Here is a 56,354-nt window from a genome sequence, read left to right as displayed (position 1 = left end):
CTAAAAAAACCGGCTCGATCTTGCGTAAAATTTCGGCATTTTTGCCGACCCTAGCGCGAAATTCGTCCTCGTTAAAATCCTCTCTTTTTAGCGCGCTAATCGCGGCTTTGGCGAATTTTTCCAGGCCGCGCAGGTATTTTACGCGCTTAAATTTGTCGTTTTGTTCAGCCATTTTTTCCTTTCAAAAGCCCAATTATACCAATTTAAACTTTTAGCGGTTATAATGCGCGCAAATTTTACAAGGAGAAAAAATGCAAAAAGAGACGATCGCCACGCACTACGGCTACGATACCAAGGTTGGCCCGGGCGCCATGGCGGTGCCGATTTACCAGACTACGGCTTATGATTTCGGTAGCGCCGAGATGGCCGCGGCGAGATTTCAGCTAGAAGCTGCGGGCCACATCTACACGAGGCTCGGCAACCCGACGACGGACGTACTAGAGAGCCGTATAGCCGCACTCGAGGAGGGCTCGGCCTCTATCGTGACAGCCAGCGGTCAGGCGGCGATTTTTTACTCGATCGCAAATTTAGCCGCAGTCGGCGACAACATCGTCGTAGCAAAGAAAATTTACGGCGGGACGATGGTTCTTTTCATGCACACGCTTAAGCGTTTCGGCATCGAGGCGCGAGTGTTTGATAGCGACAGCGCGGACGATCTTGAAAATTTTATAGACGACAAAACGCGCGCGATATTTTTTGAGACGCTATCAAATCCGCAAATCGCAATCCCGAATTTTAAAAAGATCGTCGAGATCGCGGACAAGCACGGCGTCGTAACGATCACAGATAACACCGTGCCTACGCCGATCATTTTCCAGCCGCTAAATCACGGCGTAGACGTCGTCGTGCATAGCGCGAGCAAATATATCTGCGGCCAGGGCCTAAGCCTAGCGGGCGCAGTCGTAGCTAGCAAAAATTTAAACGCCAAACTAGTCGGTAACGCCAGATACGCGCACTTTAACGAGCCTGATGAGAGCTATCACGGGCTAGTTTACGCTCAGATGGCGGATAAATTCGACATCTACACGCTGCGCATGAGGGTGGCTTTGGTGCGCGATATAGGCGCTACGATCTCGCCTTTTAACTCCTGGCAGCTCATCCAGGGGCTTGAGACTTTGAGCGTTCGTATCGAGAGACACTCGCAAAATGCGCGCAAAATCGCCGAGTTTTTAAACTCGCACAAATACGTAAAACGCGTAACTTATCCGACGCTAAAAAGCGACTCGGAGCACGAAAAGGCGCAAAAATACTTTAAAGACGGTATGGCTAGCGGGCTAATGTGCTTTGAAACCGATAGCTATGAGCGCGCCGTAAAGATGCTGGGCAAAGTAAAGCTCTTTAAAATCGTCGTAAATATCGGCGACTCAAAGTCGCTCATCACGCACCCGGCCTCCACTACGCATCAGCAGCTCTCAAGCGAGGAGCTAATAAAAGCAGGCATAACAAAAGAGCTAATCAGAATAAGCGTCGGCCTAGAAAACGCAGACGACCTCATCGCCGATCTGTCGCAGGCTTTGGAGTAGAATAAGGCTAAATTTGAAAGATAAATTCGGCTAAATTTAAGCTAAATTCAAATATACCCCTTCGGCGGTTTCACCGCCCTAGGGCTAAGCGCTAGATTGTTAAATTTGATCAAGAGGGCTTCCCTCTTGATCCTTGGCTCGTTCAAGCTCAAATTTGAGCAGGCTACTTGTCTTTTTTCTTATCTGCTTTTTCTTTTATCTCTTCCGCCGCTTCAATATCGACGCGGCGAGAATTCTTAACGCTGGCGTCATCGGTATAAACTTTTTGGGCTTCCTCTAACTCGGTTTTAGCTTTGCCAAAATTCATCTGGGCGGTTTCTAAATTCATTGTAGGATTATCAGCGTCCGCCAGCTCGGCTTTTGACGTTACCTTGCCCGTAACGAGGTTTCTGCCGATAGTCGTATCAAGGTCGCGTTTGGCGCGCTCCGCAGTGCCACGATTAATAGAACACTCCATTTTACCGCCAATCATTACCCCCCCCCCCCCAATATATTTAGGTCTATTTTTCGGGTCATTGCAATCCACTTTGGCAAAAACATTTAAAGAAAATATGCTTAAAACTAGTGCTATAAATAATGTTTTATTTTTCATCTTTAACGCCTTTTTCTTTATCTTTTTTAAGTCCGTTTTTATTTCTTAATCTACGAAACGCGCTTGAAAATGTAGATAAAATCAAATCCTTAAATTTCATTTCTGTTTCCTTTCTTTAAAATTTACGCAAACGACCGATCGCCGCACCAAAGTAGAAAATAAACCCCGCCATCCTTTTTGCTTTTTATTCGTAAATTTGCGCCAAATTTATCTGCTCGCCGCAAGATCAAATTTAACGCTAACGGCAGTAAATTTAAACCGACGCTACGGCAAAATTTACGCCGTAAACGTTTTTAAGGTTTCGTTGTACTTATTTTCGTCCTCACACTGAATCAGTAGCAAGTCGCCCTCTTCAAACACCGATGAGCCGGTAGGTTTGATGTACTCGCCCTTGCGCTTGATAAGTAGCACCAAAAAGTCGCTAGGAAGCTCGAGCTCGGCTAGGTTTTTACCGACGACTTCGGCGTCAAAGCGTATGGTGTGCTGGCGCAAAGTATGGTAAAAGATCGGCAGGTTCGACATCTCGACCTCTTCGGCTACGACATCTTCTTTGACGCCGCATTTTTGCGCGACCTTTTCTAGCGTCATACCCTGGATGATGATCGAGACGAATACTATGAAAAATATCGTGTTAAAAATCAGCTCCGAATTTGGCAAATTTGCGCCGAACGGATAAGTCGCAAGTACGATAGGAACGACGCCTCGAAGCCCGACCCACGAGATAAATATCTTTTCTTTGATATTGTATCTAGAAAGCAAAAGCGAGAGAAAAACACCCATAGGACGTGCGACGAACATGATCCAAAACGCGACCACGGCGCCCGCAAGCGCGACGGCCGGTAGCTGAGATGGATTTACCAAAAGTCCCAGCGTCAAAAAGATAACGATCTGCATCGTCCACGCGATACCGTCGTGAAAACCGATCAAATTTTTCTTATGCGCAAACTCTTTTTTATTTATAAACATACCCGCGATATACACGGCAAGAAAGCCGTTGCCGCCGACCTTGCCGGCTAGCACGTATAAAAGCATCACCCAAGCCATCGAAAATACGGGGTAAAGTCCCCAGTACTCAAGCCTTAGGCGGTTAAAAAGCCCGGGCAGCGCGACGCCGAACATATATCCCATCAGCCCGCCCAGCAAAAACTGCTTCACCAGCGTTAGCGCTACATCCGGAACGCTAGGAATCGTGGCTATGGAGATGATTTGTATCATCGTGACGGTTAAAAAGATAGCCATCGGGTCATTTGATCCAGACTCTAGCTCCAGAAGCGGACGGATGTTGTTTCGCAGCGAAATTTCCTTTGCCCCAAGTATCGCAAATACTGCAGCAGCGTCGGTCGAGGAGATGATAGAGCCAAATAGCAAGGCTTCAAGCCAGTTAAAATCTAATAGATATTTTACAAGCACGGCTATCATGCCGGCAGTTAGCACGACGCCAAGAGTCGCTAGGATGATGCCGTTTACCATGACGGGGCGGATGGATTTTAAATTTGTATCGAGGCCGCCTGCGTAAAGTATAAAAATAAGCGCGATAGTGCCCACGTCTTGGGCGATTTGGCGATTGTTAAAATCAAGCCCCAGCAGTCCGTCCGAGCCCGCGAGCATGCCCACGGCCAAAAATACGACTAACGACGGGATACCGAATCTATCAGAAACCTTGCTAGAGACGATACAAGCGATAAGTAGAATAGAAAAAAATAATAAAAAAGTTTCTAACATTGTGCCTCATTTGAGTTCAAAGCGGGGCAAATTTAAGGCTAAATTTAGTACCCTTAAAGCCTCAAATTTGGCGCGTTTTGTAAATAAATTTTACCCGATTTTACCTTTTTAACGGATAAAAAGGATTAATTTTTATCATCATAAAAGATGAGATCAAAGCTATTTTTGCGCTTTACCAGAGCCTTTTTAGACGGCACGCCGCCCTGCTCCATTTTGGCTAGCTCCTCTTTCATCTGCTTTATCATGACTTCAGACTGCTCGATCTGCTCTTTTAGCTGCAAGATGATATCGACGCCTGCTAAATTTACGCCAAGATCGCGCGTTAGACGTAGTATCATCTTGATGCGGTCCATGTCTTTTTCGGAGTAAAGGCGCATCTTGCCATCGGTTCTTGATGGCTCTAGTAGCCCCTCGCGCTCGTATTGGCGAAGCGTCTGCGGATGTATGGAGAGCACCTTTGCTACGACGCTTATTAGATATACCGGTTCTTCGTATTGTTTCATCTTATGCCTCCGGGAGTTTTTGCTTCATGAGTTCGGCTAGCTCGCCGTCTAGGGCATTTATATCCGGCAGAGACACGCGCACCCGCAAGTATAGATCGCCGAATATCCCGCTTTTTCTATTTTGCACGCCGTATCCTTTGAGCCTGATTTTTTGCCCGGATTTTGAGTTTTCGGCGATTTTTATCGTGACGTCTTTTTTAGGCGTTTTTACGTCTATCTTGCCGCCAAACATCATCGTTTTTAGCGGGATTAGCACGTCTTTATATAGATCGTCGCCGTCTCTTTCGTACTCGTCGCTAGGCGCGATATTTACGGTCAGTATCAGATCTCCGCGGCCGCCGCTACCTTTGCCTTTTATGCGTAGCTTTTCGCCGTCGTTGATTCCGTTTGGGATTTTTATTTTGATGTTTTCGCCGTTAAAATTTATCGAATGTTCGCCGCCCTTTACCGCTACGTCAAACGGGATAGTTACCTTTGCGCGGGAGTCTAGATCCTCATCATCCTCAAAGCCGCTAAAACCGCCTGTCTGTCTAAAACCGCTAAAGCCGCTTCTACTTGAAAATCCGCTAAAGCCGCCTCCGCCGAAGATATTTTTTAAAATTTCGTCCAAATTTCCCATACCCGAGCTGCTCGCAAAGTCGTGGAAATTTTGCCCGCCAAACATCGCGTCACCGTGCCTATCGTACTGCGCGCGCTTTTTTTCGTCGCTTAAAATTTCATACGCGGCGTTTATCTCTTTAAATTTATCCTCCGCGCCCGGGTCTTTGTTGATATCGGGATGATACTTTCGAGCCAGCCTGCGATAGGCCTTTTTGATCTCGTCGCCGGTGGCCTTTTCGGACACCCCTAACGTTTCGTAAAGACTATTGCTCATGTTATGTCCTTATAGTCAATTAATTTTATAGCGATTATAGCATAAAGGTTTAGCGTATGTCAATCAAGTATAGTAAATAAAACGATTTTAAACGACTTAAATAATAATTAACTTTACGTTGAGCTTAACGCCATATAATCGCGCTTTGAAAAAATTTTATCAAAAGGAAAAGTAATGAAAAAGATAATGATATTATCTTTGGCTACTTCTTGCGCGATCTTTGCCGCAAGCATAAACTTTAACGAACCCGCAGAGGATTTTACGAGAATAAATCCGGAATTTAACAAAAACGTCGTCCTGTCCTACAACAGCTCTATCGCCGACGCTAAAAAATCGGTCGTAAATATCTCCACCACAAAAACCGTCAGCAGCAACGTAGCAGATATGAATGATATGTTTAGCGATCCGTTTTTCAAGGACTTTTTCGGATTTCAGTTTAACATCCCTCAAGAAAAACAAAAAAGCAGCTCGCTGGGATCTGGCGTCGTCATATCTAACGACGGCTACATCGTGACGAACAACCACGTCGTAGAAGATAGCGACGAGATCGTCGTCACGCTGCTAGATAGCGATAAAGAATATAAAGCCAAAATCATCGGCACCGACCCAAAAACCGACCTAGCCATCATAAAAATAGACGCCAAAGAGCTAAAAGCTATACCGTTTGCCGACTCGGCTAAACTGATGGAAGGCGATATCGTATTTGCCATCGGAAATCCTTTCGGCGTAGGCGGCAGCATCACTCAAGGCATAGTTTCAGGCCTAAATAAAGACAACATAGGTCTTAATCAATACGAAAATTTCATCCAAACCGACGCCTCGATAAACCCAGGCAACTCAGGCGGTGCGCTAGTCGATAGTCGCGGCTATCTAGTCGGTATAAACTCAGCCATACTTAGCCGCAGCGGCGGAAACAACGGCATCGGCTTTGCCATCCCGTCAAACATGACTAAAGATATCGCCAAAAAGCTCATCGAAGACGGCAAGATCGAGCGCGGATATATAGGAGTTATGATAGCAAATCTCAACGAACAACAAAAAGAAATCTATAAAAACAAAGAAGGAGCGCTCATTAGTAGCGTAGAAAGCGGCCTCCCTGCCGATGTCGCAGGACTAAAACGAGGCGATCTCGTAATCAAAATCGACGATAAAGAGATCAAAAATGCAAACGACCTAAAAAATCTCATCGGCTCTCTAGCTCCAAACAAAGAGATCACGCTAACCTACGAACGCTCCGGCAAAATCGAAACCGCCAAGATAAAACTAGCTAATGCCAATACAAAAACAAACACCCCGGCGGCAAAAAACGGTACGGCTATCGAGGGTCTTAGCGTCACGGCGATCGACGATAACGCAAGGTATAAATACCGCCTAGCCCCTGATGCTACAGGCATCCTAGTAACAGACGTAAAAGCTGGCTCAAATGCCGAAAAAATCGGCTTTGAAAAAGGCGACATCATCATCCAAATCGCCGAGGAAAATATCAAAAATATGGATGACTTTAACAAAGCCCTAGCAAGCGCTAAAGGCAAAAAGACGCTCGTTTGGGTTAATCGCGGCGGACTTTTCCAAGGTCTTGTTATAAAATAATTTCTACATTTAAGGCGCGGGCAACTGCGCCTTTTCTTTTAAATTTTCCAAATTTTATTTCAAATTTTACCAGTCAAATTTAATGTTCCTCCATTTCTAAATTTAAACTGATTAAATTTATAGATTCAAATTTGCGCGTCTTAGTTTGGCTCAAATTTTACCAAGCTTAACAAAAACGTCCGTCTACAAGCTGTAAGCGTAGAGTAGCAAAAAGACAAGCCGCTACCGCCATTAAAAATTTACTCAAAACTCGCTATAATCCCCCAAAGGACATAAAATGATAAAAATTTTGATGATTGAAGACGATTTGGAGCTGGCGGAAATTTTGACCGAGTTTTTAGCTAAAAGCGATATGGATGTAAAGACTGCGGAGGAGCCATATATCGGGCTTTCGACGCTAAACGTAGAAAAATTTGACCTTGTTATACTGGACCTCACGCTGCCGGGACTTGACGGCCTAGAGGTGTGCAAAGAGATTCGCAAACGCCACGACGTACCCATCATCATCTCAAGCGCGCGCCACGACATCACCGATAAGGTAAACGCCCTAGATAACGGCGCCGACGACTACCTACCAAAGCCATACGACCCGCAGGAGCTGCTAGCTCGTATCAAAAGCCACCTGCGCCGCCAAAGCGCGGTAGCGGGTGCAAATTTAAGCGGCGCAAAGGAGCCTGCGCGCGAGAAAGATATCGCGGTAGATGATTTTAAGCACGTCATCACGCTAAAAGGCGAGCCGTTAAATTTGACCGCAGCAGAGTACGACATCCTAAAATACATGCTACAAAAAGAAGGCGGCGCCATCACGCGCGAGGAGTTCATCTACAACTGCGCGAGCATCAGCGAGGACTCGACGAACAAGAGCATCGATGTCATCATCGGCCGCATCAGAGGCAAGCTAGGCGACGACCCCAAAGAGCCAAGATACATCCACGCTATCCGCGGCATCGGCTACAAGCTAATGCAGTAAATTTTAAAGCCCGCAAATGAAACGCTCATCGGTTTTTTACACTATCACTTTTATCTTTGCTTTGGCGCTAACAAGCATATTTCTCGCGTTTTTGTGGCTGATGGACTACGACAAACAAAACTACGCGCGCGAGCTAAACGCCAAATATTCCACGATCGCTAGAAATCAGCTCTTTTTGATGAGCGGTATCATAAACGAAAAAGAATACGAGCGTCAAACGGGCGACTTTAAGATGCCTGAGATCACGAATGAGCGGCAAAAAGAGGAGATCCTGGCAAACGCAACCGTGCTTGAGGAGATATCCGCAGATATCGGCTCTAGCGCTATCATGATCTATCAAAATCACCACTATCTAAAAGTACAGCACGTGGATAAAGTCCTGCTTTTAAAGGATAATGACTATCAGCCATACCGCTACGACATCATCAAGATCATCTTTTCGTTAGTCGCGATCATACTTCTTGCCGCTTACGTTTTTGTTATCAGGAAGCTAAAACCGCTAAGAAAGCTAAAGCGCCAGATAGCCAAATTTGCCGCGGGTGAGATCGACGAAGTACAAAACGTCAGCAGCGGAAACGACGAAATTTCAGAGGTCGCGGAGGCGTTTTACGACGCTGTGTCCCAGATTAAAAACTTAAACGCGTCGCGCAAGCTGTTTTTAAGAAATATAATGCACGAGCTAAAAACGCCAATTACCAAAGGCCGCCTCGCTGCCGAAATGATCGAAAAAAGCAAAAACCAAGAGCGACTCGTGTCGGTGTTTATAAAACTCGAAAATCTCATAAACGAATTTGCCGCCGTCGAGCAAGTCACCTCAAACATCGCGCTAAATAATACTAAAATTTGCCGTATCGACGACGTCATCGACGAGGCTCTGGATATCGCGATGGTAGATCCCGGACAGGTCACCATTAGCAAGCTAGAGGACGTGAATCTAAAAGCGGACTTTAAGTTGCTGGCTATCGCCGCAAAAAACATGATAGATAACGCTCTAAAATACTCTCCAAACAAGCACGTAAATATAACTATCACGCGAGAGTCGATCAAATTTATCAACGAAGGCGAGCGGCTGTCGAAGGAACTACGCCACTACGTCGAGCCATTTACCAAGGGTGAAAGCGCGCAAAAAAGCTTCGGTCTGGGGCTCTACATCGTAGAAAATATAATCAAAGCACATAAGCTAACTCTGGGCTACGAATACAAAAACGGACTAAACGTATTTAGCTTTGAAAATCTGCAAAATATCGCGGCGTAGAAGTAAATTTGAGCGTTTTGTAAAATTTGCGGGGCGCGAGGTAAATTTGAGCTGAAATTTAAAGCGAGCCGTTTTTGCTTAAATTTTATAAGTCGCAGTGCCGTAAAAACGCCGTTTCTACGCATTAAAAGAAGTAAAATTTTAATCTATTTTTAGTAAAATTTAATCTTATTATAACATATTTTTTAAAATAAGATGTCTAATATTAAATTTTAAATGACGACGTCATTTAAAAAAACTGCCCTTTGTTTAACTTCTTTTGGCAGATACTTCGCATAGGAACGATAAGTCTCGTTCAAATCCTTATGACCCATCATTTTGCAACCCACCCACATAGGCTCCTCGCCGCGACTTAGCATGACGGAAGCAAATGAATGTCTAGTATCGTAAAGCCTACGAGTATTATAGCCAAGTTTTGCTTGCAAATCATTAAATTTAAGTCGCATCATAGACCGAGAAAGCCTAAAAATCCGCTGACCTTTGTCGCTGCTATCAAGCTTTATAAGCTCATTATAGACGATTTGCAGCATATCGATCGTGCGGTTGCTAGATTTAGTTTTGGGCGAATCCACGATGCCGACGTCCGAAAGCGTTTTATTTATCCGGATTTGCCTATTTTCAAAGTCGAGATCGCCGAAAGTAAGAGCTAAAATTTCACCGGTTCTAGCACCGGTAAAGAACGCCACGACCAAAAACAGCCGCAGCTCGTCGTCGGCATTTTTAATGAGTTCTAAAATTTCATCAAGGCTAAACGGTGGAAATTTTTCATCCTCTAATTCATCGAGATGCTGCTTAAATCTAGGAATAAAAAACGGATTTTTGGAGATTATGTCATTATTTACGGCATATCGAAAAACCATCTTAAAAAAGGAGCAGTAGCCGCTAATGGAGCTATCTTTTAATCCTTTATCCTTGCAAAATTTAACGAATTCTACGCTGTGATGCCTCTCAAAGTCGGCTAGGTAAAAAATACCATTAGAGCTTAAAAATTCTGTGATCGTATGGCTCATAATCACGTAAAGTCGCCTAGTTTTATCCTTTAAAAAGGACTTCTCGGCAAGGAGGCGATCGATCACGCTATCAAAGCTAAACTCGCTAGAATTTTTAGTAGCGCCGGCGTCTTTCTCCCCTTTTCTAAGGAGCCTGTCGGTCTGCAAGTCCTCGAGCTCGCGATACCGGCGTTTAGCCTCCGCGATATCGGATTTAGAGCCGAGAAATAAATCATAATTTTTACGAACGAAATCAAACGCCAGAGGCGATTTTTTAAGACCCGTAGCACGGCGAATTCTAACGCCGTCCCTTTGGCAATCGATATAAAAACGTCCGTGCTGCACATAGATATTTTTATTTTTTTCTAAATTTTTCATACGAGTAACTTTATCAAAATTTAATTAAAAGTAAGCGAAAAGTAGCCGTCTTTAAGGTTAAAATTTTTTGAAGTAAAAATTTTTTGCTTAAAGTGCGATTTTACGGAGCTTGAAATTCTTAAAATTGACAAAAAAGCGGTTAAGAAAAGCGATTTTTTACAAAATGCCTCGAATAATTTTTAAGATTAGTAGCTAGAAAGTATATTAAAACAAAGAGATATAGGATACTTAATGGCCTAATGAAAAATTAAATAAAAAGTTTAAGTTTTTACAAAATGCCTCGCCTCCTACCTATATGTAAAAAACAAATTTAAAAAAGGGAAAAAATAAAATTTAGATAGAGTCTGTGTTGCTGAAAATTTAAATTTTTAGAATTTTTAAATTTTAATTAAATTTTAGATAACTTAAATTTTTCTTAAAAATATATTTATATAAACAGAAAAGAAATTTTAAAAATTAATAGTTAATGCGGCGAGAAAATTTTAAATTTGAAGCTGGATTTTTAAATTTTAAATCAGTTAGGCCTTTAAAACGATTTTAAAGGCTATTAAAGCCGCATAGATAAAAAAATAAGAAAAGAATAGGGAAAAAGCTTATTTTTGATTGTAGAGCATTTAAAAGGCATTTGTGAGCATTTTTGAATTTTAGTATTTTTTATATATCACTTTTTAAAAGTTTTTTAAATTTAACAAATGATAGACTGCTGAAAAATAATCTATCAAAAGGATTTAAGGTGGCAGAAGAGCTGACGCAAGAGCAAATGGCCGAATGGGCATATCTAAGCGAGAATGAACAGACGCTCATGGCTTCAAACATACGCAAAGGGGAAGAAAACGAGCCGCAAACGCAAAACAAAGATATGTACGATACCAGAAACAAGATTTTAGATTGCCAGCAGGCCATAGCAAACACCGGATTATTCAAAAGCAATGAAACGAGCGCGGTAGCTTGCGTAAGAGAGTTTTATACCGCATATGGAACGGACGACGATAGTAAGGTTCAAGAAGCGATCAACGATATTTATAAAACTAATATGAGTCTAAGGGATGTGACCGAAATAAAAGAGCTCACCCTAAGAGAAATGAATATGGATTTAAAAGAGGACTTCGACAACGGCAAAGAATATACGATACGAGATATTAACAAGAAATTTACCTATGAAGTAACGGGAGCGGCAAATTTAAGCAAAGACGCACAGCAAGCCGTAGAAATACTAGGCGAAAAAGAGCTGGTAGACGCGAAAGTTGAAGAAAAGCAGCAGGAGTTAGACGAATTTAAAAGCCCGAAAGCAAAAAGAGAGTTCGTAAAAGATAGATTAGACGGCGTAGAAAAAAATGAGTCCTTAAAAGAGAGTCTGCAAATTTTAAAAGAGAAAGAAAAAATAGAAGAGCAAATCAAGGCAAAAGAGGAGCAGATCGCCAAAAAGGAAAAAGGGGAAGAAAAAGAGCCAAGCCCCAAGCAAAACGAGCCTCAGCCGAGCAAAGAAAGCGGTGCGGAGCAAGAGGACTGGAACAAGCGAGCTGACGAGCTAGAGATGCAGCACGAAAAGGAGCTCGAAGATCTCAAAGATCAGCAATCAAAGCTTGAAGCGAATTTTCAAAAATCGATCGACAACCTCATGAATAGCGACGGGATAAACAACATTATAACCGCGCTGCAAGAGATGGACAGAAGCCTTGAAATGATGCTTAAGCAAGGCAAGGAAGAAAGCATCGCAAAAGATCGTCAGCGCCAAGAAAAGCTTGATCTAGCCTTTGACAGCCCAAAATTTAAAGAGGCAGTGGGCGATCTGGTAAAGGACGTATATGCGCAACGCAAAAAGGTCAAAGGCGGTTTTAAAGAGATGGAAAACGAGCGAGCCAATTACGCCAAATTGCAAACGACCTACGAAAAGGAAGCCAAAAAAGGGCTTGACGTCAAAGGATACGAAAAGCTAAAAAAGATGATGGGCGACATCGAAAAAGAAACGCCGAATTTTAAGGACAGCTACCCTAAATTTTATCAAAAGGTAAATGATACGCTAGCACAGACCAAGGATAAAATTTTAAACAAGGCCAAAGGGCAAGAAAATGAAAACGACAGAGGCAGGAGCCTATAATGAATAATATAACGCCAAAACAAAGAAGAAACGTCATCGAGGGCGACTTGGAAAATTACGTCAAAAGCGAAAACGATTTTTTGAGCCTTAGGAAGAGCTTTATAGATTTAAATTTTAGCCTAGCCCTAGCGTGCGAACATGACGAACAAAGGGCTAAAAAATACCTAGACGCAGCCAAAGAGATACAAGGACTGGAAGATAAGCAAGACGAGAGAGGAAAGTGGGAAATAAACGAAGATAACAACAAAAAAGTGATGATCCCACACAAGGATGATGAAAAATTTCAAAACAAATTCGAAAAAGAAAACCCAGTCCTTTTCAGACAACTACAAAACGAGCTAGAGCTCATGAATAACGAAGCGAGGCTGTATGAAAAAATCAAGGACAACAAGGATAAAGGCATAGATAAATTAACGCCGCTTTACGTAGAGCTGCAAGAGGGGCAAATCGACGTAAAAAGAAAATACGGAGACGAGGTGGGCAAACCGATAGATGCGGATAGATTTAGGTACAGCTATCCGAATGCTACCAAAATGCTAGAACAAACCATCGAAAAATGGGCTGAAAAGGAAACTAAAAAAGAAAATACCGAGCAGAGAGGAAGAGAGATATGAAGAAAACATTAATATCTATCGGTGCGGCAACGGCGCTATTTTTTAGCAGCGCAAACGCAGGAGGCGTTCCGGTCATAGACGTGGCCGCGATAGCGCAAGCGGTGGTGGGTTACACCCAAACCCTAAAAGACTATGCCGAGCAAATCAGACAGTACGAGCAAATGGTCAAAGATACGCTAAATTTTGAAAAGCAAATGGCCGAGCTTGGCGTAGATATGAATAGTATCTACGATATACTGGGCGACGCGCAAAGTATGATCAGCCAAATGCAAAGCATCTACGACAACGTCAAAAATATCCCCAATGACGTAATGGGCGATATAGCAAGAGTACAAAATGCATGCTCGTTTTTGGAGAACAATAGCCAATTTTTCGGAATGACACTAGGAAAAACCAAAAGTTCAATCAAGAGCAAGGTCAATCGCTGCACCTACGCATTGCGAGACGGCGCAAATTTAAGCAAAAGCATAGACGAGCTGACCGAGCAGATGAATAAAGCCGTCGATCCTATCCAAAGAGCGAACTATCAAGCGCAAATCAACAACATAAAAAACGCCGAGAAATTTCTGCAAGAAAGGGATAATATCGAGAAAACAAACGCCCTGTTAGCCTTTGAAGATACGTTTCATAGCGACGATAAGACCAATCCTTACTCAAAAGCGAAAATGAACGACGATTTAAAGCAGCTTTCAAAGCAGCTAAGCAAGTCAAACAACCAAAAGCAAGCTCAAGCCCTCACGAACTCGATACTGCTTAAAATTTTAGAAAATTTACAGCACCAATACGAGCTGAATATCAACTACACCAGCACGATGGCGACCGGCAAGCAATTAAGCGAGAGTGGCAGCAATAAAAATTTAACCGAAGAGAGCTTTAATCAGTCGGTCGTAGAATACAAGCGCAACGACGCCATATTTGAGCCCGAAACCAAGCAGCTTCCGAAAGACGAGCTGGGATTACCTAAATTCGTATATTTCAAATAAAGGGGAAAGAATGAAAAAACTAGTTTTTAGTTTGATCGTAGGCGCAATTTTTGCAGCAAGCGGCGCGACCGCAAAAGAGACGAGTGCAAAGGATACGGCGACGAAGGCGTCCGCTCCAAAAGAGTTCGGCGACGTGTTTACCGGCGATAAGAAGCTGGCATGCGAAGCGGTGCTATGCCTCGCGAGCGCTACGCGTCCGCCGGAATGCGCCCCAAGCCTTAAAAAGTACTATTCGATTACGGCTAAAAAGGCGCACAAGCAGGCTCAAAAAAGAAAAGCATTTTTGGATCTGTGTCCAAGATGAAAGAAAATCTAGTCGAGCTTGCACTTGACGAAATTTTAAAAAACAACGGCTACTTTGAAAAAAGAGACAAAAGTAGCCGGAACTATAAAACGCTTACGAACGACTATGGCGATACGATAGTCATATCGCGCCAATCAAACGGCCACTACTTATATTTTAATCCAAACGATAGCACCGATCGGGGCAATATTTACAGCTTCGCTAAAAATCGCGGAGTAGAAGTAAAAGATTTAATAGACGAAGACAAAATAAAAGATATAAAAGAATTACAAAACAATACTATATACAAAGCAACTACTAAAAAAATCGATAATGAAATAATAGAAAAATTTAAAAAATTAGATAAGACGAGCAAAAATTCATTTTTAGTCCTCAAAAGAAAATTAAGCGCCGAGCTCTTGGCGCAATTTAGCAGCCTAAAAAAGGACGGCAAATACCAAAACGCAGTCGTGCCAACATACACGTTAGCGTCGGTACAAACGGACGCCGGCACGAAAGAATTTTTAAAGCAAAGCGGAACGATAAGCTATCTCTCAAAGCCCTTAACGCACGATCCGCAAGGAAAACCTTACGATAAGCCAATCAAGCAGCTTTGCAACGGAAACAAGGGGCTAGAAATTTTAAAAGCCGATAACGCGCATAAAAGCCCCAAAGATTTTAAAAGTATCATAATCAGCGAGAGCATGATCGACACGCTATCGTTTTGCGAAATGAGAGGGATAAATTTACAAGAGACGCTGCTATGCTCGACCAATGGGCAAATATCGGCGGCGCAAAAAGATGCGATTAAGGCGCTTCGCAAACTCGCCCCGGATGCAAAATTTACGCTAGCGTTCGATAATGACGATCGCGGCAAGGAGTTTGGCAGGATCGTAGAACAGATAGTGCCCAACGCCAGCAGGGAAATGCCGATATTAAAGGATTTTAACGATGATTTGGTAGTCGGCAAGGCATTAGGGCTAGCAGCGCGCAATATCAGCAAAGAAAGCATTTTAAAGCCTTTGGGCGAGCTTGGCAAGAAAGTAGAGTATTTATCAAAGAAATATGATTTTTTAGAGCCTTGCGCAAAGAATGAGCGCGTAAATGAGCTTTTAAGATTTAATCCTTCAAAATTTAAAGAGATAGCCTCAAAGGTGCAGCGTTTAGCCGGAATGAGAGAATGCTTTAAGCGACTTGATCTCGTCGAAAGAAAAATCGACGGGGAGTATTCTAGGGCTATATGATTTATAAAATGCTGCCCGATCTGGGTAGGCAAATTTTAGGTCGGTTTTTAAAGTTTAAGGTTTAAATAAGTTTTTAAAATTTGCATTTTATCCCCTTTTCTTGGGGGTTTGCTCGGATTTTGAATAAGTAGAATTTTTACAAAATGCCGTCCATGATGCCCACTGCGGAACTGGATAAATATGATTTTATAAACATTGCTCAATCCGGGCAATCAAAATTTAGGTCGGTTTTTGAAGTTTAAGGTTTAGATAAGCTTTCAAAAATTATATTTTATCCCCTTTATTTAGGAGTTTGCTCGGATTTTGAATAAGTAGAATTTTTACAAAATGCCGTCCATGATGCCCACTGCGGAACTGGATAAATATGATTTTATAAACATTGCTCAATCCGGGCAATCAAAATTTAGGTCGGTTTTTGAAGTTTAAGGTTTAGATAAGCTTTCAAAAATTATATTTTATCCCCTTTATTTAGGAGTTTGCTCGGATTTTGAATAAGTAGAATTTTTACAAAATGCCGTCCATGATGCCCACTGCGGAACTGGATAAATATGATTTTATAAACATTGCTCAATCCGGGCAATCAAAATTTAGGTCGGTTTTTGAAGTTTAAGGTTTGGATAAGATTTTAGAAATCGCATTTCAATCCCTATTCTTGGGAGTTTGCTCGGATCTGGGATAAGTATAATTTTTACAAAATGCCGTTCATGTTGGCGGTCTGCACTAAGGTGCTGCCGTGCCGAAGCCGAGCCTAAGGTCTCGGCTTCTAGGGGTTTAATCGGGGATACCCCGCAACGCCCCTAAATATAGGAGCTGCCGCCAACGACGGCAGCGGGAATTAAAAAGGGAAAAGAAAATCAAATTTGGGCTTAAATGAGGCTTAGATTTTTAATTTATTTTTAGGTTATTTTTACTTTTTTGATATTTTATATTTTTATATATTTTAATTATTTAATATTTTATTATTTAATATTTTATTATTTATTAAGTTAAAAAGCGGTATAATTGTTTTATAAATTAAGAAGAAAGGAACTTAAAAAGATGAAATTAACAAACGCGATTAAACTACTTAACCAATACGGCGAAGTTAAACAAGACGAAACCGGAGCGAGGATCGAGATAGACGGCTGGACTTACGGCGCTAGCACGAATTGGAACGAGCAGGAGGTTCTGTTTTTATACTGCGAATGCGGCGCAAATACATGGAATAGGCAATTTTATTCATATAATACGCTAAAAGGCCTTAAAGATTGCATGGACAGATACATCCGGGCGACGGCATAGCAGGAAGCTGAAATGAAAGAGTTATTTATAAATTTCGGCGAGCTTAAAATGCTAAACGTACTAAGAAGCACGAAAGGATTTAAGCCTTATAGGACTTTAATGGAAAAAGAGACGATAAGCGCACTACTAAATGAGCGCGAAACTTACGGGGTGCTGGGCGTATTTAAGAAAATGGATTGCCTTGTATTAAAGCTTGACAGGCACGAGGGCGAGACTAGAATTATATTGCACCCCAAGCATTTTCAGGAGCTATACCAAGCTCCGCGAGAAACGAAGAAAAGACGAAAAAGGGCGGCATGAGCCAATGAATAAAAACTATAATAAATTTGAAAGAGCACACGATATAATGGTAGAGCTAAGCAGAGCTCCGCTCCCTCTTGAGCCGGCAGAGCTCGGCAATATTAGCGACAGGGAACTCGGATTTTTAAGGAGTAGCATAGAGATGATGGCGGATTACTTAGACTCGCTGGGCTTTGATTTTAGAGGCCACAAAGAGGAAGTCCTAATGCCGATCTACGAAGAGCTCGAGAGGCGGCAAAAGTAAATAGCAAAATATGCTATAATTTATGAAAATAAGGATGGAAAAATGAATAGGATCAAACTATTGACGGCGACCGTTATAGCCGGGCTTATGTTGGCAGGATGCGGCGAGGATGACGGGCTTGTGAAGCTAGAAAATGCAAATCCGGCGATAAAACAAGCAAATTACGATGCAATGGTAAATAAACTAAAAGAGAGGGTTAAAAATGCAGATTTTGAATTTTATCATGCGCAGACCTTATTTAACGGTGAAAATTGGAAAAACTACACATCAGAGCAAGGCTTTGCTAAATTTACAAGATGGAAAGCCCAAAACGATCTTATAACAGACGAGAAGCTCGTAGTAGTCGTAGTGGATAAAAATAATAAAAAGGTAGGCTCTGCATATGAGGTCGAATGTACAAAATGGGGCAAATTTGAATGCGATCCGGAACATATAACGGTTCTTGAAAACGGAAAAAGATGAAATAAAAGGAGCGAGCCATGATATCGGTAACTTTTACGGGCGAAGACACGCCTCAAGCTATTAAAATTTTACAAGACGCGTATGAGGCCTTGCAGAAGATAAACCCCCACTTTACGATGGAGAAAGCGGATGTTGACGAATATGAAGAATACGAGCCAACGGAAGCGGACAAAGCGGACTTGAGAGAAATCCTAGCTCAAAGAGAGCGCGGAGAGCTGAAATATATAAGCCATGATGAATTTAAGCGACACAAGAAAGAATTGTTTTCAAGATTAGGCGCAAATGCAAATCATATATAATGATAAATTTAACCGAAGAACCGATGAAATAATCAGCTTTATATGGCAAGATAGTCCGGCAAGAGCTTTAAAGTTTTACGATGATTTACTAGAAACCATAGAAAGAGTCGCATATATGCCGCGCAAGCACCGCAAAAGCACAACAGCAAACGACGAGCGAATCCGGGATCTGATTTTTAAAAAATATGTTATCCCGTTTTTGATAGATGAAGAAAACGATACGATAGAAATTTTATCGATTTACGGCAGAAATCTGCCCTGAATCACAAGGATGAAGGATGAAAGCATCCAAGCCTTCTTTAACGAAAACATCGCCTTTAACCAAAGAAGCCATACTGGCGTATCTATCCGAGCTCAAGCCGGGTCTTGAAAAAGACGGCATCCAAAAGATAGGACTTTTCGGAAGTTACGCCAAAGGCTACGCGGGCGAAGACTCGGACATCGACATAGTTGTTCTGGCCGATAAAAAAGACTTTCTAGACAGGCTACACGCATTTAAAGCGCTTGCATATTTAAATAATTTAAAAGAGCAGATCGCGGGCAAATTTCATAAATCGGTAGATATTTGCGATTTTTATTCCGAGCAAAAAATGCAAGACGACAAGATAGTAAAGGGAGCGATTTATGTCTGACAAAAAAATTATATATCGCCTAGAGCTAGCAGTAGAAAAAATAGACCAAGTATTTGAAGTTTGCAAGCCCAAGGGCGTTACGGCAGCGCTAGAAGACGAGCTGCTTACAAAGCCGGCGATAATGAAACACATCGACGTCGTATATCAGCAATTCAAGAAGCTTGAAGAGGCGCAGGAATACCACGTCTTAGATAAATTTAAAAAAGAAGACCTAAAAGGGATAAGAGATATTAGAAATTGGTCTTCTCACGATTACGACAATATACAAAACGAAATCATAGAAGACGTGATCCGCACGGATCTACCTAGTCTCAAGGAAAATTTACAAAAAGTCATAAAAGAAACGAAGCAAGAGTTGTGCGAAGATTTACAAAAAAAGATTGATCGCTTCGTTAAGAAGCAGGATATTTTAACCCCGCAAGCCAAAAGCGATCTTAGGATGGATATCCAAAAAAGCTACGACGACCTACGAAAGAATGGACTTGAGCTTGACAAATCATACGCAGACAAGCTAAAAGGTATCGTTAAAAGCAACTCAAACGAGAACGTAAAATAATTTACGTTCGAATTTTAAAAGGGAGATAAAATAAATCTCTTTCCCTTTTTCTAAATTTTAAACTTTTTATACCCCTTTTTACATAAATTTAAAAAATTTGATATTTTTGATTTTGCTATATTTTAATAAAATATAATTTTACTTTTAAATATTTTATTATTTCTTAAATATAATTTACTCTCGACCGCCAAGTTCATTATTAAATTTATTTTGCTCCGCCGAGCGAGAACCCTGAGTTTTAGTCTTGCCTGATCGTTCAGCCAAGACGTCCTTATAAAACCTCTTTTCATTTTTGATTTTTACGAGCCGATCATCAGGCTTAACGCCCAGCACCGATACGCCTTTAAAGTACTCCTTAAACAAAAAGCCGTCCTTATCGATTTTATCGCTATTTAAAAGCTTTTTGCGCACAAATTCGAAGCGTTTTTGACAAATATCGGCGATAAATTCCTTATTGCTTTTTAGCCTTTTCTCAAAGGCGCTAGCTTCTTCGCCGATTACGCCAGAATGCTGCAAGACGTAAAGGTTTTTATCTAAAATTTCAAGCTTTGCGCTTAGCTTAAAAAGACTTTCGTTGCGGCCGAGCATTCGAGTAACTAGCAGGCTATCCTCGAAATATTTCCTAGCCGCGTCGTCCTCGCGGCCGCGATGAATAGCGATAGCGCGGCGCACTTTTTTATAGTTTTGCCAGTCGGCCTTGCTCGCGCCCCTATTTTTCGGATAAATTTTATTATAGTTGTAGCTAAAATTTTCAAGCAAGCTTAGCCCCGCGGAGCGGTCTTTATAGTGCGCCAGCCGCATCTCGTTAAGCTGCGTAGCTTGACTGGAAATTTTATTTATTTTGTCGATTTCGGATAGCACGGCCTTGCTCTTTTCTTTGATGACGCGATTACTTTCTTTTAGCTCCTTTGCCAGCTTATACGCCCGTTTATTTCGCTTTTTGGTATAAAGCAAAAAGAGCCGCAAAAGCTCCTCGTTATCCTTTTTAAGAGCGGCAAGCTCGTTATTCATAGCCTCGATGCGCCCCGCCGTAGCGTCGTAGCTTTGCTTATTTTTATCCTGCATTTTTGAGTAGTAGTCGTTTATTTTATCCTTTGCCGTATAGTCGTCCGTTTCAAGCTTTACGGCAGATTTTACTTTGTTAAATTCGAGCTTTAAATCCTTTTGCAAGAAATTTTTATTCTCGTATTTTAACCCGCGAGCTCCGAGAGAGTAGGCGAAATTCGTGCGCACGTCGTCGAAAAACTCTCTGATTTCGCTTCTGCTATCAAAGTGGATTTTTTTATCGGTAAAGCTGTTTCGTTTATTCAAGACCACGTGCACGTGCGGATTGTTTTGATGAGTGTGTAGCACGAAAGCATACTTGTGTCCGCTAAAATTTAACCCTAGCACGTTATGCACGCTTTCTTTTAAAGCCCGCAATTTTCTCTGATCGTCGCAAGGCTCGTTGATAGAAAAAATCAGATGCCACGCATCCTTCGAGTTTGGATTATCGCCGAAGTCCTTGCGCCAATCTTTTAAAATTTCATCGCTGCCTACTCTCTCCCCTTTTTCATTGATAGCCGAGCCGTCGAGAGAGTTTTTAAGAGCGTAGTCGATGCAGCGCTTGATGGAAGTTTTAGGCAAATTTGAAATCATCTTTACGACTGATTGTTTGGCAAAGTTATTTTTAGGAAAAGGAATATGCGAGCGAGAAAAACCCGCGCCACTTCCAAAGGAAACATATTTATGCTCTGATTTTGCCGTGCGGGTATAGCCTGCCCTGATACTTTTTAGCTCTTCAAAAAACGCATCCCAATCACGTCTCGTCAAATTTTTTCCCTTTTAAATTTAAAAAAGCTTTCATAGCTTTTAAAGATATTTGCAAAAGATGTTAGTGTAAGTAGCTTTAAGAAAAGATAATGCGAGAAAATAGGCAGGATAACCCCCTTTGTATATCACTTTTTTAAGTTTAGCCCATTTTATAGCGATAAAACGCCTAAAAATGGGGAAACTAAACTTAAAAAGCTGTGATTTTCGGTAATTTTACAATTACCGAAAATAAAATAAAACGCAGAGCATTTTATTTTTGAAAGAAATCGAGTAGGTTTTAAAAGGGAAAGCGATGAAAAATCTCAAAAATGTTTAAAAAGTCAAAATCATATTTGCAATACACAAAACAGAATAAGAAAAATTTATTCGGATAAGCTTATAGACAAAATATAAGAAAAATTTAAAAATATCTAGCAAAAGTATTCAGAGATAAGCAAAATGAAACGGAAAAGAAAATTTTTAAAAGAATTTGTAAAATTTTTTAAAAAGGGCATTTTGTCAAAGCGTAATATTTTAAAAAATAGATACAAACGCCCATACGCCAATCAAGTCAAAAGAACATAAAAGTAAATAAAAACTTTAAAAATTTTTAAGCGCATAATTTTAGCCCCCTTTAAATCGTTATTTACAAAATCACTTTTACAAAATCTCGCTTTTCAAAAAATAGTATAGTGCTAGAAATCAAAAATATTCTAATCAAAAAGGAGCAAACAATGAGAAAAGTCTCAAAAAAGGCGAAAAGTATTTTTTACTTTTTAATGTTCTTGCCGTTTCATTTATTCGGAGCGGGCGGCCAAAACGTTTTAAAAACTTTGGAAACAAAGGCAAACGAACAAATCACGGAAGCCGGCAGTAGTACCGCAAGCGTTATCAATACGGTAATCACCGTATTTGGTATTATTTGGGTCGTAGTATTCTTAACGATAATGTTCGTAAACATCGAGGCTTTAAAAAATAATATAAAATTGCTACTTGGCATCGCGATTATTCTTGGTATTGCATACGGCTTATCTGCCGCAGCAATGTAAAAGGTAAAAGCGAATGATAGTGACCGACTGCTATATGGACTTAACCAAAAGAACGAAAATCATAGGTCTAACGACCACGAGTCTATTCACGATTATAATCGCTGGATTTATTTCGTGGTTTATCTTGATTTTATATTCGCTAGCAGTCGTTGCTATTTTATACTGCTTCTTCTTCATTTTAGAATTTTTCGATGAAGATATATATGACATCATCGGTTCTAAAATGAAAATATCGCAAAATAAATTTTATGCATAGGTTATAAAAATGGCTCGCGGAATAATAGGCGTAATCAAAGAGTGGAATCAAAACAAAAAGAAAGAAAAACTAAAAAAAGAGCTTGGCATTGACGTAAGCCAAGAAAAACCAAACGTTAAAAATAAAACGGAAAACGACGTTTTATCAAGAATCAACAAAATCAATAAAAAAGCGGATGAAATTTTAATGATAGCAGAACCGCAAATTTATACGCTGGCAAAAGAAAACAATATCGCCTGCAAATACGGCGAGAATATAATAATCACCAAAGACGGCAACGCAAGTATAGCGGTAGAGTTAAAAGGGGTAAGCTACGCCGGAATCAGCTTAGACGACGAGACGGACTACCTTTTAAACCGCGTTATGTTTTTTACGACGTTAAAAGACGACGTAGAGATAAATTTAATCATCAAAAAAATAAAGCAAGACGACAAAGAATATACGGACAAAAATATAAATCCGTATGCAAACGAGATCATAAAGAAATGGGAGACCAATCAAGATATATACGCCATAAGATATTTTTTGATCATATCCACGATGACGAAAAACATCACAGGACTACTGGAGAGCTTTAAAACCAAAATGACTAGCGAAGAGGGCGACGAGAGTAACGAAAGCGCAAAATTAAAGCAAAAAATCGAGCTTTTAAACGATACGTTCTCAAATATCAAAAACTACTTCTCGATTTATCAGCCAAGACAGCTAAGCGGCGATGAGATCATAAATTTTTACGCTACGTATTCAAACGCAAAAGAGACGAATCTCGCATATACCAACGAGCTGATTACCGATAGCTATATAAGCTCATACGTAGAATTTAAAAAAGACTACATAGAGTTTTACCGCAATGACGGTACGACCAAATATGCTAGGTTCATAAGCGTAAAAGCATACGAAACAGAGCAGATCAAGTCGATCATCACCTCAAATTTAATCAAAAGCAATAACGAATTTATGGCTATGATTTATCTAAAAGCCTACGAAAAACGCAAGGCGATCAAGAAGATAAAAGACACTAAAGCGTTTGCCGTAGAGCTAGTCCGCCAAGAGCTAGATCAGTTAATGGAGCTGATCCAAGCCGACAGGGAAAATTTAGTGGAGACGAGCTTTTCGGTATATTGCCTAGCCGATAGCCTCAAAGAGCTGGAAAACCGCTCGAACGAGCTAAAAAATATCCTAGAGAATCAAGGACTAAACGTCGTGCGGGAGACGCTAAATCAAAAAGCTCTTTATTTCAGTTTCTTCCCTAGTCGCGGAAATTTAAATGCTAGAAAGAAGACGCTAAACATCAGCAACCTAGCCACGATCGCAAATTTTGAAAACGAGGTAACCGGTTTTAACCAAAACGACTGGGGCGGCGAAGCGATAACGACGTTTAAGCACTTAAACGGCACGCCTTTTTTATTTAACTTCCACTGGCAGCCGGACGGCGATCGCCCCGCCGGTCACACGATGATAGTAGGCGGAACGGGAAGCGGAAAGACGACGCTAGCGCAATTTTTAATGACAAATTTATTTAAATACCCCATAGATATATTTGCAATGGATAAGCTGCGCGGTATGTATAACTTCACGAACTACGTAGACGGCGAATACCACGATAGCGAGAGCGACGGCTTTAAATTAAATCCGTTCAGTCTGGCTGACACAAACGAAAATAGAGACTTTTTAAAATCATGGCTGCGCTTTATGGCCGAAGTTAAAAACGACGAGCATGAAGCCATAAACGATATTAACAACACGATAGATCGTATATACGACATGAAGCAAGATGGTCAAACGCTAACGCTAAGCGACTTTATCATATCGCTTCCAAGCGACAATAACGAAAAATCAAGGTTAAAAATCAGATTTGACAATTACAAAGGCTCAATATTCGATAACAAAGAAGACGCCTTAAATTTTACCAAACAGCTATCGGTGCTAAATATGGACGGCATACTGCAAAACAAAAAAACCGCCGGGCTTACGGCTATATATATTTTTCATAAGCTAAAAAATAAAGCCAAAAATAGCGCAGATAAGCGCGGCTTCTTTTGTTTCATAGACGAATTAAAGGATTATTTGCAGGACGAGACGATGCAGGAAAAAATCCTTGAAGCGATTTTGGAGTGGCGCAAGATAGGCGGAGTAGCTTGCATGGGATTTCAAAGCATGAGCCTATTTAATAACATCGAGCGCGGCTCGTCGTTTTTGGACAATATGGCAAATTTTATCATATTTCCGACCAATAGCGAAGAGACGCTGGCGGAGCTAAACGCGATGATAGGATTAACGCCGACAGAGGCTAAATTTTTAAAAGAGACCAATTCGAACGCGAGGCAAATACTGCTAAATATGAAGTTAAGAAACGAGAGTGCAAAGCTGGATATAGATTTATCGAGGCTTGGAAGCTACTTGCGAGTATTCTCGTCGAGCTCTGACAACGTAATGCTTTTAAAGCAGCTTAAAAACGATAGCCCGATCCACTGGCGAAAACATTACATAGAATTTAAAGGGAAGAGGAGTTAAGGATGAAAAAGATAGCAATCATCATGGCGGTGGCGATACTAGCCGCATTTTTAAGCGGATGCGCGGATAAGCCGAGCAAAATAGAAAGAATAAGCCCCTGCGCTTGTTACGATTTTATAAAGGTGGGCTAAATGGCGTTTGAAGAGAGAAAGATCGACCCGAATTTTATTTTCAGAGCCGAAAGAAGCATCAAAGCGTATATGTTTTATACGATCATAGCCCTTGCGGTCGTAAGCGTAAGCCTAGCAGTAGCAATAGCGCTTTTAACGCCGTTAAAGGAAACAAAGCCCGTTTTACTTAAATTTTCAGACGGTGACTCCCGCTTCGTGACCATAGACGATACGAGCCTAAACGTCCGCAGTAACGAAGAGCTGCTAAAAAGCATTTTAGCCGGATACGTTAAAAACAGAGAGATGATAAACCGCATAGACGACGCCGAGCGATACAACGAGATACGCACGCAAAGCAGCAGGCAGGTATGGGAAGCGTTTCAAAGTTTAGTAAGCGATCCAAACTCGATCTATACGACCAAAAACTATTTCCGCAACATTCAAATTTTAAACGTAGCCGTTTTAAGCCAAAACGTAGCGACGGTCGACTTCCAAGCCGAGATCACGAATCCTACGCGCACCGAAGTAAGCTATAAAAAATATAGAAGCGCGATAGAGTACGACTTTCGCAACCAAAGCGGCACGTACGCCGATACGATGAAAAATCCTACCGGCTTTATCGTAAGTAAATATCAAATAACGCAAATTTTGGACGAGAAAGGCTCAAAATGAGAAATTTAATAAAACTTTCTATCGTCTCGGCGCTAGCTTTAAATTTAAGCGCGGCCGAGCCGCAAGAGGGGCTGAGCGAAGAGCAAATGAATCAAATCCGCGCTATTATGCGCCAAACGCAAGAGCTGGTAAACGAGCAGCAGCAAAACGGCTCGATGGGTGAAGATATATTTAACGATAAAAACAAAGACGTAAACAACAATATACAATCAAATTTTAAAATAAATCCGCTTGGTCTATATAAGCAAAGGCGGCAGCCTCAAGGGGTAAAATTTAACGATCCTAACGGCGGACAAATTCCTGAACAAGACGTAATAGACTTCGGCAGTGCGCCCGATGCCTCGGACAGGCAGATGGGCAAGGACGAGCTAGAGCTCATGAAAAACGCCATCCGCAATCAAGATTTAAAAGCATTGCAGCAAAAATTTCACTCAAAGAAATACAGCGGATACGAAAATACGCAAGTGGTCAAATATCAGCCCGATAAAACTATCAAAATTCGCACGCGCCATGCGATGGCCACTACGCTGATATTTGATAGCGAGATAGATAATTTCGTGCTAGGCGACCAAACCGGCTTTAAAATAGAGCAAATCCCAAGCCAGCCTAACGCCATCGCGATAATCCCGCAATTAATAGGTATCGATACAAGCCTAACGATTTTTACGAGCGACGGAAAAATCCACACTTTTTATATTTTTTCGACGGATTATAAAAATTCAAACGATCCAAGCTTCATAGTCCGCATAAAAGACAGCGAAACGCAAAAAGCCAATCTCGCTAAGCTCGAAACCGATAGCAAGGAGTATTTAACCATAAAAGACGGCATAGCCGAGCTGAAAGTCAAAAAAAGCGATATTTATAGCGGATATACGCAAAAAGCCAAAAAAGAAAACGAATGGCTGCTATCGGCTGAAATTTTTAGCGATAAGAAATTTACGTATTTTAAGTACTCCAAAGACGAAATGCCGCAAATCCCTACCATTTACGCAGTCATCGATAAGCAAGATAGCCCGGTAGAAACGAGGGTAATAGGCGATTACATAATCGCAGAGACTATAAATCCGAAATTTACGATTAAAAGCGGCGATAGCTACGTATGCGTAGATCGCAAAGAAACACAGGCCGAAAAACTAAGAAAAGAGATAAGAAAGAATTTAAACACCGATGAAGAAGCCGTAAAACAAAGACAAAAAGAGCATAGCAAAACAATAACGAAAAACCAAGAAAAATATAACGAATCCGTAAAGAAAGCAAGGGGATTTTAAAATGAAAAAGGGGAAGAAAACGCTACTTTTAAGCCTTGCGACGCTTAGTATAATTTCCTCTCCCCTTTTGGCGGAGGAAATTTTTAACGAGGCGGCCGGGCAAGAGCAGCAAGACGAGCAAATAAGAAATTTACAAAACCAAAAGGATCTGAATCATCTTTTTGAAAATTCAAAATTCCCGGTCGACGACTATATCTATAAAGCCGGGAAGAAAGCGCCGAGCGAAGACGGGCAAAATTTAGGCGAAATTTTAAAAAAATTAGAAGAGCTCGAAGCCAAAAAGCAATCCGGGCAGATCGCGCCAGGAGCGCCGGCCGCTACGCCCGAAGATATGACGAAAGAGCAAGAGCAGATGGCGCAGCGCGCTAGAGATAAGCAAGAAGAGCTAAAAGCTAAGCAAGAGAGCCTAAAACAAGAAATAAGAAGAGACAACCAAGCCGCCTATGAAAACAAAATGCGCGAGCTAATCAGAGCTCAAATTTTAGCTAATCGCAACAATGAAATAAAAAACGTAAATCAGAACTCATCAAAATACGGCGCCGACGGCTTTTCAAATCAAAAGAGTATAGACATTAGCACGAACGAGCATAGACTATACCGCACCATCAGAGCCGGACGGCTGATCCCGGCAATTCTAACGAGCGCGATAAGCTCGGATTTAAGCGGAATAGTAACGGCTCAAATAGAGCAAGACATATATGCCGCGATGGGGCGAGCGGTGCTGATCCCTCGCGGAAGTAAAGTGATAGGCTTTTATACCAACGATACCAAAATCGGGCACGAAAGGCTGGAAATCAGGTGGCGGGAGATAATCACGCCGCAAGGAATAAATATAATATTGACCGATGCAATGGCCGCCGATAATATGGGAATGAACGGAGTCGTAGGAGCGATAAATAATAAATATTGGGAACGCTACGGCATAGCCTACTCAATTTCAACGATTACAAATGCTTTACTTTTGGGTATAGCCTCAAAAATGGGCAATTCAAACAACTCTTACGCCACCGAAATTTACTCAAATGCTAGAAGCGACATAAGTAGCGTGGTGCAAGACATAATCCAGCAGCAAAGCCAAATCAAGCCGACCATAGAAATCAAAAGCGGAAGCCGTATATTTTTAGTGCCTACAAATCATATGTGGTTTGCAAAACCGAAAAACGGCGAAGTGATGATGCAATATTTTAACGATTAAAGGGAAAGCCGATGCAATACGAGCAAATCAAAAGCCAAGTTAAGACCGAGCTACAAAATAAAAAAGCAAACGATAGACTACTAAAACGCATAGCAAATCAGCTAAAAATTACCGAAAAGGCTGAGGCAAACGCTGCAAAAGAAAGGCAGAAGCTAGAAAAGCTAGTGCAAGAAAAGAACGATTTAGCGGGTGCAAATGGCGCGAGCACAACGGAAGCAAGCCAAGAAGAGTAAAATGAGCGAAAGCATAATTTTAAATAACATTTTAGGCGTTTTAAAGCCGTATTTGACGCTGCGGGCAAACGAACTAATATTTAATCGGCCATGCGAAATAAACATAGACTACGGCGACCACTGGGAAATAGTGCAAGACCCAAAGCTAGATATAAAATTTCTAAATAATTTTTTGATCGAGCTAGCCACTAGGAGAAATCAGCGCTTCGACGAAACGCATTGCCACCTCTCATGCGAGTTGCCCGATCCGTTTTTACGTTACCGCATCCAAGCGCAGCACAAATCAAGTCTGTTTAATAGCGATATCGCAATCTGCATAAGAATACCCAGCAAAGAGGCCTTTAAATTAGAAAGCTTCATCCTAAGCCAAAACGTGATAAACGAGGGCTGGACTTACGAAAAAATCAAAGAGTTGATCCGGGATAAGAAAAACGTACTTTTAAGCGGCGGAACTGGAAGCGGGAAGACCAGCTTTTTAAACTCGCTAATGGGCGAAATAGACCCGGGCGAGCGAGTAGTCACCATAGAGGACAGCCAAGAGCTAAGGGTGGAAAACGTTAATAAAACGCAGCTGGCCGTACCGAAAATCGCTACCGAAATTTACAGCTATCAGGTAGCGATCGACAATGCGATGCGTTTGCGACCAGATAGGCTATTTTTAGGCGAGATAGACATCCGTAATACCTTTTCATTTTTAAGAGTAAACAACACCGGGCATGCCGGAAATTTAAGCACCTTGCACGCAAATAATCCCAAAGACGCCATAAAGGCCATTAAAACCAATATTATTTTAGGAGGCGGCCTATCAAGCGTGGACGATCGCATGCTAGATAGCCTTATTGTTACGGCGATCGATTACATCATCCAAATAGCTAGAGTAAAAAATCAAAGAGTGATAACGGATATTTTAAATTTAAAAGAACTAGACATTGCAAAGATCGTAGCATGAGAAAAGTAGCCGCGCATTTTATATATTTTACCGAAGCCGACGCAAGGGTGCTGAAACGCCTATCTCAAAGACGCAATGAAAGCAAATCAGCAGTAATTCGAAAGCTGGTACATGTAGAAAAATACGCTGACGTGCTAGAACGGATAGAAACGAATAACGAAATAATAAGCGAATTCTTACGAGAATTCGGTCGCTTGGGAGTAAATTTAAATCAAATCGCCTATCATCTAAATGCAAACATTACTGGTCCCGAAGAAGCCAAAAACGACCTAGAAAAAAATATGCGGGGTTTCGCAATAGCCATAAAAGAATTAAGCGCAAAAATGGAAGATTTAAAAATTAAAATAGATGTCAAACACACTAAAACGCCGAGCGGCGAGGAAGAAAAAGGGGATGAAAATGGATAGTTCAAAAGAATTTACCGCTAAAAGATGGGCTTGGGCTTTCTTCGTTTCGCTTATAATGGGCGTAGTGCTATATTTGGCGGTAGTCAAGGTTATTTTTAATCCGGATTTGATAAACGTGCCGGCGGTAGCGTATAAAATTTTAATAAATATAGGCGCGCCGACGCTAAAATTAAAGGCTTACGTCGCATTATTTACGCTGATCGCCCCGTTTTTGGTAGTCTTTACGTGGTGGCTATTGCCGTATTTTAGAGACGGCGAAGATTACGGCTCGGCAAGGTTTGCGACACCTGAAGATTTCCCTAAAATGAATATAAACTATAAAAACGGTTTGGTGTTAGGATGCCACAATATAGATAGTGATAATCCGCAGTTTTTAAGGGCTACGCAGCCGCTCTCAACGCTAGTGGTAGCGCCTCCCGGAAGCGGTAAAACGGCGGGCATGATTATCCCAAATTTATTAAGCGTGCTTAATTCTTGCGTAACGCTGGATATCAAAGGCGAACTATACAAAAAAACGGCCGGGTATAGGCAAAAATACTTCAATAACGAAATTCAGCTATTTTCCCCTTTTAGCTGGGATAATACGCTATTTTTTAACCCGTTCGATCGCTCGATCGTTAAAGACATGGAGTATATACATATCAAAAAATTGGCCGAGCAGATAGCTTCTACCATTTTCGTAGGCGAAAAAGGTAACGAAAACGATCACTGGATAGTATCGGCAAGAACGATGTTCGTATTTTTTGCCGAATACTTTATGCAAAGAGATAGACACGCGACGCTAGCGCAGCTGGCTCAAGCCCCAAAAGCCGATTATTTTGAGTATTTGGACGAAAAATTCGGCGAAGAGGCGATGAAAGAGATAGACGAGGACGATCCAGATAAAGAAAGGGAGAGAGATTACGACGTAGATACTTTTAAAATTTGGCTAAAACAGACGAGTTTTGACGAAAGTATAGACGAAAGCACGAGAAACCAGGCGAGAGCATACGCAAGAGCCGCGGACAACGAATTTGCAAGTATAAAATCGACCTACGATACGTTTATGAAAGTATTTAGCAACCCGCAAGTAGCTAGCGCGACAAGCAAGATGAGCTTTACATTCGAGGATTTAAGAGCGAAAAGAATATCGATGTACGTAGTCGTTCAGACCGAAGACATCGATATTCTAGCTCCTTTAATCCGTATATTTATAGAAACGCTATTTAAAAAATTAATGAGCGGTCAAGAGTGCAGCGATCCCGAGCGATTTATATACTTTTTCGGGGATGAGTTCGTCCGCTTCGGCAAGATGCCGTTTTTATTAGAAGCCCCTGCGCTTTGTAGAAGCTACGGGCTTTTACCGGTATTCGTTACGCAAAGCTACGAGCAGATCAAAAAATACTACGGCGAAGACGATATGAATATCGTAAAAAATAACAGCGGATATCACGTAATTTTTAATATGAATAGCGACAAAGACGCAGAGGATACGAGCAAGTTAATAGGCGACTACACCAATATTAAAATCAGCAAATCGCAAGGCAATATGGAGCTGTTTAAAAGCAATATCTCAAAGAGTAAAGAAGCCAAAAAACTAGTAACCGCTCAAGATTTGAAAAACCAAGACAGCAGCGATATTTTAATTCTCGTTAAAGGCTTTTACAAGATGCCTATCAAAGCAAAAGTGCCTTATTGGTTCAAGATGGCGCAGTGGAAAGGGGCGGACAAGCTAGAAGTTGAGGCAAAAGCCGAGCCAAACGAGGCGACCGCGCCGCAAGACGTTCATGTCGCCAAAAAAGGGAGCGGAAAAGAGGCGGAGGGTGAAGCGAAAACGGCAGAAAATAACGCAAATTTAAACCAGAGCGGAATTAATCCTGCGGACGAGAAAAAACAACAAAGAGACGAGCTGCTAAAAGCTCTAAAAATTAAAGTGGATAGGGAGTGAAATTTTATAAATTTTTATAATAAATTTATCAAAAAATTTAAAAATATAATATTTTTATTTTTGCTAAATTTAAATTATATGTAATTTTATTTTTAAATGTTTTATTATTTTTTAAGAGCTTTAATCTAAATTTTTATCGAAGATTTAAATTAGAGCCCAAAGCTCTAAAATCTACCCTAAGGAGTAAGCAATGACCTATGTAGAAAAGCAAGAGCAAGAAAAGGCATACAAAGAGTATGAGAAAAATCTTGCCGAGCGATTTGCGACAAGCGAAGACGGCGAGTTTGAAATAAGCGATGGCGAAAGCAAGGAGTGGGAATATTTAAATAAGTCCCACCAAAGCATGGAAGTCGCCGATCAAGACGAGCCCAATACCGACTCATAGCCCAAAAGCTATGAGTAAACGACAGACGTAAGGATAAAAAATGGCAACAGAACAAGAGAAAAAGGGTTGGGAGCAAATGAGTAATGCCGAGAAAAAAGAAAGCTTTGATAAATACATGAAATATAAGCTCTTTGAAGCCCACAAAACCGCGAAAGCGGACTGGCAAAGGGATATGAGTAAGGAAGAGGTAGACAATACTATGCCTTATAACGCCCTAACCGGCAAAACGTATTCAAGAGAGACCAGCATGCTTTTAAGAGCGGAGATGGCCATAAAAGGCTACGACAAGGCTCAATTCGTAACGATGGAGCAAGGCAACGCTATGGGCGGAGTGCTCAAGCTCAAGCATGACGAGCAAACCGGCGAAATTTTAAAAACCAAAAACGGCCTACAAGCGAGAGTAGACGGCGTTAAAATGCTTTATATCGCAGATCACGAGTTAAGGCCGAAATTGGACAAAGACGGCAAAGAGGTCGTAGCGACGGTAAAAGACAAAGACGGCAACGTTAGGCTCGATGAAAATACCGGTAAGGCGATCACGTACGTAGTCAAGGAAAAAATCCCGATAAAACCGCGATTAGAGACGAAAACGCTCTATCACGTAAGCCAATTCGACGGGCTAAACGAAGAAAAAATCAAGGAGCGGGATCTAACGGCCATCCAAAACTACCGAGAGACGGCCAAGAACCAAGCATACGAAGTCAGGATAGACTACGGCAAGACATTGGGAATTGGCGGAAATTTAGCAAAGCAGCTAGACAACCTAACCATAGCTCAAATCAAAGGCGTGGATTACTACAACCCGGCGCAAAGGCTTGATATGTCCAAAGAAGCCGAGAAAGCCAAAAAGCAGACCAAGCAAAAAGATAAGGGCATGGAGCAAGGCAGATAGGCTAAATCAAACTTAGGGTAGACGGGGCGAAAGCCCCAAATTTAAAGGGATTAAAATGTTATTTGAATTTTTGAATTTTTTAGGAGTCGGCGACGGGACAACCGCCAAAAAGCAACCGATAGGCGCGGATGACGCAAACATAAAAGAGGGGGCGGAAGAGTTTATCATCGAGATGCAAAGCCCGTATTTCCAAGAAGAGATCACGACCGAGACGATAATGAAAGACGGCAAAAAAATAGAAATCAAAAAGATAAAAACCTCAGAGCCGCTAGATAACAATAAGGCATTAATATCGATAAAAACCTATAAAAAAAATATAACGAGGGTGTAAAATGGCACAGCAGCAAGTAGCGAAAACGCTTTTAACGGATAGCAACTGGATAAACAAGACTCAAGCCGTTATGCAAGAAAACGTGATGAGTTTATTTGAAAAATTTTATCAAGGAGCTCACGATTTAGTTTATTCGACCGCCACGACGACGATCGTAATCTTAATAGTCGTATTTTGGCTGTTGGACAAGCTAAAAAACGGCTATCCGACGCGAGAGGAGACGTTTAACGCTATAAAATATATAATCAAGCTTTGCTTCATTTTTGCGGTTCTTAGCTCATTTAGCGCATATACCGGCGCCCTATACGTCCTGACTATACCCGAAAACATGATAACCGCGACGGTAAGCTCTATTTTTCAGAGTCAAGACTTCGGAACGATCGTGACGGAGTCGGCCAATAGAGTGGATAATTTAAGAGCTTTAATGTGGGAATACGGAACAAAGACCTATTTAAAGTCGCAAGAATGGTCTATGCTGGGATTAAGTTTTAATGGTCCGACGGATTACATAATGGCGGGAGTCGTAACGGCGTTTTTAATGATCCCGTTTTGGATATTTTACCTAGTATTTTTTATTCTACTAATCGGCATCACGATCGTTATATTTTTTAGCAAATTCGTGGCGTTTTTGATATTAAGCACGCTGCCATTGGTGCTGCCGTTTTTGATCACGCCGCGCTTTTTGCCGTATTTATGGAGCTGGTATAAGCTATACCTATCATACGCTATCATCGCCCCTTTGGCGTTTATCGCTTTAAATTTAGCGATGAATCCGATCACGGAGCTTGAAAAATATCAAAATGTCATAGGCGAATTATTTATAAAGCAGTTTGAATACTTGATAACCGGCGCGATCACTTGCATAACTGCGCTTTTCATAATCAGAAAGATACCGAATTGGATAAACGCAGTGCTAGGAACGCAGATGGAAAGCGGAGCCGGTGGAGTAGTAGCAGGCGCGGTAGCCGGCGGCATAGCCGGAAAGACTTTGCTGGGCGGACTAGCTAGAAAAGCGACCGGGGGCAGCTTTATCGGCGGAGCGCTGCAAAGCTTCGGCAAGGCCACCGGCGGAAACGCAGTAGGGCAAATCACGAAAGCAGGACTAGACGCAAGCGTAAATCTTGGAAAAGATATAGGCAAGGGCACGAAAATGCTAGGAAAAGGCGTATATGACGCCTATAAAGTATTCCGCGGCGGATACGCGGTGCCGTAAGGTTTAAAATTTAGAAAATTCTTTTAAAAGGGGTAAAAATGTTCGCACAAGCTACGATCATAGGAAATTTAACCAAAGACATAGAGCTAAGATACATGGCTAGCGGTACGGCTATAGGCAATACCGCGATAGCCTCGACGCACAAATTTAATGCAGCAAACGGCGAGAAGCGAGAAGAGACATGCTTTATAGACGTAACTTTTATGGGTAAAAGCGCGGAAATAGCCAATCAATACTTGGCTAAGGGCTCAAGGATATTCATCGAGGGGCGGCTGAAATTCGACCGATGGACGGACAATAACGGACAAAACAGAAGCAAGCATAGCGTGATCGTCGATAAAATGATAATGCTTGATACCAAAGATAAGCAAGAAGCCGGGCAAAACGAGCAAGCCTATCCTACGCCACAGATAGAAAACGAGTATGAGGGTAACGCGCAAGATGCGCCATTCGAGCAATAAAATTTAACTAAGGAGTAAAAAATGGGCGATGCCGTAATTATTATCGAAAGCCCGAACAAGTGCGACAAGATAGAGCATATAACGGGCGCAAAGGTTTACGCTACCAAAGGGCATTTTAAAGAGCTAGCAAAGGAGATAGTGGTCGATTATACCGGCTATGAGCCGATATTCGAGATGAAAGAGCAAAGCAAGCACAGGATGAACGAAATTTTTAACAACTGTAAAGGCAAAGACGTCATCATAGCCACCGACCCGGACAGGGAGGGATATGGCATAGGCTACATGGTTTATGAGACGATTAAAAATATCGCAAAGAGCGTAAAGCGCGCCGAGTTTCACGAAATCACGGAAAGCGGCATCAAAAAAGGATTAGATAAAGCCGTGCCGTTTGCAAGCTCAAATTTAAAGGAATTTGATAGCTTTAAGGCGCGAGCGGTAGGCGATAAGCTGGTGGGCTTTATCATGTCGCCTGCTTACATCAACAAGCTCAACGATAAAAATTTATCCGTCGGTAGGGTTCAAACCCCTGCGCTCGCCCTGATCGTAAAAAGAGAGCTTGAAATAAAAGAGTTTTTAGCAAGCCCGGCATCAAAACAGATCGACTACAAAATCAAAGCAAAGCTAAAAACGAGAAGCGGCGTAGATTTTACGGCCGTAAACGATAATATTTTTAGATCAAAGGACGAAGCGAACGCAAAAATCGCCGAACTTGGCGGTAGTATGGCGAAAGTATATCAAATAGATACGAAACAAAGCCAAATAAAGCCGCAAGCTCCATTTAGAACCAGCCAAATGCAAGAAGCGGCGAATAAGAGGCTGGGGTTTAGCTCGGATAAAACCATGAGCCTAGCTCAAAAGCTATTCGAAAAAGGTCTTATAACGTATCATAGAACCGACAGCAACACTATATCGGACGAGTTTATAAACGAAGTAGAAGCTAAATTTAAAGGGGAGGAGTGGTACGAGAAAAAAATATATAAAGCCGGCAGCCAAAGTCAAGCCGAAGCCCACGAAGCGATCCGTATAAGCCACGTGCATGGTTACGGCGAGATAGATGAGATCGCCGGGCGCGAAAGCCTAAGCGACGACGAAAAATCGCTTTATGAGCTCATTTTTCTAAATTCAGTCCTAAGCCAAGCCAAAAATGCCGTAAACGAGAACAAAACATACGACATAGACGTCAAGGCTCTAAGCTTTAAGGCTAAGACCGGCAAATGCATTTATAAAGGCTTTAAGGGGGCTTTGAAAGAGCAAGCTGACGATGAAGACGAACAAGATAAAGACGTAGCCCAAATAGAGCTAAATTTAAATCAAGGCGACGAAGTCGAGGTGCTAGGCTTCGAGCTGCAAGAGGTTAAAAAGCAAGCTCCGCAGCACTACAAGGAAAGCAATTTTATCTCCCTTTTAGAAAAAGAGGGCATCGGTAGGCCAAGCACGTATGCGACGTTTCTACCTACGCTTTTAAAGCGGGAATTCGTAGTTATCGAAACCAAAGGCAAAAATCAAAACATAGTGGCCACCGGTAAAGGGATAAGTTTCATCGAAAGTGTTAAGGCGAATGACGAGTGGATCACGCAAAGCGAATTTACAAAGCAAATGGAAGGCGTGCTAGACGAAATAAGCGACGGCAAAGTAAATTATCTCGATTTTATAAAGCCGCTGCACGAGAAAATGGGCTTTAAAGAGCTAAATAGCGGCGAGACCAAACCTCCGAGCGAGGCTCAGCTAAATTTTGCGAAAAGCATAGCTTCGGATTTAAAAATAGCATTACCGGACGGCATAGAAGCAGACTGGAAAATTTGCTCTGATTTTATAAATAAAAATAAAGATAAAGCCATCCGCACGCCGGGCGACAAACAAATCAAACTAGCGCAAGATCTAGCAAAAGATAAAAAGCTGGAGCTACCCAAAGGGTACGATACCGATCTGAAAATTTGTAAGGCGTTTATAGAAAAGGCATTGAAGAGGAAATAACATGGTTGTGGACAACACCGAAATCTTTTTTCGTGTTTGCCGTAAAACGACAATCGATAAAGAGCAAGATATAGCCGGGATTTATTTCGGTAAAAAATATAAGGATACGTTAAACCCTGTATTTTTTGACATTTTTAAAAAATACAGGAGAAACTTAGAAAGTCGTTATGAGTGTATTATCGGCAAAGATAATTTTATATGCTTTGCAACGCAAAATAAGAAAAAATTTATTAAAGAGTTTGGCAGCGTACGTTCAGAACTCGCTTCATTTTTAGAGCATTATTTAAATGATCCAGAAGCTGATTATTTTGAAATTTGCTTTTTAAAATCGTATTTCGATACAAAAAGCAAAACGGGACAAAAAGGGAAAGAATGAGCCAAATTTCAACCCAAAACGAGCTGGTCGGGCAAGGCTGGATGGCGGATAAAGAAAAGAGAGCCAATGTATATTTTATGAAAGCCAAATACGAGATCGACGACGAGTTTTATACGAGCTTTGACGAGATCAGAGAAGAGCTACAAGACTATAAAGCGCACTTTAAAGGTAAAATCGTGGTCTGCCCGTGCAATGACGGCAAAAATAGCAACTTTTATAGGTATTTCGCCTTGAATTTTAAAACTTTGGAGCTAAAAAAGCTGATTACGACGACGTTTAACATCAACGAGCTAAACTCGAAAGGCACGAAAATAGAGATCACGAGTGACGGCATGAGCGAAACACAGTTGCGCGGTCAGGGCGACTTTCGCAGTGACGAAGTAAAGGAGATAATCGCGCAAGCCGACATCATTGTAACCAATCCGCCCTTCTCCCTTTTTAGAGAGCTTATAGATATAGCTCAAAGCGGTCGAAAGAAATTTTTAATCGTAGGCGGAACGTATTCGATTACCTATAAAAAGATATTTGAGCTATACAAAAATAACCAAATTTGGCTAGGAAATCACCAAGTAAATATTTTTACTCGCCCGGACGGCAGCAAAAAGAGGTTTAGCCACGTATCGTGGTTTACGAATTTAAAAAGCACCAAGCATCAAACCGGCGTAAGGCTTATGAAAAAATATAAAGGTAATGAGCACGAGTATCCGGAATACGACAACTACAAAATCATAGAAGTAACCAATTATAAAAACATACCGATCGACTACGACGGCGTAATCGGCGTGCCTCTTACGTTCTTTTTGCGGCACAACCCGGCGCAGTTTCATATACTAGGCTGCGATTTTGAGATCAAAGAAAAATACCCCGAGCTAGTCAAGCAGGACTACGCCCAAAGCAACACGAAATCAGCCGTCCTAAACGGGCAAGAGCTATTTATCAGGATAATGATTCAGCGAATCAACGGCCTTAAACCCAGAACTAGGGTAATAAATCAAATTTAGGGAGCAAATTTATTTAAAATCATGAAGAAGTCAAAGAAAACAGAATTATTTAACAGCCCCGCAAAGCGGTTTATATTGGTATTTTTAGCCATAAATTTGCTAGGGTTCGGCACGAACGTCGTTTTATATTTTTTAAAACTACCCAACAGGGTAGAAACGATACTAAACGCGGACGCTTTCTTTATAACGCTAGCCGCGATCTGCTACATCGCATTTAACGCAATGCTTTATTTAATCATAAAAATGCATTTCTTGCTATCGACTAGAAAAGAGTAGAAATTTATAAAATATTATTGTTATTTTTATGTAATTTTATCTAAAATATATCTCTTATTTTTGATATTATTTTAAGAAATAGTATTTTAATAATATATATTTTATTATTTATTAAGTTTAAGACGATATAATCATTTTAAATTTTTACGCAAAGGAGAGATGATGATAGTATCGATCTGCAACGAAAAAGGCGGCAGCGGAAAAAGTACGCTTGCCACGAACATAGCTATAAATCAAGGCATAGTAAAAGGCGAGCTGCTTTTGCTGCTGGATACCGACCCGCAAAAGTCGATCGCCACGTTTTTAAATATACGAAACGAAGAGGGGCATCCAAAGGCATTTGATTTCGCTTACAAATACGGCGAAAATTTAAAAGAATTTTTGCAAAGCGTAGATCGTGGCAAAGACATAGTCGTAGACACTGGCGGCCGAGATAGCAGAGAGATGCGAATAGCCATCGCGCTGAGCGATATAGTTATAATCCCGACCATTCCAAGTCAGTTTGACGTAAGCGTCCTAGATAAAATGGTCAATATCGTAAAAATGGCCAAAGAACAAAACGAAAAGCTACAAGCCTATATCGTGATCAATCGAGCCTCGACCAATCCATTTTTATACAAAAAGATAGACAGCCTGAAAGCATTCATCGAGGAGCTCCAAGAGGATTATATAAGGCTAGCAAGCACGATCATATTTGAGCGCGAGCGCTACAAAATAGCCACGCAACTAGGCTACGGAGTGGTCGAGATGAACGACGGCAACAAGGCGGAGCAAGAAATCAAGAATTTATGCGAAGAGATATTTTAAAAGGATAGTAAAATGAAAATAAATAAACTACTACTAATAGGAGCAGTTTGCGTGGGGTTACACGCTGAATCTATAACTAAACAGCAAGTATGCCATATGATAGACGCGTTATCTTATCAGCTTAATATAAAAGATTTGGGTAATAATGAGTTTACTATAAATTATAAAGACGGTGCGTTATACAAGTACGATAACCTAGACGAATACAAAAAGTGGTTTATTGAGTGCTATGACAGGGACAGGCTTATTGCTAGAATAATAGATAAGGGCAAAATCATAGAGAGAATAGATTCGTCAATAGGCAACTATAAATGGGTAACGTTTGAGCTTGAAAACTGCATCCTGAAAACTCTTGGAAAAGGTAGCGACTATGCGCCGATCGGTGAACCAAAATGTAAAAAAGATAGCGACCGACAGGAGATAAAATGACGATAGAGACGATAAAAGAAATTTTGGGCTGGCTTGATCAACACAGCTGGTATATAATATCCATATTTATACCGATAGGCTTATTTTGTATATTTTATAGCTCCAAGCAAACAGAAAAGGCGAATAAAGAACTTATAGAAAATTTAAAGAAGCTACTTAATGACGAAGAGTTTAATTTTTTGATCGACGATAAAAACAGGACAAAGTACTTACGCAAATTTAACGACATAATCAAAACAGAGATGTCGATAACAGAAGATAAATATATAGCTATTTTGGCAGATTTTCGCGATACGATAAAGGTCGATTTTCAAGAAAAGCTAAGGCTTGACGAGATAAGGAAGCAAATATTATGAAGCCCATTTTAGACGTTTGTTGCGGCGGCAGAATGTTTTATTTTGACAAAAAAAATGAAAGCGTAAATTTTTGTGACATCCGAAAGGAAAGCCATACACTCTGCGACGGCCGAAGTTTTGAAGTAAGTCCGGATACGGTGGCCGACTTTAGAAATTTACCTTTTAACGATGAGAGTTTTTACCTTGTAGTATTCGACCCACCGCACCTCAATAGGCTAGGATGCAACTCTTGGATGGCGAAGAAATACGGTAAGCTTAATACCGATTGGCGCAAAGACTTGGCGGATGGTTTTGGTGAATGCATGCGGGTACTCAAACCCAATGGAACGCTAATTTTTAAATGGAATGAAAACCAAATAAAATTGAGCGAGGTATTAAAATGCTTCCCTATAAATCCAATATTGGGACAAAAAACAACCAGGCAAACACATTGGCTAGTATTCTTTAAGAGAATATAAAAATTTATAATTTTTATCGCTTTTTTGGTATAAATTTAGGAAATTTATTATTTTTAGTTTTGTGAAAAATTAAAAATAATGCTATCTTAATTTTTAATATTTTATTTTTTATTAAGATTAAGAGATTAGAATTTTAAAAAAATAAAAGGGAAGAAAATGGACTTTAAAAGAGCAAGCAACTCTACGGACAAGCTGGAGGAATTTATAGCCGGGGCGGACACGCAAAAAGAAGCGCCGGCAAAAAAGAGCAAAGCGGCGATAGGAACGAAATTTTCAAAGGAGCTGGCCGTAAAAATACGAAAAAAGTACCCGACGTATACGCTAGCCAAATTTATAGAGCTAGCCCTGACTACGCCGATACCGCATATAAAAGACGATGTGCTGATAACAATTTATGATCAGGCCAAATGGTTCAACACCAGTATGAGCGAGTTTGTGCGGTTTAAAATGGGGCTTATAGAGGCGCCACAGCCAAACGATCCAAAGGACATGCAGCATATAAAAAATTATATCGTATTCGTAAGCGATGCCAAGAAAGAGAAAATCAGGCAAATCGCAGAGAACCTAGAAGTAAGCATCCTGACGTATTCGGACGTTAAAATTTTAGCCACATACGAGCTCAAAGATATTTTTACTTTTGACGAATTGATGCAGTTTAAAGCCGAAGCGAACAACTATGACCTAGATACGGACGAATACATTGCGATGAGAATAAGAGGATAGCGCAGAACCCGGCAATTTATTTGTGCCGGGAATGCGAGTTGTTTTAAGATAGTTTTAAGTCCCTAGAAGCCCTATAAACGACGAACGAGATCAGAGGGCGATAGGTTATACGCCCAAAGCGACAGAGGGCGCAGATTTAAGCCCCTATTCTTTCCGTTTTTTCATTCAAAATGAATTTGAACGAGTAGCCGACAACCTCTTTTTTGTTTTTATTTGAGATTTGCTTCTCAAATATAAGTTTTTTAAAGTAGCTCTCATTTAGTTCATTAATGGACGGCTGAATTACCCGGCAATCAAGATCTTTTGAGCCGTAGCACTCAGGCGCAGACATAAAATTTTCAAAATCAGATCTAGTAAAATTTACGCATTTAAAGCCGTCTTTATCGGGCTTTATGTTTTCGTATTGCTGTAAGAGTCGATATAAAGTCTTTGCAAATTTACCCCTAATCGCAACGAAGTCATAAAGATTTATTCTCATAAATTTAAGAGTTCCAAAAAGGACGTCAAGAGCGCGCTTATTCATTCTGAAACGAAGAATCTGCTTGTTTCTAAAAGTATCGATATCGGTAAAAAATACGCCGACGCTCAAAATTTCATCGTCTTCCGTGTGAGTAATCGATCTGTAAATCGCCGAACCCTTGCGACCCAAAACCTTATCGATAAATACCTTTATTTCGTCGTTGAATCTGGTTTTATTTATCCCTTTTTCATAAAAACGCGCAAGCTCGGAATACGGCATATCGATAAAGCCTTTATTTTCGGTATAGCCCATTTCTTTGGCATACCAGCAGATCGTAAAGAAAATATCATAATCCCTAGCGGTAAAGTTGATGGGAAATAAAACGGAATTCATTTTATTGCGAAAAACGAGCGAGCCGGCGTGATTTGGCTTGGCAACTTTTTTTGTAGTCTCGAGCACGAAATGTCCCTTTCCAAAATAGAAAGAAATTTCACTCATATCTATACCTCGCAGTTTAAAGATTTAACTGCTATAATAGAGTAAATTTAATGTGTTGCGACTTAAATTTTAAAATTCGGCGTATCGTTTGCGACTAGCTAAACGCCAAAATTTGAGCTACAAATTTGGCGCTTGTTTCAAATTTATAGTCAAATTTAGTAACCGCTCGCTACTCATAATAAAAAGACTTTACGGGCGCGAAATTTAGCCCCGCCTCTTTGCATAGCGCGTAAAAATCAACCTCGCCGCCGCGAGATTTAAACTCAAAATAACACTCGTAAAGCTTTATGAAATATTCAAATTTCAAATTTAGCCGCGCGCTTATTTCGTGTTTTTCTCTTACGTCGCGAGCTTCGCGGGTTAGCTGCTCGTAGTATGCACGCTCGATCAGGCAACCCTCGGGAAAATGGTACGTGCCCCCGGTCTAGCGCGTCTAGTAACATGCAAAAGTATAGCTCCACTGTTCGTGCGTCGCAGTGATCATGGCGGTATGCACGGCACAAAAGCTCATTCCTATCAAGCTCCCGCAAACCGCGCATGTAAATCTGATGCGCCCAGCGTAGATGCGGCATCTCGCCTGCGTCGCAGCGCCCTTTTAGATACTCGCCGACTAGCTCTCCGAGCTCAAACGGCAGTTCGCCGTTGCCGCGGTTTTTTAGATTCTTGAGCTCACTTTTGCTTTCGTCTAAAATTTCGCAGCAGAGCTCACCCAGTGCGTAGTCCCGCTCCGCCTCGCTAAACTCGCTTTTAAATTTATGCACGGCGCCCTTTAAATGCGCATTTGCTCGTTTTTTTAGTTCCGCATCGGTAGAGCCTTGAGTACTCGCAGAGTTCAAATTTTAGCCAGCCAAAAGCATCCGTTTGCATTTAGTTCCTTTAAAAGCGTAAATTTAGCGAGTAAAAACAACAACCTCGCCGCGATCACTCGTCATCGCCGAGAAACTCGGCAAAAATTTTTAAATTTCGAACGTGCGCTAAAGCTAGGCTTTTCAGCGCTTCGCCACCAAATTTCGGATCCTGCGGCGGGCAAAAATACCCCGGCGCCGCGCCCCGATCAAACGCCTCCCGCGTCTACTGCGCCGTGACTGCATATATCGGCATTATGCGCGCTTGCAGCTCGGTGCCGTTTTGCAGCGGCGCAAACACCACCTCGACGCCCGCACCCTCGAGCATAAAGCACTGAAAAAGCCCGTAAAACTTATCCTGCAGATCTATCTCTTTGCAATCTAAATCAAGATCCAGCCCCGCAGCCTCGGCAATGCGGCGCGCGTACTCGAAATTCGTCATTTTTCTCCCAAATTTGGGTTAAATTTGAGGCATTATATATTAAATAGCTTCAAAAGGCGGAAAAAGATTACTTAAAATTCGGCTTTTAAATTTGCTAGTGCTAGGTTTTTATTTTATTAAATTTAGCAATCGGTAATAAAATTATGCAATATGCATTAAGGTTAAAATCTCAAATCCGACCTTGCCAAACCTGTCTTCCAGCTCGCTATTTGCCAAAACCGAAACTACGAATTTATCGTTTTTAAAGATATAGTATTTCTTAAATTTAAATGCGCTCAGCACGAAAAACATCGCCGTAAACACAAGCTTTAGCGCAAAAACTATCGGAAAGGCCAGAGCGTTTTCGTATTTTTCATTAAAATTTTTACCGCCTGATACATAGTCTTTTGCCTCGCCTTGGGTAGGGTAAAAACCGTAGCCGATTTGTAAATCATCATTAAACTCAAGCCGAATTTGATCCGCCTGAGCTTTAAAAAATTTAGAATCTAACCCGTAAGAGTCGTGGAGTAAATAGTCGCCGTATATCCTCGTGTAAATCTTTTTTTCTGTTTTCAAAAAATAGCACCACCGAAAAATACGCGCTCCCGAGTATCCCGATAACTCCGGTAGCCAAAGCCACTTTTCTGATATGTTCGTCAAAAGAGTCGAGCTTTGGCTTAAGGTTGTTTTGCAAATCAAAAACAAAGATAGCGCGACAAAAACAGTCGTAGTTATAAAAGTGGTTTTGATTTTTTTTGACGATAATCGGCTTTTTGTCGTAATTTCTAATGGTATGCCTTTTTAGCATATTTCGCACTTTTTCTCGCTCTAAATTTTCACTTTTATGCATTTTTGCTTTTACCGTCTTTTCAAAGAAAACTACGTATATCGAAGTTAAAATCAAGACAAAAACAGCATAAATACCAAAATAAATAACACCTTCTATAAAGTGCATTTGGACACTCTTTTTTAATTGACTGTGTTTATTTTAAATTAAACCGTCCGAGACTCTATCTAAAATCAACTCTCGCCGCTAAGCAATCGGTTAAAGTCCTAATTTTACTCATTTCTAAGCGTCTCAAGTACGTTTATTTGCGCGGCTTTTTTAGCGGGGTAAAACGACGAAAACGCCACGATAACGACCGCTCCGACTAAAATCATAACAAGGTCGATCAAAGATAACTCCATAGGAAGCTTCGCGCTACCGTAAACGTCGGCGGGCAAATTTACGATATCAAAGCTACCGAGCAGCCATACGCCAAAGAGACCTAGCACGAGCCCAAACACTATCCCGCCTCCGCCTATCGTGGCTCCCAGCGCAAAAAAGCTCTTTTTGATCTCGGCCTTGCTAGCGCCAAGCGAGAGCAGTAGCGCGATCTCTTGGCGGCGGTTCATGACGGTCATGAGCAGCGAGCTTATGATATTTAGCGAAGCAACCAGAATGATGAGCATCAAAACGATGAAAAGCGCGCGTTTTTCAAGTGCCAAAGCGGAGAAAAAGTTACCGTTTTGCTGCCACCAGCCGATAGCTTTTTGTCCTAGCCTCAGCTCGCGCGAGATCTTTTCGATGTCGGCAAACGGATCCTTTGAAAACACGTGTATACCGTCAAATTTGCCCTCGTCGTACTCAAGTATCTTGCGTAACGCTTCGACACTCGTGTATAGATAGCTTTTATCGTAGGCCACAAGACCCGAGCTGAACGAGCTCACGACGTCAAAGCGCTTCATTTTGGGTGTTAGCGCGAAGCCGCTCGGGTCGTTTTTAGTAAAAATGAGCGTGAGTTTGTCGTTTTCATTTACCATCATCTCATTTTTGACGCCTTGTCCGACGAGCAGGCCGTATCCGTCTAGCTCGCGGTCACCAAGACCGGCTGCCACGACCGAGTTTATCTGCTTTTCGTCAGGCGAATTTACGCCAAAAAGCAGTCCGCCCTCAAAGCTATTTGCCCCCTTGATGATGACTTGAGTCATGATGTACGGGCTAAATTTGAGATTCGGAAACTTCTGCTTGAGCTCGCTAACGTCGTTCTCGTCGATGTTGCCGCGGATAGCGGAGAGGATCGTGATCGGGTAGTTCATAGTAAAAAGTTTGCGCTCAAACTCTTTGTCAAAGCCGTTCATGATCGCCATCGCGACGATGAGCACCATGAGCCCGACGCCCACACCTAGAAATGCGAGGAGCGCCGAAAGCATGATAAATGGCTGGGTTTTGTCAAACCGTAGATATTTAAAAAGTAGATATTTGGTTAGGCTCATTTGATTTTCCGTTGTTTAAATTTGGGCTTTGGTTTGCTCGCTATTTTTGTTTCGCTTGATCTTATTTTAAATTTGCGCCGAGCGCGAGCTAAAATTCAAATTTGAATATCCGCGCAAATTTGACGTCAAATTTTAAAAACCGCTTGAAAAAGCTAGGCGCTTTAAATTTACGTTACGATTCCGCGCCGCTTCAAAAAGGCGGCAAATTTAAATGCTAAATTTAGCAAACCGCCGCCAAAATGCCAAAGCTAAATTTTATCCCAATCCTCCGCAAAAGCTCCTTTTTTAGGGCCGCTCTTGCCGTGGCAGTCTTTGTACTTTTTGCCGCTTCCGCACGGGCACGGGTCGTTTCGCGATACTTTTTTACCAGGCTTTTCTTCACTCTCAGGTGCGCGGGCAGTCTCGCTATCTTGCGCTTCCTGCGGTGCAGACTCACTAGGCTCGGAAAAGCTTAGGCGCACGGCCGTTAGTAGCTTGATGCTTTCAAATTTGATGCGGCTAACGAGCTCCATAAAGAGGTTAAAGCTCTCTTTTTTATATTCGGTGAGCGGATCTTTTTGGTTGTAGCCGCGCAGCCCGATGCCGGTTTTTAGGATGTCCATCTGATATAGATGCTCGCGCCACGCGGTGTCTAGCACTTGTAGGCAAAGCACCTTTTCGAGGTATTTGCGCTGACCCTCACCTATGACGCCCATTTTTTCCTCGTAGTCGGCCTCAAATTTAGCCGTTATCTTCTCCGCAAGCTCAGCATAGTCGAGATCTTTTAGCTCTTCAGGCTGCATTAACGCGCCGTTTGAGATTATCACGGAGCTTAGTTTTTCGAGGTTGTATTCGCTCTTTGGCTCGCCTGCGTAAATTTCAGCCTGGGCTAGCAGGTGCTCGACAAACTCGGCGCGATTTTGTTTGATCTTTTCGCCGACTTCAAAATTCGGATCAAGTAGCTCGTTTCTAAATTTATACACAGTTTTTCGCTGCTCGTTTGCGACGTCGTCGTACTCGAGGATATGCTTTCGCGCTTCAAAGTGCAGGCTCTCGACCTTTTTTTGCGCGTTTTCGACGGCTCTTGTGACCATTTTCGAGTCGATGCTTTCGCCCTCTTCGATACCAAGACGCGTCATTATCGCCTTTATGCGGTCGCTGCCAAATATCCGAAGCAAATTATCCTCAAGGCTTAGATAAAAGCGGCTCACTCCTGGATCGCCCTGACGTCCAGAGCGGCCTCGCAGCTGATTATCGATACGGCGGCTTTCGTGCCTTTCGGTGCCGATGATGTATAGACCGCCCAGGTTTCGTACCTCGTCGTCGATACGGATGTCTACGCCGCGTCCGGCCATATTCGTAGCGATCGTAACTGCGCCGCGAGCGCCGGCTTGAGCGATGATCTCGGCCTCTTTTTCGTGATTTTTAGCGTTTAGCACGGAGTGCGGGATCTTTTCTTTTACGAGCAGGTTGTGTAGCTTTTCGCTCTTTTCGATCGAGGCGGTACCCACGAGCACTGGCTGACCGCGGTCGTGAGCCTTTTTGATCTCGTCGATCACGGCTTTAAATTTCTCGTTTTCGGTTTTGTAGATGAGATCGTTGTTGTCTTTTCTGATAACCGGCACGTTTGTCGGGATCGATACGACGTCAAGCTTGTAAATTTGCGAAAACTCGGTTGCCTCCGTCTGCGCCGTACCCGTCATGCCCGATAGTTTTTTGTAAAGTCTAAAGTAGTTTTGAAATGTAATATCGGCTAGCGTTTGGCTCTCTTCTTGGATCTTTACGCCCTCTTTGGCCTCTAGCGCTTGGTGCAAGCCCTCGCTAAATCTTCGTCCTTCGCTAAGACGTCCCGTAAATTCGTCGACGATGACGACTTGGCCTTCGCGAACGACATAGTGCACGTCCTTTTCAAAGAGATTGTGCGCTTTTAGGGCTTGGTCTAGGTGGTGACTCAAAATCGCGTTTTCCATATCGTAGAGATTTGCCACGCCAAAGAGCTTTTCGGCCTTTGAGATGCCATCTTCGGTGATAGCTATCGTGCGGTTTTTTTCATCTACGGTAAAGTCGCCCGTAGCCTTTTCTTGCGGAGTCGCAGGCGGTTCGCCTCGCTTCATCTGGCGAGCGACCTCGTTTGCTTTGATGTAGCCATCTAGCGTGCGGTTTGTAGGACCCGAGATGATGAGCGGAGTCCTGGCCTCGTCGATGAGGATACTATCGACCTCGTCCACGATGACGAAGTTATGCTCTCTTTGCACCTTATCTTTGAAATCCATTTTCATATTATCGCGTAGGTAGTCAAAGCCAAATTCGTTATTCGTGCCGTACGTTATGTCGCTATCGTATGCGGTTTTACGCGCTGCATCGTCGTATTCGCCGCCTAGTATCACGCCGACGCTAAGGCCTAGAAATTTATAAATTTCGCCCATTTGTGTCGCGTCGCGCTTAGCGAGGTAGTCGTTTACGGTCACGACGTGCACGCCCTTGCCGCTCATCGCGTTTAACACGACGGGCAAGCTTGCCACGAGGGTTTTACCTTCGCCCGTTTTCATCTCGGCGATCTTACCGTCGTTTAGTACCATGCCGCCGATTAGCTGAACGTCGAAATGGCGCATATTTAGCGTTCTTTTACCGACCTCTCGCACGATAGCGAACACATCGTCTAGCAGCTCGTCCTGGCTCTTTTCTCCGTTTTGTACCTGCGCTTTAAATTCGTTAAATTTTGCCTTTAGCTCATCGTCGCTCATCGCTTGATATTTGCTCTCGAGCGAGTTTATGTAGGCGACTCGTTTGAAATATTTTTTTACTTCCCTGTCGTTTTTCGTGCCAAATACCTTTTGCATAAACGCCGTTATCATTTTTAGCCTTTTTAAATTTTGTTAAAGCTTGGATTTTAACATTTTATTATTTAAACTTAGCTAGAATTTCGCCCGATAAAGGAAAATATATGAAAAAAATTTTAGCATTTTTGCTCTTTTGCGCCTCGGCTTTCGGAGTTACGTTAAATTTCGTCACGCTTCAAAGCGACTTCGTGCAAACCATCACGAGCGAGAACGAAACGGTCGATTATTTTGGTAAATTTTACGCAAAAAGCAACAACCGCGCCTACTGGATCTACGAGCGCCCGACGCCTAAAAAAATCTACTTTGATAAAAACCGCGTCGTCGTGATCGAGGATGCGCTCGAGCAAGCGATCATCTCCAAATTTGAAAAGGCGCCGAATTTGATCGACGTCGTTAGAAACGCGGTTAAGATCACCGATACGCTCTACAAGGCCAAATACGACGGCGTAGAGTACCTAATCACCGTCAAAAATTATATCCCGACAAGGATCGACTACGAGGACAAACTCGGCAACAAAATCAAAATCACGCTTAGCAACACGAAAAAGGATTTTAAGATAAGCGATGATTTGCTGACGCCGGTGATACCGTCGTATTATGACGTTATAAACCAATAAACTTTTAGCAAAAAGCGGCTTGTCTTTTTCCTTCATACTTCGTTGGATTTAAATTTTACTCGGTCACTACCGACAAGGTAGCTCCCATCGCAAAATTTAAATCCGCCTCGTCTAAAGAAAAAATACTGTGCCTTATCGCCTTTCGTTCAAATTTGAGGTCAAATTTTGTAAAAATATGGTTTTAAATTTTACCCACCGAGACCAGTATCTTGAAAATATGAAATTTGTCTCCCCTAAAATTTATAAAACTAGCGACGCTTTGCGCCAGCAAAGCTATGTCGCCACATCTCACGTCGTAGGGGTTGGGGGATTTTTAAGGGGAAAGGGAGCGACTTCATAATTCAAGCCCCTTCCCCCCTTAACAATAAAGACTAAAATCCAAATTTGACCAAACAAAATTTAGCACCTTAAAGGTGCGGGTCTCGGCGAGTAAAATTTATAAATTTAATCCCAAATTTACTGCTCGCCAAAATCCTTGCCAAAATCATCTATCTGATTTAAATCCATCGGTTTTAGCTGATTTTTATTTCCTCGCAATATATCCTCGACTTGCTCTTTTTGCGATCTTTTTGAGCCCGTAGTTTTGACGTTTTTTAGCGCTTCAAGTAGCTCTTCGATATTTGGTTCGCGCACGGTTTTTAGCGAGATAATGAGCACCTCGTCGATATCTATGGAGTGCTTTTTAGCGGTGTATTTCGCTAGCGTGTCTTTAAATTTTTCCTTGCCGAGCGAAGTCAGCAGATCCTCGACGTAAAAGCTACCGATAACGACGTTTAGCGCGTCAAGCACGTAGGCTTCGTTATCCACGATGTCGCGCCCCTCCAGACGCAGGCTTATACTTACTTTTTTGATCGAGCTTTTGGCATCTCTGGAGTACAGATCGGTTTCAAAGTTGTCGATATTTAGCGTCTCGGCAAAGGCCATAACCGCGGCAAAAGCCAGCGCAAAAATCTTTTTCATACGTCTTCCTTAATGTTTTCAAATTTGTTTTCAAGATAGAATTTCTCGACCTCTTCGTCTATTTTAACGACGCTTTGCAAATACTCTCTAAACGGCCGACTTTTGCCGTAAAATATCCTAAGCTTTTTTGGATCGATCGCCCTCGAGAGCGCGACGTAGAGCTGTCCGTTGGCAAAGATATGATTTAGGTCGCAGACTAAATTTTCGATACTCATACCTTGGGATTTGTGGATCGTGATCGCATAGGCTAGCTTTAGCGGAAACTGCGTCAAAGACGCCCTCGCGCGCTCCTCGAGATGTTCGCCCGCCATCACAAACTCGCTCATGTCAAATCTCGCGCGCTCTACCTCGACGATCTCGCCGTTTGCTTTTTGTACGATGACGCTTTTTATCTCGCCGTTTTCTTTTAAAATTTGCATTATCTGCCCGCGCTCGCCGTTATAATACTCGCCCCATTTATTTACGGTAAATATAACTTTCGCGCCGATTTTTATATTTAAAATTTCAGGCGCGTAGAGATTTGCGATCCAGCGATCCAGCGTGTTTTCATTCAAATTTTCATCATAAATTTCCACTAGCGCCTCAGCCCTTTCAAGCGGCGCTGGAAGTTTAGAGAGCATCTTATTATTTAGCTCGTCCGCTTCGTAATTTCGCCCAAAAAGCACGCTCGTATCGTCATCTACCTGCACGCTTGGCACGAGTAAATTTTCGATATAGGCAAACACCTCGGGGCTCAGCCGCCCGACGCGAAGCATGGATAAGATATCGTAAAATTTCTTATCCTTCGTGCGTTTTGAGACGACTAGCTCGATATTTTTAAACTCAAATTCATGCCACGAGCTAGAGTTAAAAGCATAAAGAAATTTAAACAGCGAGCTACCGTCATCGCCGTTTTTTCGCACGGGCGGCAGCTGATAAAAGTCGCCCACGAGCATCACGCGCCCGACGAATCGCGAGCTCATCAAGCGGTAATAAATCATATCCATCAGCCCCGCGCTGATCATCGAGATCTCGTCTATCACGATGAGATCGCAGACGTCTAGTATCTTTTTTAGTTCGCCGAGCTTTCCGCGCTGTTTGCGGTCGTAGCCGCGTAGCTCCTCGAGGTTTGAGCAAATGCCGAATTTAAAAAAACTATGCACGCTCACTCCGCCGACGTTTACCGCCGCGATGCCGGTGCTACCTAGTACGACGACGTTTTTTAGCTCGCTTTTATAGCGCTTGATGACTGCTTGCGTGAGATAGCTTTTACCCACGCCGCCGCGCCCGGTTAGAAAAACGTTTGATTTTTTTAAGATATCTAGCAGCTGGTTTAACACAAATTTCCCTATTTTTTGTAAAATTATAGCTTATTTTTAAGGAGCTAGATTGAAATTTTACAAATTTATATTTTCCGTAGCGACGGCGTTAGCGATGCTGGGCGGTTGCGTATCGCCAAAAGACGCGCCAAGCGCGGTAAATTTACCGGATCAAGGCGCTAACGCCGCGCCCGCATACGATATGCCCGAGGAGAGCGCGGATGAAAATTTAGGCCACATCAGCTATCTAAAATTTGACGTCGATCAAAATGCAAATGCGCTGCCGATACTACCTTTTGAAGCGCAAAGTAGCGGCGAAACTCTGCTGCAAAAACGCTTTAACGCGCTTGATCTAAAAGCGCCCGCAACGAGTGCAAAAGACGCCTTTTGGGCGCTAGAGTACTATAAAAATACGTCAAAAAGGCAGTACTTTTTCTCAAATATGCGCAAAGTCCCAAACGAGTGGTTTGAAAAAGTGCGCAAAAACGCGAGCGTAGAGAGCTTCGGCAAGGTTTCTTTGCCTGCGGTAACGACGGCAAACGCGAGTCTGCGAAACCTACCGACCGACGAGGCCGTACTCTATAATCCCGTGCGCGCGGGCGAAGGGTTGCCGTTTGACTACGCTCAGCTATCTTTCATCTCGATCGGTTATCCGCTTTACGTTTCGCACTTTTCGGCCGACGGAGCGTGGGCGTTTGTGGGTAGCGATGCGGCGTGGGGCTGGATAAAATCGACCGAAATCAAAATTTTAAGCGCAGACGCCGTACGGGAGCTAAAAAATTCTAAATTTTTAAGCGTTACCAAAGACGAAGAGCCCGTCTACGACAAAAACGGCAACTTTTTATTTTACGGACGCATAGGCGCGATTTTACCGTTTCAAAGCGAGGATCAGTTTAAATTTTACGGCAAAATCCAGACTCAAAACGGGCTAAAAAACTACGAGATATCAAAACAAAACGCGAGCCGCTTTCCGCTTAAATTTAGCGACGAAAACGTAAGGGCGCTGGCGTCATCGCTGCTGGGGCAAAGCTACGGCTGGGGCGGGTTTGGCGGCAAGCGCGACTGCTCGCTGTTTTTGCAGGATTTCCTCGGTAGCTTTGGCGTGTGGCTACCGCGAAACTCAAAGGCGCAAGGTCAAATCGGCAAGGTCGTGAGCCTAGCAAATTTAAGCGCGGAAGAAAAACTAAATGTCATCAAAACGCAAGCCGTGCCGTATAGAACGCTATTTCATATGAACGGACACATCATGCTTTATGCGGGTATGCGCGGGGGCGAGCCACTCGCCGTGCACGACGTCTGGGGCATCCGCACGAAAGATAACGGCAGAGCCATGATCGGCGGCATAGCGATCACGACGCTAAAAATCGGCTCGGACGTAGCAGATATCGATCCAAAACGTTTGCTCGTCTCGCGAATAAATTCGATGAATACCTTTGAAGTAGCTAGCGGCGAGGAAGCGTCGCACGCGAAAAAATCGGCGATCGAAAAAGCTTACGGCGTGAAAATCGTCGGCAACGAGGTAGTTTTTGCTGACGGCAGCAAGGTTATATTTGACGACGGCGAGGCAAAGGATACCGCCCGTCTGCTAAATCTAGCCGACGTCGAGGATACTTTTGCGCAGCCTTATCCGCTATTTAAGCCTCTAGCGCTACCTAGCAATGACGCGGGCAGATACCGAAACTACGAGCTTTTGGATAAAATTTACGGCGCGAGCGAGGCGGAAGTGAAGGCAAATTTAACCGATGTCGTTTGGCTAAAAAATCACGGCGGCAAAACGTTTAAATTTAACTCCAAAAACGGCGCGGCCGCAGCTTTGCAAGCCGTCTCAAACGAGCTTGACGCGCTAACGGCGCAAAAACCGGGGCTGCTAAAATTTCTTGACAATCCATCGGGTACGTTTAACTGGCGCGTGATCGAGGGCACCAAGCGCAAGAGCTCCCACTCCTACGGCATCGCGATCGACATAAATACCGACAAGAGCGACTACTGGCGCTGGAGCAAGGACGCCCGCTACCGCAATCAAATCCCCGAAGAGATCGTGCGCGTATTTGAAAAGCACGGCTTCATCTGGGGTGGGCGCTGGGTGAGCTTTGATACGATGCACTTTGAGTATAGGCCGGAGTTTGGGCATTTGAGATAAATTTGACAGCAGTTTTGACGATAAATTTGGGCAAATTGGGCCCCAATTTATCGTTATGTTTTGGCTGGCAGCTAGGCGTCGCAGACTGCAAATTTAAGCTACAATCAAGAAGGTGCGAATAAATTTTGCTTTGCCTCTTTTTGGCGTAAAATTTAAAGCAGACGACACGAAAAATCTATCGCTTCGGTGGCAAATTTGAGCTAAACCGGACTTAGATTTGCCGTCAAATTCGGCTAAATTTTTAGTAAAAGCTGGATTAAATTCGGCTATTTGATTTCGGCGAGCGTGGCATTTCTGCGTTTACGTGCCTTTTAATATTTGGCGAAAATTTGCAAGCGATTGCAAGAGGCTTGCTACCCTTTTTGCTGTTTGTTAAATTTAGCCTTGACATAGGCTGGGCGGTTAAATTTGACGCCGAAACGACGCGGTCTTGGTTTAGCCTGCGTTTTATGATTTTTATAGTTCGTAAATTTTGCGCGAGCAAGACGGACGACGATAAAATTTGACCTGCCGTTTTTTAAATTTAGGGCGGCAATTTGCCGTTTTGCCGTCGTCAATATTTTTACTGTTTTTACAAATTTTACGCCGCTTGCCAAATTTGGCTACGATTTGATTATGCTAAGCCTAAAGGCTCCGAAAATCTTACCGAAAAATTTAGATAAAATTTCAAGCGGTAATTTTTCCAAAGTCGCGCTAGAAATTTGATACGCCCAAATTTGTAATAATGTTTACGCCGCTCGCCATCAACCTGATTTTAGCTGTTTGATTTTACCGCCTTATGTTACCGTGATCTCGATACTTTTACTTATAAATGCCTCTTGCAGCTTGCTTTCAAACATCCGCTTGATCTCGCTTCCAAATACGCAGTTACCTTTTCGCTTGAGGCGGCAGATCACGTTGCCTTCTTCGCCTGCGCTTAGGCAGACGCAGTTAAAATAATTCTTATCTGAAGCATTGTCCGAGATAAGGTAAACAAGCCCGTTTTCTGGGATAAAATTTCCCTCTGCCAGCCCGCACGGCGTCGGCATTATCCTAATCGCCGCCGCGGCGTAAAATTTCGCGCCGTCCGCTATATCTTTAACGTTTATCCACTCGGCCACTTTATGCCTCTTTTTCTAAATTTAGCTCCGCAAGCGCACTCTCGCCAACCACCCGAACGCCAAGTTTTTTTAGCGCCGCTGCGGTTAGGCCGTCGCCGCTAACGAGCCGCCCGGTAAAGCTTCCGTCGTAGATCTCGCCGCTTCCGCAGCTTGGGCTTCGCTCTTTTAAAATAGCGATTTTACAACCGTTTTCGCGGGCTATATCGGCGCAAATTTGCGCGCCCGAAAGAAACTCTCGCGTCACGTCGTGGCCGCTAAATTTAGTTAGCACTCGTCCGTTTGAGCAAATTTCGGCAGGTTCGCGCGGAGTCGCTAGTCCGCCCATACTCTCCGGACAAACGGCGATGAGCTCGTAAATTTGTCTAAGTTTTGCAAGCTCGCCCGCGCAAATCGCGTCTGCGTTATTGCCGCCGTTATATTTGCAGTTTTCGCCGAGCAGGCAGGAGCTGATTAAAATTTTGGGTTTATTTTTCATCGTTGGTTCCGAATTTAATAGTCCAGCAAGCGTTATTTCCTCAAAATTTACTAACGCTTCGGACGGCAAATTTAAATGCATTCGTCAAATTTAGCCGAATTTGAGCCGACCCGAAACGTCAAATTTTAGCCTAAAGCCCGGCCTCTTTTTTGATCTTATCTATATACATTTGACGCAGTATCGGCACGTATTTGCCGACTTTGCCGCCGCTTATCGGCTTGTCGTCAGCCTTGACGACGGGCAGTATCGGCAGCGTCGCGGCCGAGATAAACACCTCGTCGGCATCGTAAACGTCCTGCATCGTAAACGGTCGCTGTCTGATCTCTAGCCCCGCCTTTTCGGCAAAACCTAAAATCACCTTGCGGCGAATGCCCGGCAAAATCTCATTTGAAAGCGGTTTGGTTATCAGGACGTTATCTTTTATGATAAACGCAGACGAGCTAGTCGCCTCGGTCACAAAACCGTTTTCGACCATAAAACCCTCGTATGCGCCGGCTTTTACGGCTTGTTCTTTGGCGTAGCACTGCGCCAAAAGCGAGATGGACTTGATGTCGCGGCGCTTCCAGCGGATATCCTCGACGCTAACGACCTCGATGCCGGTCGCGGCGTCAGGATTTGCGACGATATCTTTTTCGTAGCAAAACACGAAACAAGTCGGCTTTAAGCCTTTTATAAATTTAAAATCCCTATCGGCGACGCCGCGGGTGATCTGCATGTAAACGCCGCCTTCTTTTAGGTTGTTTCGCCAGATCACTTCCTCTAAAACGCCCTGAAAATCGCTCTTTGAAAGCGGTAAGCTTAGCTCGATCGCAGCTAGGCTTCTCTCAAATCTTTCCCAAAAATCCTCTCTATCCACAAGCCGTCCGTTTAGCACCGGTACCACCTCGTATATGCCGTCGCCAAAGATAAATCCGCGGTCAAACGCGCTAACTTTAGCCGCCGCCGCATCTATAAATTCGCCGTTTAGATATACTATTCCGTTCATTTTTTCTCCTTAAAATTTAAGTAATTTTAGCTCAA

Annotated in this window: 65 protein-coding genes (1 of these 65 running past the window's edge); 45 read left to right on the top strand and 20 right to left on the bottom strand. The window is 42.4% G+C overall.

Annotated features, from left to right (window positions below):
• Window positions 1–172: the 5' portion of a hypothetical protein gene (locus EE116_RS06925; RefSeq protein ID WP_122873782.1), read on the bottom strand. Its footprint begins 161 nt before the window's first position; 172 of the gene's 333 nt are visible here — the first part of the coding sequence; the start codon lies at window positions 170–172; its stop codon lies beyond the left edge, outside the window.
• A 79-nt stretch (window positions 173–251) separates the two neighbouring features.
• On the opposite strand from EE116_RS06925, the gene EE116_RS06920 reads away from it, so the two are divergent.
• Window positions 252–1,523 (top strand): O-acetylhomoserine aminocarboxypropyltransferase/cysteine synthase family protein, encoded by a 1,272-nt coding sequence (locus EE116_RS06920; RefSeq protein ID WP_122873781.1) that lies wholly within the window; start codon window positions 252–254, stop codon window positions 1,521–1,523.
• A 163-nt stretch (window positions 1,524–1,686) separates the two neighbouring features.
• Here EE116_RS06920 and EE116_RS06915 read toward each other — a convergent pair whose 3' ends face one another.
• The 4 genes from EE116_RS06915 to EE116_RS06900 all read right to left on the bottom strand — a co-directional run bounded on the left by EE116_RS06915 (window position 1,687) and on the right by EE116_RS06900 (window position 5,214).
• The gene (locus tag EE116_RS06915; RefSeq protein ID WP_241091656.1) at window positions 1,687–2,115 is read right to left on the bottom strand and encodes a hypothetical protein; all 429 of its coding nucleotides are present in this window, start codon (window positions 2,113–2,115) and stop codon (window positions 1,687–1,689) included.
• Between the two features lie 276 nt (window positions 2,116–2,391).
• Window positions 2,392–3,837: a potassium/proton antiporter gene (locus EE116_RS06910; RefSeq protein ID WP_122873780.1), complete on the bottom strand. Its 1,446-nt coding sequence runs from the start codon at window positions 3,835–3,837 to the stop codon at window positions 2,392–2,394.
• Window positions 3,838–3,962: 125 nt separating this feature from the next.
• Window positions 3,963–4,340, bottom strand: coding sequence for a heat shock protein transcriptional repressor HspR (locus EE116_RS06905; protein WP_122873779.1), 378 nt, complete (start codon window positions 4,338–4,340; stop codon window positions 3,963–3,965).
• A gap of 1 nt (window position 4,341) precedes the next feature.
• On the bottom strand, window positions 4,342–5,214 hold the full coding sequence (locus EE116_RS06900) for a DnaJ C-terminal domain-containing protein (RefSeq protein WP_122873778.1): 873 nt from the start codon (window positions 5,212–5,214) through the stop codon (window positions 4,342–4,344).
• Window positions 5,215–5,388: 174 nt separating this feature from the next.
• Here EE116_RS06900 and EE116_RS06895 point away from each other — a divergent pair, with 174 nt between their 5' ends.
• The 3 genes from EE116_RS06895 to EE116_RS06885 all read left to right on the top strand — a co-directional run bounded on the left by EE116_RS06895 (window position 5,389) and on the right by EE116_RS06885 (window position 9,029).
• Complete coding sequence (locus EE116_RS06895) at window positions 5,389–6,804, top strand: Do family serine endopeptidase (RefSeq protein WP_122873777.1); 1,416 nt, start codon at window positions 5,389–5,391, stop codon at window positions 6,802–6,804.
• Window positions 6,805–7,081: 277 nt separating this feature from the next.
• Window positions 7,082–7,774 (top strand): response regulator transcription factor, encoded by a 693-nt coding sequence (locus EE116_RS06890; RefSeq protein WP_122873776.1) that lies wholly within the window; start codon window positions 7,082–7,084, stop codon window positions 7,772–7,774.
• 16 nt (window positions 7,775–7,790) lie between these two features.
• Entirely contained in the window at window positions 7,791–9,029 is a 1,239-nt protein-coding gene (locus tag EE116_RS06885; RefSeq protein WP_122873775.1) for an ArsS family sensor histidine kinase, read from the top strand.
• 212 nt (window positions 9,030–9,241) lie between these two features.
• Here EE116_RS06885 and EE116_RS06880 read toward each other — a convergent pair whose 3' ends face one another.
• A complete protein-coding gene (locus tag EE116_RS06880) occupies window positions 9,242–10,396 on the bottom strand; it encodes a tyrosine-type recombinase/integrase (protein WP_002946088.1) in 1,155 nt (384 codons plus the stop codon).
• 733 nt (window positions 10,397–11,129) lie between these two features.
• Here EE116_RS06880 and EE116_RS06875 point away from each other — a divergent pair.
• From EE116_RS06875 to EE116_RS06815, 13 genes are all read left to right on the top strand, one after another.
• Window positions 11,130–12,494, top strand: coding sequence for a hypothetical protein (locus EE116_RS06875; RefSeq protein WP_227932169.1), 1,365 nt, complete (start codon window positions 11,130–11,132; stop codon window positions 12,492–12,494).
• Entirely contained in the window at window positions 12,494–13,108 is a 615-nt protein-coding gene (locus EE116_RS06870) for a hypothetical protein (RefSeq protein ID WP_002946076.1), read from the top strand. The genes EE116_RS06875 and EE116_RS06870 overlap by 1 nt, the downstream gene beginning before the upstream one ends.
• Window positions 13,105–14,091: a TrbJ/VirB5 family protein gene (locus EE116_RS06865; protein ID WP_002946075.1), complete on the top strand. Its 987-nt coding sequence runs from the start codon at window positions 13,105–13,107 to the stop codon at window positions 14,089–14,091. Before EE116_RS06870 ends, EE116_RS06865 begins: the two co-directional genes overlap by 4 nt.
• Before the next feature lie 10 nt (window positions 14,092–14,101).
• Window positions 14,102–14,395: a TrbM/KikA/MpfK family conjugal transfer protein gene (locus EE116_RS06860; RefSeq protein WP_002946092.1), complete on the top strand. Its 294-nt coding sequence runs from the start codon at window positions 14,102–14,104 to the stop codon at window positions 14,393–14,395.
• The gene (locus EE116_RS06855) at window positions 14,392–15,618 is read left to right on the top strand and encodes a toprim domain-containing protein (RefSeq protein WP_039888687.1); all 1,227 of its coding nucleotides are present in this window, start codon (window positions 14,392–14,394) and stop codon (window positions 15,616–15,618) included. The genes EE116_RS06860 and EE116_RS06855 overlap by 4 nt, the downstream gene beginning before the upstream one ends.
• A gap of 1,038 nt (window positions 15,619–16,656) precedes the next feature.
• The gene (locus EE116_RS06850) at window positions 16,657–16,899 is read left to right on the top strand and encodes a hypothetical protein (protein ID WP_050771485.1); all 243 of its coding nucleotides are present in this window, start codon (window positions 16,657–16,659) and stop codon (window positions 16,897–16,899) included.
• A 12-nt stretch (window positions 16,900–16,911) separates the two neighbouring features.
• The gene (locus EE116_RS06845) at window positions 16,912–17,199 is read left to right on the top strand and encodes a hypothetical protein (protein ID WP_004319171.1); all 288 of its coding nucleotides are present in this window, start codon (window positions 16,912–16,914) and stop codon (window positions 17,197–17,199) included.
• Window positions 17,200–17,203: 4 nt separating this feature from the next.
• On the top strand, window positions 17,204–17,443 hold the full coding sequence (locus tag EE116_RS06840; RefSeq protein WP_004319179.1) for a hypothetical protein: 240 nt from the start codon (window positions 17,204–17,206) through the stop codon (window positions 17,441–17,443).
• Between the two features lie 42 nt (window positions 17,444–17,485).
• Entirely contained in the window at window positions 17,486–17,905 is a 420-nt protein-coding gene (locus EE116_RS06835) for a hypothetical protein (RefSeq protein WP_039888057.1), read from the top strand.
• A gap of 17 nt (window positions 17,906–17,922) precedes the next feature.
• Window positions 17,923–18,204 (top strand): hypothetical protein, encoded by a 282-nt coding sequence (locus EE116_RS06830; protein WP_004319224.1) that lies wholly within the window; start codon window positions 17,923–17,925, stop codon window positions 18,202–18,204.
• Window positions 18,188–18,466 (top strand): type II toxin-antitoxin system RelE/ParE family toxin, encoded by a 279-nt coding sequence (locus EE116_RS06825; protein WP_004319164.1) that lies wholly within the window; start codon window positions 18,188–18,190, stop codon window positions 18,464–18,466. Before EE116_RS06830 ends, EE116_RS06825 begins: the two co-directional genes overlap by 17 nt.
• A 16-nt stretch (window positions 18,467–18,482) precedes the next feature.
• Window positions 18,483–18,836 (top strand): nucleotidyltransferase family protein, encoded by a 354-nt coding sequence (locus EE116_RS06820; protein WP_004319214.1) that lies wholly within the window; start codon window positions 18,483–18,485, stop codon window positions 18,834–18,836.
• Window positions 18,829–19,392: a HepT-like ribonuclease domain-containing protein gene (locus tag EE116_RS06815; protein WP_004319160.1), complete on the top strand. Its 564-nt coding sequence runs from the start codon at window positions 18,829–18,831 to the stop codon at window positions 19,390–19,392. The genes EE116_RS06820 and EE116_RS06815 overlap by 8 nt, the downstream gene beginning before the upstream one ends.
• 174 nt (window positions 19,393–19,566) lie before the next feature.
• On the opposite strand, the gene EE116_RS06810 is transcribed toward EE116_RS06815, so the two are convergent.
• Window positions 19,567–21,204, bottom strand: coding sequence for a relaxase/mobilization nuclease domain-containing protein (locus EE116_RS06810; RefSeq protein ID WP_004319309.1), 1,638 nt, complete (start codon window positions 21,202–21,204; stop codon window positions 19,567–19,569).
• 713 nt (window positions 21,205–21,917) lie between these two features.
• Here EE116_RS06810 and EE116_RS06805 point away from each other — a divergent pair.
• The 25 genes from EE116_RS06805 to EE116_RS06690 all read left to right on the top strand — a co-directional run bounded on the left by EE116_RS06805 (window position 21,918) and on the right by EE116_RS06690 (window position 41,445).
• Window positions 21,918–22,232, top strand: coding sequence for a hypothetical protein (locus EE116_RS06805; RefSeq protein ID WP_004319319.1), 315 nt, complete (start codon window positions 21,918–21,920; stop codon window positions 22,230–22,232).
• A gap of 13 nt (window positions 22,233–22,245) precedes the next feature.
• A complete protein-coding gene (locus tag EE116_RS06800; protein WP_002952523.1) occupies window positions 22,246–22,488 on the top strand; it encodes a hypothetical protein in 243 nt (80 codons plus the stop codon).
• A gap of 9 nt (window positions 22,489–22,497) precedes the next feature.
• Window positions 22,498–25,002: a VirB4 family type IV secretion/conjugal transfer ATPase gene (locus tag EE116_RS06795; protein WP_004319183.1), complete on the top strand. Its 2,505-nt coding sequence runs from the start codon at window positions 22,498–22,500 to the stop codon at window positions 25,000–25,002.
• 2 nt (window positions 25,003–25,004) lie between these two features.
• On the top strand, window positions 25,005–25,133 hold the full coding sequence (locus tag EE116_RS13055) for a hypothetical protein (RefSeq protein WP_004319245.1): 129 nt from the start codon (window positions 25,005–25,007) through the stop codon (window positions 25,131–25,133).
• Window positions 25,134–25,784, top strand: a complete 651-nt coding sequence (locus tag EE116_RS06790) for a VirB8 family type IV secretion system protein (protein WP_004319155.1) — start codon at window positions 25,134–25,136, stop codon at window positions 25,782–25,784.
• On the top strand, window positions 25,781–27,052 hold the full coding sequence (locus EE116_RS06785) for a TrbG/VirB9 family P-type conjugative transfer protein (protein ID WP_004319292.1): 1,272 nt from the start codon (window positions 25,781–25,783) through the stop codon (window positions 27,050–27,052). The genes EE116_RS06790 and EE116_RS06785 overlap by 4 nt, the downstream gene beginning before the upstream one ends.
• Window position 27,053: 1 nt before the next feature.
• Complete coding sequence (locus tag EE116_RS06780; protein ID WP_004319194.1) at window positions 27,054–28,247, top strand: DNA type IV secretion system protein ComB10; 1,194 nt, start codon at window positions 27,054–27,056, stop codon at window positions 28,245–28,247.
• A gap of 11 nt (window positions 28,248–28,258) precedes the next feature.
• Window positions 28,259–28,480 carry a hypothetical protein gene (locus tag EE116_RS06775; RefSeq protein WP_004319287.1) on the top strand — a complete coding sequence of 74 codons (222 nt, stop codon included), beginning with the start codon at window positions 28,259–28,261 and terminating at the stop codon, window positions 28,478–28,480.
• A 1-nt stretch (window position 28,481) separates the two neighbouring features.
• Window positions 28,482–29,429: an ATPase, T2SS/T4P/T4SS family gene (locus EE116_RS06770; protein ID WP_004319283.1), complete on the top strand. Its 948-nt coding sequence runs from the start codon at window positions 28,482–28,484 to the stop codon at window positions 29,427–29,429.
• Complete coding sequence (locus EE116_RS06765; RefSeq protein ID WP_004319324.1) at window positions 29,426–29,836, top strand: plasmid mobilization relaxosome protein MobC; 411 nt, start codon at window positions 29,426–29,428, stop codon at window positions 29,834–29,836. The genes EE116_RS06770 and EE116_RS06765 overlap by 4 nt, the downstream gene beginning before the upstream one ends.
• Window positions 29,829–31,763, top strand: coding sequence for a type IV secretory system conjugative DNA transfer family protein (locus EE116_RS06760; RefSeq protein WP_039888059.1), 1,935 nt, complete (start codon window positions 29,829–29,831; stop codon window positions 31,761–31,763). The genes EE116_RS06765 and EE116_RS06760 overlap by 8 nt, the downstream gene beginning before the upstream one ends.
• A 190-nt stretch (window positions 31,764–31,953) precedes the next feature.
• Window positions 31,954–32,148 (top strand): hypothetical protein, encoded by a 195-nt coding sequence (locus EE116_RS06755; RefSeq protein ID WP_004319177.1) that lies wholly within the window; start codon window positions 31,954–31,956, stop codon window positions 32,146–32,148.
• Window positions 32,149–32,188: 40 nt separating this feature from the next.
• Window positions 32,189–33,040, top strand: coding sequence for an ArdC-like ssDNA-binding domain-containing protein (locus EE116_RS06750; protein ID WP_122873774.1), 852 nt, complete (start codon window positions 32,189–32,191; stop codon window positions 33,038–33,040).
• A gap of 55 nt (window positions 33,041–33,095) precedes the next feature.
• Window positions 33,096–33,371, top strand: a complete 276-nt coding sequence (locus EE116_RS06745) for a hypothetical protein (RefSeq protein WP_122873773.1) — start codon at window positions 33,096–33,098, stop codon at window positions 33,369–33,371.
• 1 nt (window position 33,372) lies between these two features.
• Complete coding sequence (locus EE116_RS06740; protein ID WP_122873772.1) at window positions 33,373–34,584, top strand: type IV secretion system protein; 1,212 nt, start codon at window positions 33,373–33,375, stop codon at window positions 34,582–34,584.
• A 38-nt stretch (window positions 34,585–34,622) separates the two neighbouring features.
• On the top strand, window positions 34,623–35,045 hold the full coding sequence (gene ssb, locus EE116_RS06735; protein ID WP_004319264.1) for a single-stranded DNA-binding protein: 423 nt from the start codon (window positions 34,623–34,625) through the stop codon (window positions 35,043–35,045).
• Window positions 35,046–35,066: 21 nt separating this feature from the next.
• Window positions 35,067–37,019 carry a type IA DNA topoisomerase gene (locus tag EE116_RS06730; protein WP_122873771.1) on the top strand — a complete coding sequence of 651 codons (1,953 nt, stop codon included), beginning with the start codon at window positions 35,067–35,069 and terminating at the stop codon, window positions 37,017–37,019.
• A 1-nt stretch (window position 37,020) separates the two neighbouring features.
• Window positions 37,021–37,395, top strand: coding sequence for a hypothetical protein (locus EE116_RS06725; protein WP_122873770.1), 375 nt, complete (start codon window positions 37,021–37,023; stop codon window positions 37,393–37,395).
• On the top strand, window positions 37,392–38,396 hold the full coding sequence (locus tag EE116_RS06720; RefSeq protein WP_122873769.1) for an adenine-specific methyltransferase EcoRI family protein: 1,005 nt from the start codon (window positions 37,392–37,394) through the stop codon (window positions 38,394–38,396). The genes EE116_RS06725 and EE116_RS06720 overlap by 4 nt, the downstream gene beginning before the upstream one ends.
• Before the next feature lie 21 nt (window positions 38,397–38,417).
• Complete coding sequence (locus EE116_RS06715) at window positions 38,418–38,672, top strand: hypothetical protein (RefSeq protein WP_050771486.1); 255 nt, start codon at window positions 38,418–38,420, stop codon at window positions 38,670–38,672.
• Window positions 38,673–38,834: 162 nt separating this feature from the next.
• Entirely contained in the window at window positions 38,835–39,479 is a 645-nt protein-coding gene (locus EE116_RS06710) for an AAA family ATPase (protein WP_004319281.1), read from the top strand.
• A 12-nt stretch (window positions 39,480–39,491) separates the two neighbouring features.
• Window positions 39,492–39,908: a hypothetical protein gene (locus EE116_RS06705; protein ID WP_039888062.1), complete on the top strand. Its 417-nt coding sequence runs from the start codon at window positions 39,492–39,494 to the stop codon at window positions 39,906–39,908.
• Window positions 39,905–40,264: a hypothetical protein gene (locus tag EE116_RS06700; protein WP_004319300.1), complete on the top strand. Its 360-nt coding sequence runs from the start codon at window positions 39,905–39,907 to the stop codon at window positions 40,262–40,264. The genes EE116_RS06705 and EE116_RS06700 overlap by 4 nt, the downstream gene beginning before the upstream one ends.
• Complete coding sequence (locus tag EE116_RS06695; RefSeq protein WP_039888063.1) at window positions 40,261–40,722, top strand: class I SAM-dependent methyltransferase; 462 nt, start codon at window positions 40,261–40,263, stop codon at window positions 40,720–40,722. The genes EE116_RS06700 and EE116_RS06695 overlap by 4 nt, the downstream gene beginning before the upstream one ends.
• Before the next feature lie 156 nt (window positions 40,723–40,878).
• Window positions 40,879–41,445 carry a hypothetical protein gene (locus tag EE116_RS06690; RefSeq protein WP_004319303.1) on the top strand — a complete coding sequence of 189 codons (567 nt, stop codon included), beginning with the start codon at window positions 40,879–40,881 and terminating at the stop codon, window positions 41,443–41,445.
• Window positions 41,446–41,581: 136 nt separating this feature from the next.
• On the opposite strand, the gene EE116_RS06685 is transcribed toward EE116_RS06690, so the two are convergent.
• From EE116_RS06685 to EE116_RS06680, 3 genes are all read right to left on the bottom strand, one after another.
• Window positions 41,582–42,298, bottom strand: a complete 717-nt coding sequence (locus EE116_RS06685; RefSeq protein ID WP_227932173.1) for a replication initiation protein — start codon at window positions 42,296–42,298, stop codon at window positions 41,582–41,584.
• A gap of 274 nt (window positions 42,299–42,572) precedes the next feature.
• Window positions 42,573–42,710: a hypothetical protein gene (locus EE116_RS12770; RefSeq protein ID WP_241091655.1), complete on the bottom strand. Its 138-nt coding sequence runs from the start codon at window positions 42,708–42,710 to the stop codon at window positions 42,573–42,575.
• Window positions 42,700–43,164: a hypothetical protein gene (locus EE116_RS06680; RefSeq protein WP_241091654.1), complete on the bottom strand. Its 465-nt coding sequence runs from the start codon at window positions 43,162–43,164 to the stop codon at window positions 42,700–42,702. Before EE116_RS06680 ends, EE116_RS12770 begins: the two co-directional genes overlap by 11 nt.
• A 54-nt stretch (window positions 43,165–43,218) precedes the next feature.
• On the opposite strand from EE116_RS06680, the gene EE116_RS12605 reads away from it, so the two are divergent.
• Window positions 43,219–43,488, top strand: a complete 270-nt coding sequence (locus EE116_RS12605) for a hypothetical protein (protein ID WP_206159242.1) — start codon at window positions 43,219–43,221, stop codon at window positions 43,486–43,488.
• On the opposite strand, the gene EE116_RS12600 is transcribed toward EE116_RS12605, so the two are convergent.
• The 4 genes from EE116_RS12600 to secA all read right to left on the bottom strand — a co-directional run bounded on the left by EE116_RS12600 (window position 43,475) and on the right by secA (window position 48,759).
• The gene (locus tag EE116_RS12600; RefSeq protein WP_206159241.1) at window positions 43,475–43,690 is read right to left on the bottom strand and encodes a hypothetical protein; all 216 of its coding nucleotides are present in this window, start codon (window positions 43,688–43,690) and stop codon (window positions 43,475–43,477) included. The genes EE116_RS12605 and EE116_RS12600 overlap by 14 nt on opposite strands.
• A 141-nt stretch (window positions 43,691–43,831) precedes the next feature.
• Window positions 43,832–44,245: a hypothetical protein gene (locus EE116_RS06670; protein ID WP_122873768.1), complete on the bottom strand. Its 414-nt coding sequence runs from the start codon at window positions 44,243–44,245 to the stop codon at window positions 43,832–43,834.
• Between the two features lie 483 nt (window positions 44,246–44,728).
• Window positions 44,729–45,925 carry an ABC transporter permease gene (locus EE116_RS06660; RefSeq protein ID WP_122873766.1) on the bottom strand — a complete coding sequence of 399 codons (1,197 nt, stop codon included), beginning with the start codon at window positions 45,923–45,925 and terminating at the stop codon, window positions 44,729–44,731.
• A gap of 248 nt (window positions 45,926–46,173) precedes the next feature.
• The gene (secA, locus tag EE116_RS06655; protein ID WP_122873765.1) at window positions 46,174–48,759 is read right to left on the bottom strand and encodes a preprotein translocase subunit SecA; all 2,586 of its coding nucleotides are present in this window, start codon (window positions 48,757–48,759) and stop codon (window positions 46,174–46,176) included.
• Window positions 48,760–48,848: 89 nt separating this feature from the next.
• On the opposite strand from secA, the gene lolA reads away from it, so the two are divergent.
• Complete coding sequence (gene lolA, locus EE116_RS06650) at window positions 48,849–49,361, top strand: LolA-like outer membrane lipoprotein chaperone (RefSeq protein WP_004321189.1); 513 nt, start codon at window positions 48,849–48,851, stop codon at window positions 49,359–49,361.
• A 456-nt stretch (window positions 49,362–49,817) separates the two neighbouring features.
• Here the strand turns inward: lolA and EE116_RS06645 are convergent, their stop codons facing one another.
• Window positions 49,818–50,321: a hypothetical protein gene (locus EE116_RS06645; protein ID WP_122873764.1), complete on the bottom strand. Its 504-nt coding sequence runs from the start codon at window positions 50,319–50,321 to the stop codon at window positions 49,818–49,820.
• The gene (locus tag EE116_RS06640) at window positions 50,318–51,640 is read right to left on the bottom strand and encodes an ATP-dependent DNA helicase (RefSeq protein ID WP_122873763.1); all 1,323 of its coding nucleotides are present in this window, start codon (window positions 51,638–51,640) and stop codon (window positions 50,318–50,320) included. Before EE116_RS06640 ends, EE116_RS06645 begins: the two co-directional genes overlap by 4 nt.
• A 49-nt stretch (window positions 51,641–51,689) precedes the next feature.
• Between EE116_RS06640 and EE116_RS06635 the strand changes: the two genes are divergently transcribed.
• A complete protein-coding gene (locus EE116_RS06635) occupies window positions 51,690–53,759 on the top strand; it encodes a bifunctional C40 family peptidase/M15 family metallopeptidase (RefSeq protein WP_122873762.1) in 2,070 nt (689 codons plus the stop codon).
• A gap of 353 nt (window positions 53,760–54,112) precedes the next feature.
• Here the strand turns inward: EE116_RS06635 and EE116_RS06630 are convergent, their stop codons facing one another.
• The 4 genes from EE116_RS06630 to EE116_RS06615 form a co-directional block, all read right to left on the bottom strand.
• Window positions 54,113–54,316 (bottom strand): hypothetical protein, encoded by a 204-nt coding sequence (locus EE116_RS06630; RefSeq protein WP_163028039.1) that lies wholly within the window; start codon window positions 54,314–54,316, stop codon window positions 54,113–54,115.
• 219 nt (window positions 54,317–54,535) lie between these two features.
• Entirely contained in the window at window positions 54,536–54,859 is a 324-nt protein-coding gene (locus EE116_RS06625) for a hypothetical protein (protein WP_241091653.1), read from the bottom strand.
• Window position 54,860: 1 nt separating this feature from the next.
• Window positions 54,861–55,334, bottom strand: coding sequence for a 2-thiouracil desulfurase family protein (locus EE116_RS06620; RefSeq protein ID WP_122873760.1), 474 nt, complete (start codon window positions 55,332–55,334; stop codon window positions 54,861–54,863).
• A 130-nt stretch (window positions 55,335–55,464) separates the two neighbouring features.
• On the bottom strand, window positions 55,465–56,319 hold the full coding sequence (locus EE116_RS06615; protein ID WP_122873759.1) for a D-amino-acid transaminase: 855 nt from the start codon (window positions 56,317–56,319) through the stop codon (window positions 55,465–55,467).
• Between the last annotated feature and the right edge of the window lie 35 nt (window positions 56,320–56,354).

This window comes from Campylobacter showae (assembly GCF_900573985.1).
In the GTDB taxonomy this organism is placed as follows: domain Bacteria; phylum Campylobacterota; class Campylobacteria; order Campylobacterales; family Campylobacteraceae; genus Campylobacter_A; species Campylobacter_A showae_E.
This window is presented reverse-complemented; position numbering and strand designations above follow the sequence as displayed.

Bases quoted from the DNA above. Each gene is read 5' to 3' on its own strand.
- EE116_RS13055 (WP_004319245.1), top strand. From the start codon at position 25,005: ATGAAAAAGATAGCAATCATCATGGCGGTGGCGATACTAGCCGCATTT.
- EE116_RS06835 (WP_039888057.1), top strand. From the start codon at position 17,486: ATGAATAGGATCAAACTATTGACGGCGACCGTTATAGCCGGGCTTATG.
- EE116_RS06700 (WP_004319300.1), top strand. From the start codon at position 39,905: ATGACGATAGAGACGATAAAAGAAATTTTGGGCTGGCTTGATCAACAC.
- EE116_RS06815 (WP_004319160.1), top strand. From the start codon at position 18,829: ATGTCTGACAAAAAAATTATATATCGCCTAGAGCTAGCAGTAGAAAAA.
- secA (WP_122873765.1), bottom strand. From the start codon at position 48,759: ATGATAACGGCGTTTATGCAAAAGGTATTTGGCACGAAAAACGACAGG.
- EE116_RS06910 (WP_122873780.1), bottom strand. From the start codon at position 3,837: ATGTTAGAAACTTTTTTATTATTTTTTTCTATTCTACTTATCGCTTGT.
- EE116_RS06690 (WP_004319303.1), top strand. From the start codon at position 40,879: ATGGACTTTAAAAGAGCAAGCAACTCTACGGACAAGCTGGAGGAATTT.
- EE116_RS06890 (WP_122873776.1), top strand. From the start codon at position 7,082: ATGATAAAAATTTTGATGATTGAAGACGATTTGGAGCTGGCGGAAATT.
- EE116_RS12600 (WP_206159241.1), bottom strand. From the start codon at position 43,690: ATGACGAATTTCGAGTACGCGCGCCGCATTGCCGAGGCTGCGGGGCTG.
- EE116_RS06885 (WP_122873775.1), top strand. From the start codon at position 7,791: ATGAAACGCTCATCGGTTTTTTACACTATCACTTTTATCTTTGCTTTG.
- lolA (WP_004321189.1), top strand. From the start codon at position 48,849: ATGAAAAAAATTTTAGCATTTTTGCTCTTTTGCGCCTCGGCTTTCGGA.
- EE116_RS06615 (WP_122873759.1), bottom strand. From the start codon at position 56,319: ATGAACGGAATAGTATATCTAAACGGCGAATTTATAGATGCGGCGGCG.
- EE116_RS06740 (WP_122873772.1), top strand. From the start codon at position 33,373: ATGGCACAGCAGCAAGTAGCGAAAACGCTTTTAACGGATAGCAACTGG.
- EE116_RS06850 (WP_050771485.1), top strand. From the start codon at position 16,657: ATGAAATTAACAAACGCGATTAAACTACTTAACCAATACGGCGAAGTT.
- EE116_RS06760 (WP_039888059.1), top strand. From the start codon at position 29,829: ATGGATAGTTCAAAAGAATTTACCGCTAAAAGATGGGCTTGGGCTTTC.
- EE116_RS06765 (WP_004319324.1), top strand. From the start codon at position 29,426: ATGAGAAAAGTAGCCGCGCATTTTATATATTTTACCGAAGCCGACGCA.
- EE116_RS06895 (WP_122873777.1), top strand. From the start codon at position 5,389: ATGAAAAAGATAATGATATTATCTTTGGCTACTTCTTGCGCGATCTTT.
- EE116_RS06860 (WP_002946092.1), top strand. From the start codon at position 14,102: ATGAAAAAACTAGTTTTTAGTTTGATCGTAGGCGCAATTTTTGCAGCA.
- EE116_RS06905 (WP_122873779.1), bottom strand. From the start codon at position 4,340: ATGAAACAATACGAAGAACCGGTATATCTAATAAGCGTCGTAGCAAAG.
- EE116_RS06730 (WP_122873771.1), top strand. From the start codon at position 35,067: ATGGGCGATGCCGTAATTATTATCGAAAGCCCGAACAAGTGCGACAAG.
- EE116_RS06805 (WP_004319319.1), top strand. From the start codon at position 21,918: ATGAGAAAAGTCTCAAAAAAGGCGAAAAGTATTTTTTACTTTTTAATG.
- EE116_RS06870 (WP_002946076.1), top strand. From the start codon at position 12,494: ATGAATAATATAACGCCAAAACAAAGAAGAAACGTCATCGAGGGCGAC.
- EE116_RS06920 (WP_122873781.1), top strand. From the start codon at position 252: ATGCAAAAAGAGACGATCGCCACGCACTACGGCTACGATACCAAGGTT.
- EE116_RS06865 (WP_002946075.1), top strand. From the start codon at position 13,105: ATGAAGAAAACATTAATATCTATCGGTGCGGCAACGGCGCTATTTTTT.
- EE116_RS06790 (WP_004319155.1), top strand. From the start codon at position 25,134: ATGGCGTTTGAAGAGAGAAAGATCGACCCGAATTTTATTTTCAGAGCC.
- EE116_RS06750 (WP_122873774.1), top strand. From the start codon at position 32,189: ATGGCAACAGAACAAGAGAAAAAGGGTTGGGAGCAAATGAGTAATGCC.
- EE116_RS06720 (WP_122873769.1), top strand. From the start codon at position 37,392: ATGAGCCAAATTTCAACCCAAAACGAGCTGGTCGGGCAAGGCTGGATG.
- EE116_RS06785 (WP_004319292.1), top strand. From the start codon at position 25,781: ATGAGAAATTTAATAAAACTTTCTATCGTCTCGGCGCTAGCTTTAAAT.
- EE116_RS06715 (WP_050771486.1), top strand. From the start codon at position 38,418: ATGAAGAAGTCAAAGAAAACAGAATTATTTAACAGCCCCGCAAAGCGG.
- EE116_RS06645 (WP_122873764.1), bottom strand. From the start codon at position 50,321: ATGAAAAAGATTTTTGCGCTGGCTTTTGCCGCGGTTATGGCCTTTGCC.
- EE116_RS06725 (WP_122873770.1), top strand. From the start codon at position 37,021: ATGGTTGTGGACAACACCGAAATCTTTTTTCGTGTTTGCCGTAAAACG.
- EE116_RS06800 (WP_002952523.1), top strand. From the start codon at position 22,246: ATGATAGTGACCGACTGCTATATGGACTTAACCAAAAGAACGAAAATC.
- EE116_RS06770 (WP_004319283.1), top strand. From the start codon at position 28,482: ATGAGCGAAAGCATAATTTTAAATAACATTTTAGGCGTTTTAAAGCCG.
- EE116_RS06660 (WP_122873766.1), bottom strand. From the start codon at position 45,925: ATGAGCCTAACCAAATATCTACTTTTTAAATATCTACGGTTTGACAAA.
- EE116_RS06710 (WP_004319281.1), top strand. From the start codon at position 38,835: ATGATAGTATCGATCTGCAACGAAAAAGGCGGCAGCGGAAAAAGTACG.
- EE116_RS06620 (WP_122873760.1), bottom strand. From the start codon at position 55,334: ATGAAAAATAAACCCAAAATTTTAATCAGCTCCTGCCTGCTCGGCGAA.
- EE116_RS06780 (WP_004319194.1), top strand. From the start codon at position 27,054: ATGAAAAAGGGGAAGAAAACGCTACTTTTAAGCCTTGCGACGCTTAGT.
- EE116_RS06915 (WP_241091656.1), bottom strand. From the start codon at position 2,115: ATGAAAAATAAAACATTATTTATAGCACTAGTTTTAAGCATATTTTCT.
- EE116_RS06880 (WP_002946088.1), bottom strand. From the start codon at position 10,396: ATGAAAAATTTAGAAAAAAATAAAAATATCTATGTGCAGCACGGACGT.
- EE116_RS06775 (WP_004319287.1), top strand. From the start codon at position 28,259: ATGCAATACGAGCAAATCAAAAGCCAAGTTAAGACCGAGCTACAAAAT.
- EE116_RS06830 (WP_004319224.1), top strand. From the start codon at position 17,923: ATGATATCGGTAACTTTTACGGGCGAAGACACGCCTCAAGCTATTAAA.
- EE116_RS06840 (WP_004319179.1), top strand. From the start codon at position 17,204: ATGAATAAAAACTATAATAAATTTGAAAGAGCACACGATATAATGGTA.
- EE116_RS06705 (WP_039888062.1), top strand. From the start codon at position 39,492: ATGAAAATAAATAAACTACTACTAATAGGAGCAGTTTGCGTGGGGTTA.
- EE116_RS06855 (WP_039888687.1), top strand. From the start codon at position 14,392: ATGAAAGAAAATCTAGTCGAGCTTGCACTTGACGAAATTTTAAAAAAC.
- EE116_RS06845 (WP_004319171.1), top strand. From the start codon at position 16,912: ATGAAAGAGTTATTTATAAATTTCGGCGAGCTTAAAATGCTAAACGTA.
- EE116_RS06900 (WP_122873778.1), bottom strand. From the start codon at position 5,214: ATGAGCAATAGTCTTTACGAAACGTTAGGGGTGTCCGAAAAGGCCACC.
- EE116_RS06755 (WP_004319177.1), top strand. From the start codon at position 31,954: ATGACCTATGTAGAAAAGCAAGAGCAAGAAAAGGCATACAAAGAGTAT.
- EE116_RS06745 (WP_122873773.1), top strand. From the start codon at position 33,096: ATGTTATTTGAATTTTTGAATTTTTTAGGAGTCGGCGACGGGACAACC.
- EE116_RS06685 (WP_227932173.1), bottom strand. From the start codon at position 42,298: ATGAATTCCGTTTTATTTCCCATCAACTTTACCGCTAGGGATTATGAT.
- EE116_RS06795 (WP_004319183.1), top strand. From the start codon at position 22,498: ATGGCTCGCGGAATAATAGGCGTAATCAAAGAGTGGAATCAAAACAAA.
- EE116_RS06825 (WP_004319164.1), top strand. From the start codon at position 18,188: ATGCAAATCATATATAATGATAAATTTAACCGAAGAACCGATGAAATA.
- ssb (WP_004319264.1), top strand. From the start codon at position 34,623: ATGTTCGCACAAGCTACGATCATAGGAAATTTAACCAAAGACATAGAG.
- EE116_RS06695 (WP_039888063.1), top strand. From the start codon at position 40,261: ATGAAGCCCATTTTAGACGTTTGTTGCGGCGGCAGAATGTTTTATTTT.
- EE116_RS06820 (WP_004319214.1), top strand. From the start codon at position 18,483: ATGAAAGCATCCAAGCCTTCTTTAACGAAAACATCGCCTTTAACCAAA.